General features: G+C 44.3%; 55 protein-coding genes and 1 riboswitch. Of the genes, 17 read left to right on the top strand and 38 right to left on the bottom strand.

Translation table 11 applies throughout. From position 1 onward, the window contains the following. Positions 1-525 precede the first annotated feature (525 nt). Complete coding sequence (locus tag AB6D07_RS14050; RefSeq protein ID WP_009848258.1) at positions 526-978, top strand: RNA-binding protein; 453 nt, start codon at positions 526-528, stop codon at positions 976-978. Here AB6D07_RS14050 and murI read toward each other — a convergent pair. The 3 genes from murI to AB6D07_RS14035 are packed head-to-tail and all read right to left on the bottom strand — an operon-like array spanning position 941 to position 4,282. Then, positions 941-1,747, bottom strand: coding sequence for a glutamate racemase (gene murI, locus AB6D07_RS14045; protein WP_029223017.1), 807 nt, complete (start codon positions 1,745-1,747; stop codon positions 941-943). The genes AB6D07_RS14050 and murI overlap by 38 nt on opposite strands. Positions 1,748-1,807: 60 nt before the next feature. Further along, complete coding sequence (locus tag AB6D07_RS14040) at positions 1,808-2,473, bottom strand: ATPase (protein WP_029223018.1); 666 nt, start codon at positions 2,471-2,473, stop codon at positions 1,808-1,810. Between the two features lie 48 nt (positions 2,474-2,521). Beyond that, entirely contained in the window at positions 2,522-4,282 is a 1,761-nt protein-coding gene (locus tag AB6D07_RS14035; RefSeq protein WP_009848255.1) for a TonB-dependent receptor domain-containing protein, read from the bottom strand. Between the two features lie 39 nt (positions 4,283-4,321). Continuing rightward, a riboswitch (cobalamin riboswitch) is annotated at positions 4,322-4,525 on the bottom strand. 154 nt (positions 4,526-4,679) lie between these two features. On the opposite strand from AB6D07_RS14035, the gene trmA reads away from it, so the two are divergent. Next, positions 4,680-5,789, top strand: a complete 1,110-nt coding sequence (trmA, locus tag AB6D07_RS14030) for a tRNA (uridine(54)-C5)-methyltransferase TrmA (protein ID WP_009848254.1) — start codon at positions 4,680-4,682, stop codon at positions 5,787-5,789. 80 nt (positions 5,790-5,869) lie between these two features. On the opposite strand, the gene AB6D07_RS14025 is transcribed toward trmA, so the two are convergent. Together AB6D07_RS14025 and fabR are read right to left on the bottom strand one after the other, a co-directional pair. Further along, on the bottom strand, positions 5,870-6,241 hold the full coding sequence (locus tag AB6D07_RS14025) for a YijD family membrane protein (RefSeq protein ID WP_012605017.1): 372 nt from the start codon (positions 6,239-6,241) through the stop codon (positions 5,870-5,872). Further along, positions 6,241-6,882 carry an HTH-type transcriptional repressor FabR gene (gene fabR / locus AB6D07_RS14020; RefSeq protein WP_010438693.1) on the bottom strand — a complete coding sequence of 214 codons (642 nt, stop codon included), beginning with the start codon at positions 6,880-6,882 and terminating at the stop codon, positions 6,241-6,243. Before fabR ends, AB6D07_RS14025 begins: the two co-directional genes overlap by 1 nt. Before the next feature lie 327 nt (positions 6,883-7,209). Here fabR and sthA point away from each other — a divergent pair, with 327 nt between their 5' ends. After that, the gene (gene sthA / locus AB6D07_RS14015) at positions 7,210-8,610 is read left to right on the top strand and encodes a Si-specific NAD(P)(+) transhydrogenase (RefSeq protein WP_017103565.1); all 1,401 of its coding nucleotides are present in this window, start codon (positions 7,210-7,212) and stop codon (positions 8,608-8,610) included. Positions 8,611-8,716: 106 nt separating this feature from the next. Here sthA and dinF read toward each other — a convergent pair whose 3' ends face one another. From dinF to AB6D07_RS13995, 4 genes are all read right to left on the bottom strand, one after another. Continuing rightward, complete coding sequence (dinF, locus tag AB6D07_RS14010; RefSeq protein ID WP_032500758.1) at positions 8,717-10,072, bottom strand: MATE family efflux transporter DinF; 1,356 nt, start codon at positions 10,070-10,072, stop codon at positions 8,717-8,719. 141 nt (positions 10,073-10,213) lie between these two features. After that, the gene (locus tag AB6D07_RS14005; protein WP_009848250.1) at positions 10,214-11,092 is read right to left on the bottom strand and encodes a class I SAM-dependent methyltransferase; all 879 of its coding nucleotides are present in this window, start codon (positions 11,090-11,092) and stop codon (positions 10,214-10,216) included. 97 nt (positions 11,093-11,189) lie between these two features. Beyond that, positions 11,190-11,810, bottom strand: a complete 621-nt coding sequence (lexA, locus tag AB6D07_RS14000) for a transcriptional repressor LexA (RefSeq protein WP_009848249.1) — start codon at positions 11,808-11,810, stop codon at positions 11,190-11,192. A 94-nt stretch (positions 11,811-11,904) separates the two neighbouring features. After that, on the bottom strand, positions 11,905-12,267 hold the full coding sequence (locus AB6D07_RS13995) for a diacylglycerol kinase (protein WP_029223019.1): 363 nt from the start codon (positions 12,265-12,267) through the stop codon (positions 11,905-11,907). Between the two features lie 219 nt (positions 12,268-12,486). Between AB6D07_RS13995 and plsB the strand changes: the two genes are divergently transcribed. Further along, positions 12,487-14,910, top strand: coding sequence for a glycerol-3-phosphate 1-O-acyltransferase PlsB (gene plsB / locus AB6D07_RS13990; protein ID WP_009848247.1), 2,424 nt, complete (start codon positions 12,487-12,489; stop codon positions 14,908-14,910). 104 nt (positions 14,911-15,014) lie between these two features. Here plsB and ubiA read toward each other — a convergent pair whose 3' ends face one another. Next, positions 15,015-15,869: a 4-hydroxybenzoate octaprenyltransferase gene (gene ubiA / locus AB6D07_RS13985; RefSeq protein ID WP_009848245.1), complete on the bottom strand. Its 855-nt coding sequence runs from the start codon at positions 15,867-15,869 to the stop codon at positions 15,015-15,017. Further along, entirely contained in the window at positions 15,870-16,412 is a 543-nt protein-coding gene (locus AB6D07_RS13980; RefSeq protein WP_162924288.1) for a chorismate lyase, read from the bottom strand. A 162-nt stretch (positions 16,413-16,574) separates the two neighbouring features. Between AB6D07_RS13980 and AB6D07_RS13975 the strand changes: the two genes are divergently transcribed. Then, positions 16,575-16,982, top strand: coding sequence for a flagellar basal body-associated protein FliL (locus AB6D07_RS13975; RefSeq protein WP_009848242.1), 408 nt, complete (start codon positions 16,575-16,577; stop codon positions 16,980-16,982). A gap of 87 nt (positions 16,983-17,069) precedes the next feature. Here the strand turns inward: AB6D07_RS13975 and glpG are convergent, their stop codons facing one another. From glpG to ftsY, 6 genes are all read right to left on the bottom strand, one after another. After that, positions 17,070-17,912 (bottom strand): rhomboid family intramembrane serine protease GlpG, encoded by an 843-nt coding sequence (gene glpG / locus AB6D07_RS13970; protein ID WP_017104246.1) that lies wholly within the window; start codon positions 17,910-17,912, stop codon positions 17,070-17,072. A gap of 55 nt (positions 17,913-17,967) precedes the next feature. Beyond that, a complete protein-coding gene (gene glpE, locus AB6D07_RS13965) occupies positions 17,968-18,288 on the bottom strand; it encodes a thiosulfate sulfurtransferase GlpE (protein WP_009848240.1) in 321 nt (106 codons plus the stop codon). A gap of 441 nt (positions 18,289-18,729) precedes the next feature. Next, entirely contained in the window at positions 18,730-19,587 is an 858-nt protein-coding gene (gene rpoH, locus AB6D07_RS13960; RefSeq protein WP_029223159.1) for an RNA polymerase sigma factor RpoH, read from the bottom strand. A 177-nt stretch (positions 19,588-19,764) separates the two neighbouring features. Continuing rightward, complete coding sequence (gene ftsX / locus AB6D07_RS13955) at positions 19,765-20,733, bottom strand: permease-like cell division protein FtsX (protein ID WP_029223158.1); 969 nt, start codon at positions 20,731-20,733, stop codon at positions 19,765-19,767. Continuing rightward, positions 20,720-21,397: a cell division ATP-binding protein FtsE gene (ftsE, locus tag AB6D07_RS13950; protein WP_009848236.1), complete on the bottom strand. Its 678-nt coding sequence runs from the start codon at positions 21,395-21,397 to the stop codon at positions 20,720-20,722. Before ftsE ends, ftsX begins: the two co-directional genes overlap by 14 nt. A 77-nt stretch (positions 21,398-21,474) precedes the next feature. Further along, the gene (gene ftsY, locus AB6D07_RS13945) at positions 21,475-22,743 is read right to left on the bottom strand and encodes a signal recognition particle-docking protein FtsY (protein WP_017104245.1); all 1,269 of its coding nucleotides are present in this window, start codon (positions 22,741-22,743) and stop codon (positions 21,475-21,477) included. A 230-nt stretch (positions 22,744-22,973) separates the two neighbouring features. On the opposite strand from ftsY, the gene rsmD reads away from it, so the two are divergent. Together rsmD and AB6D07_RS13935 are read left to right on the top strand one after the other, a co-directional pair. Continuing rightward, entirely contained in the window at positions 22,974-23,576 is a 603-nt protein-coding gene (gene rsmD, locus AB6D07_RS13940) for a 16S rRNA (guanine(966)-N(2))-methyltransferase RsmD (protein WP_017104244.1), read from the top strand. A gap of 10 nt (positions 23,577-23,586) precedes the next feature. Then, positions 23,587-23,853, top strand: a complete 267-nt coding sequence (locus tag AB6D07_RS13935; protein WP_009848233.1) for a DUF1145 domain-containing protein — start codon at positions 23,587-23,589, stop codon at positions 23,851-23,853. Positions 23,854-23,971: 118 nt separating this feature from the next. Here the strand turns inward: AB6D07_RS13935 and AB6D07_RS13930 are convergent, their stop codons facing one another. From AB6D07_RS13930 to AB6D07_RS13915, 4 genes are all read right to left on the bottom strand, one after another. Beyond that, positions 23,972-24,556 (bottom strand): YhgN family NAAT transporter, encoded by a 585-nt coding sequence (locus AB6D07_RS13930; protein ID WP_009848232.1) that lies wholly within the window; start codon positions 24,554-24,556, stop codon positions 23,972-23,974. A gap of 205 nt (positions 24,557-24,761) precedes the next feature. Continuing rightward, positions 24,762-24,998: a YecH family metal-binding protein gene (locus AB6D07_RS13925; protein WP_009848231.1), complete on the bottom strand. Its 237-nt coding sequence runs from the start codon at positions 24,996-24,998 to the stop codon at positions 24,762-24,764. Positions 24,999-25,088: 90 nt separating this feature from the next. Beyond that, positions 25,089-25,709 carry a lysoplasmalogenase gene (locus tag AB6D07_RS13920; RefSeq protein ID WP_029223157.1) on the bottom strand — a complete coding sequence of 207 codons (621 nt, stop codon included), beginning with the start codon at positions 25,707-25,709 and terminating at the stop codon, positions 25,089-25,091. 928 nt (positions 25,710-26,637) lie between these two features. Beyond that, positions 26,638-27,012 (bottom strand): hypothetical protein, encoded by a 375-nt coding sequence (locus tag AB6D07_RS13915; RefSeq protein WP_009848229.1) that lies wholly within the window; start codon positions 27,010-27,012, stop codon positions 26,638-26,640. 244 nt (positions 27,013-27,256) lie between these two features. Here AB6D07_RS13915 and AB6D07_RS13910 point away from each other — a divergent pair, with 244 nt between their 5' ends. Then, entirely contained in the window at positions 27,257-27,586 is a 330-nt protein-coding gene (locus tag AB6D07_RS13910) for a DUF2500 domain-containing protein (protein WP_009848228.1), read from the top strand. Between the two features lie 60 nt (positions 27,587-27,646). Here the strand turns inward: AB6D07_RS13910 and AB6D07_RS13905 are convergent, their stop codons facing one another. From AB6D07_RS13905 to rhtB, 7 genes are all read right to left on the bottom strand, one after another. Beyond that, positions 27,647-28,660: an acyltransferase gene (locus tag AB6D07_RS13905; RefSeq protein WP_017104242.1), complete on the bottom strand. Its 1,014-nt coding sequence runs from the start codon at positions 28,658-28,660 to the stop codon at positions 27,647-27,649. A 183-nt stretch (positions 28,661-28,843) separates the two neighbouring features. Further along, positions 28,844-30,064 carry an organoarsenical effux MFS transporter ArsJ gene (gene arsJ / locus AB6D07_RS13900; RefSeq protein WP_017104241.1) on the bottom strand — a complete coding sequence of 407 codons (1,221 nt, stop codon included), beginning with the start codon at positions 30,062-30,064 and terminating at the stop codon, positions 28,844-28,846. Positions 30,065-30,285: 221 nt separating this feature from the next. Continuing rightward, on the bottom strand, positions 30,286-30,795 hold the full coding sequence (locus tag AB6D07_RS13895; RefSeq protein ID WP_017103553.1) for a cyclin-dependent kinase inhibitor 3 family protein: 510 nt from the start codon (positions 30,793-30,795) through the stop codon (positions 30,286-30,288). Between the two features lie 158 nt (positions 30,796-30,953). Beyond that, on the bottom strand, positions 30,954-31,955 hold the full coding sequence (locus tag AB6D07_RS13890) for an ArsJ-associated glyceraldehyde-3-phosphate dehydrogenase (protein WP_017103554.1): 1,002 nt from the start codon (positions 31,953-31,955) through the stop codon (positions 30,954-30,956). A gap of 101 nt (positions 31,956-32,056) precedes the next feature. Beyond that, positions 32,057-32,398 (bottom strand): metalloregulator ArsR/SmtB family transcription factor, encoded by a 342-nt coding sequence (locus AB6D07_RS13885; protein WP_017103555.1) that lies wholly within the window; start codon positions 32,396-32,398, stop codon positions 32,057-32,059. A 98-nt stretch (positions 32,399-32,496) separates the two neighbouring features. Beyond that, positions 32,497-33,717 (bottom strand): EAL and HDOD domain-containing protein, encoded by a 1,221-nt coding sequence (locus tag AB6D07_RS13880; RefSeq protein WP_009848222.1) that lies wholly within the window; start codon positions 33,715-33,717, stop codon positions 32,497-32,499. Positions 33,718-33,762: 45 nt separating this feature from the next. Next, entirely contained in the window at positions 33,763-34,380 is a 618-nt protein-coding gene (gene rhtB, locus AB6D07_RS13875; protein ID WP_029223014.1) for a homoserine/homoserine lactone efflux protein, read from the bottom strand. 80 nt (positions 34,381-34,460) lie between these two features. On the opposite strand from rhtB, the gene AB6D07_RS13870 reads away from it, so the two are divergent. Then, the gene (locus tag AB6D07_RS13870) at positions 34,461-35,441 is read left to right on the top strand and encodes an alpha/beta fold hydrolase (RefSeq protein WP_017103557.1); all 981 of its coding nucleotides are present in this window, start codon (positions 34,461-34,463) and stop codon (positions 35,439-35,441) included. 190 nt (positions 35,442-35,631) lie between these two features. Next, a complete protein-coding gene (locus AB6D07_RS13865) occupies positions 35,632-36,459 on the top strand; it encodes a Cof-type HAD-IIB family hydrolase (protein WP_017103558.1) in 828 nt (275 codons plus the stop codon). 88 nt (positions 36,460-36,547) lie between these two features. Here AB6D07_RS13865 and AB6D07_RS13860 read toward each other — a convergent pair whose 3' ends face one another. Next, entirely contained in the window at positions 36,548-37,015 is a 468-nt protein-coding gene (locus tag AB6D07_RS13860) for an EVE domain-containing protein (RefSeq protein WP_017100566.1), read from the bottom strand. A 39-nt stretch (positions 37,016-37,054) separates the two neighbouring features. Between AB6D07_RS13860 and AB6D07_RS13855 the strand changes: the two genes are divergently transcribed. Together AB6D07_RS13855 and AB6D07_RS13850 are read left to right on the top strand one after the other, a co-directional pair. Further along, positions 37,055-38,599: a COG3650 family protein gene (locus AB6D07_RS13855; RefSeq protein ID WP_017100565.1), complete on the top strand. Its 1,545-nt coding sequence runs from the start codon at positions 37,055-37,057 to the stop codon at positions 38,597-38,599. Positions 38,600-38,601: 2 nt separating this feature from the next. Next, positions 38,602-39,198: a tRNA-uridine aminocarboxypropyltransferase gene (locus AB6D07_RS13850; RefSeq protein WP_017100564.1), complete on the top strand. Its 597-nt coding sequence runs from the start codon at positions 38,602-38,604 to the stop codon at positions 39,196-39,198. Positions 39,199-39,362: 164 nt separating this feature from the next. Here AB6D07_RS13850 and AB6D07_RS13845 read toward each other — a convergent pair whose 3' ends face one another. The 8 genes from AB6D07_RS13845 to lptM form a co-directional block, all read right to left on the bottom strand. Next, positions 39,363-41,843 (bottom strand): EAL domain-containing protein, encoded by a 2,481-nt coding sequence (locus AB6D07_RS13845; protein WP_029223015.1) that lies wholly within the window; start codon positions 41,841-41,843, stop codon positions 39,363-39,365. Between the two features lie 192 nt (positions 41,844-42,035). Continuing rightward, positions 42,036-44,534, bottom strand: coding sequence for an EAL domain-containing protein (locus AB6D07_RS13840; protein ID WP_029223016.1), 2,499 nt, complete (start codon positions 44,532-44,534; stop codon positions 42,036-42,038). Between the two features lie 165 nt (positions 44,535-44,699). Further along, positions 44,700-45,416, bottom strand: a complete 717-nt coding sequence (gene yigB / locus AB6D07_RS13835; protein WP_017103560.1) for a 5-amino-6-(5-phospho-D-ribitylamino)uracil phosphatase YigB — start codon at positions 45,414-45,416, stop codon at positions 44,700-44,702. 15 nt (positions 45,417-45,431) lie between these two features. Beyond that, positions 45,432-46,364 (bottom strand): tyrosine recombinase XerC, encoded by a 933-nt coding sequence (xerC, locus tag AB6D07_RS13830; protein WP_017102011.1) that lies wholly within the window; start codon positions 46,362-46,364, stop codon positions 45,432-45,434. Further along, positions 46,333-47,031 carry a DUF484 family protein gene (locus tag AB6D07_RS13825; protein WP_012605049.1) on the bottom strand — a complete coding sequence of 233 codons (699 nt, stop codon included), beginning with the start codon at positions 47,029-47,031 and terminating at the stop codon, positions 46,333-46,335. Before AB6D07_RS13825 ends, xerC begins: the two co-directional genes overlap by 32 nt. 43 nt (positions 47,032-47,074) lie before the next feature. After that, the gene (gene dapF, locus AB6D07_RS13820; protein WP_009848210.1) at positions 47,075-47,905 is read right to left on the bottom strand and encodes a diaminopimelate epimerase; all 831 of its coding nucleotides are present in this window, start codon (positions 47,903-47,905) and stop codon (positions 47,075-47,077) included. Between the two features lie 11 nt (positions 47,906-47,916). Further along, positions 47,917-49,170 carry a diaminopimelate decarboxylase gene (gene lysA / locus AB6D07_RS13815; RefSeq protein ID WP_017103561.1) on the bottom strand — a complete coding sequence of 418 codons (1,254 nt, stop codon included), beginning with the start codon at positions 49,168-49,170 and terminating at the stop codon, positions 47,917-47,919. 41 nt (positions 49,171-49,211) lie between these two features. Beyond that, entirely contained in the window at positions 49,212-49,328 is a 117-nt protein-coding gene (gene lptM, locus AB6D07_RS23020; RefSeq protein WP_407829960.1) for a lipoprotein, read from the bottom strand. A 75-nt stretch (positions 49,329-49,403) separates the two neighbouring features. On the opposite strand from lptM, the gene cyaY reads away from it, so the two are divergent. Continuing rightward, entirely contained in the window at positions 49,404-49,718 is a 315-nt protein-coding gene (gene cyaY, locus AB6D07_RS13805) for an iron donor protein CyaY (RefSeq protein ID WP_009848207.1), read from the top strand. 71 nt (positions 49,719-49,789) lie between these two features. Here the strand turns inward: cyaY and AB6D07_RS13800 are convergent, their stop codons facing one another. Next, the gene (locus AB6D07_RS13800) at positions 49,790-52,318 is read right to left on the bottom strand and encodes a class I adenylate cyclase (RefSeq protein WP_017102013.1); all 2,529 of its coding nucleotides are present in this window, start codon (positions 52,316-52,318) and stop codon (positions 49,790-49,792) included. A 344-nt stretch (positions 52,319-52,662) separates the two neighbouring features. Here AB6D07_RS13800 and hemC point away from each other — a divergent pair, with 344 nt between their 5' ends. From hemC to AB6D07_RS13780, 4 genes are read left to right on the top strand one after another with little or no spacing between them, the layout of a single operon-like run. Then, entirely contained in the window at positions 52,663-53,601 is a 939-nt protein-coding gene (hemC, locus tag AB6D07_RS13795; RefSeq protein WP_017102014.1) for a hydroxymethylbilane synthase, read from the top strand. A gap of 2 nt (positions 53,602-53,603) precedes the next feature. After that, on the top strand, positions 53,604-54,332 hold the full coding sequence (locus tag AB6D07_RS13790; RefSeq protein WP_017102015.1) for a uroporphyrinogen-III synthase: 729 nt from the start codon (positions 53,604-53,606) through the stop codon (positions 54,330-54,332). 18 nt (positions 54,333-54,350) lie between these two features. Beyond that, the gene (locus AB6D07_RS13785; protein ID WP_017103562.1) at positions 54,351-55,577 is read left to right on the top strand and encodes a uroporphyrinogen-III C-methyltransferase; all 1,227 of its coding nucleotides are present in this window, start codon (positions 54,351-54,353) and stop codon (positions 55,575-55,577) included. Further along, entirely contained in the window at positions 55,577-56,758 is a 1,182-nt protein-coding gene (locus AB6D07_RS13780; RefSeq protein WP_017103563.1) for a heme biosynthesis protein HemY, read from the top strand. Before AB6D07_RS13785 ends, AB6D07_RS13780 begins: the two co-directional genes overlap by 1 nt. The last annotated feature ends 913 nt before the right edge of the window (positions 56,759-57,671 follow it).

Here is a 57,671-nt window from a genome sequence, read left to right as displayed (position 1 = left end):
GAATAACTACAAGTAGTTAAACGTATTGGTCACTCAGTTCATTGAAATCAATTTGTTACCGAAGTAACTGCTATTACGCTCTTTCGAAAAAGAACCAATAACATTTTGATATTCATCAACGAGTGCCCACACAGATTGATAGATTTAAATTGTTAAAGAGCTCTAGCGTTTTGTGACTCACATCTCAGTCGCTAGGGGTGCGTACTATACCTGCACCACTTAGAGAGTCAAGGGTTATTTTAAAACTCTTATTCTCTACCGATTTCGCAGCGTGACTTTCGTCTCACTCCTTGTCGGTGAGGCGGCATTATAGAGAGTTCGATATAGAGCACAAGAGCTTTTTTAAATAAAAGTTTTGTTCGCCTAAAAAGCCACCACATCCGCATTTTTCGAATAAAAACTAAACATTTGAGACGTATCACAGCAATACATTGGCAAAATGGAAGCCATGAACGTAAGATTCATGTGTCTATTTTGTTAATGGTAGATGCGTATATTTCGTTTATTAATATGTAGTATTCCGATATGAACTCAAAAAAATCGATGTTGTTAATTGTCGCGCTAGCTGTATTGGGCGGCATTGTTTTCTCTCAGGTAGATATATCGCCTGCAATTACCTTTATCCTTGGTGTCTTGGCTTCCGCTTTTGTTGTTAATTTTTCAAGCACCAACTCAAAATCAGAGTCAGAACCTAAGGCTTCAACAAAAACACTTTATGTGGGTAACCTTCCATACAAAGCGAATGAATCACATGTACGTGAATTGTTCTCTGAATATGGTGAAGTATTTGCTGTACGTTTAATGAAAGACAAACGTACTGGTAAAAGAAGAGGTTTTGGATTTGTTGTTATGGCAAGTAATGATGTGAATCATGCTATTTCAGAACTTAACGATAAAGATTACATGCAACGTACTTTAAAAGTACGCGTTGCAAACGATCCTAAACATCCAGAAACGGACGAAGCTGAGCTGAGCTAAACCCTAACTGCTTCAGCATACTATTTAGTGCACTTTCTTTTTTAGGAAGTGCACTACAAAAAGCCTCACGCACTCCCCCTTCTTCAGTGCTGCTCTCTAAATCCAATAAATCTTGAACCCGCTTAGCAATAGCCTTACCTGAATCAATCAACATCACGTTTTTACCTAGCACTTGCTGAATCTCTGATTTGATCAGTGGAAAATGAGTGCACCCTAAAACAGCCACATCAATTGTGTTGATCATTGGTTGAAGGATTTGCCGTAGCTCTTCAAGGTTAATCGCCTCACCTCTTAGTTTATCTTCGGCCATATCCACCAGCTGAGTCGAACCTAAAAGCTCAACTCTTTTATTACTAGAGAAGTTTTTGATGAGCTCGTGTGTGTATTCACGAGTAATCGTTGCGGGTGTCGCAATAAGACCAACGGCTTTATTGGCAAGTAGGGATGCTGGTTTGATTGCCGGAACAACCCCGACAATAGGGATTGGGTTATTTGCCCTTAGTGTAGGCAACACAATTGTACTTGCTGTATTGCAGGCTATCACCACAATATCAATAGCGTGGCTAGCCACAAAACTGGCGACGATGCTTTGAACTCTGTGGATAAGGACTTGCTGGTCTAGCTCACCGTATGGGTAAGCCTCGTTATCGAATACATAAGTATAGTTATGATTCGGTAGTAACTGGCTTATCTCTTTATATACGGACAGGCCGCCAACTCCAGAATCAAAGATCAATATGTTTTTTTGTATGCTTTCCGACACAACCATTACCTGTAATAAGTTCCGTTGCAATGATACCCCTTCACTTAGTTTTCGCCAATCATCACTCTACATAATGCAGGCTCGGTAGCGTTGATGCACAAAGCGCTCACCCTGCTCTACATTTTCCAGCTCTATCTTAAGCTTTCCTTTAAAGCATGGCGCTGACGTGACTAAAGTATGAAACTCACCATCTTCGCCGCATGGGTCGACGTGACTCGGTAAACTGCCGATTAGCTCAAGCGTGTATTTTTTCCCGCAATAGCTCATGTCTAATACATCGGTATCGACCGTGACGAGAAAGGTTTCGATTCCTCTCTCTATTATTTCACTCGCAAGTGCCTGACTGCTCTCTCCCATTAAGGGAAACACACACTCCCAACCAGCTGGCTCTATATAACTTCTTCGGTAATCGGCAATGCCATTACAGAACATATCTCCAAACGCGACCGCATCGATTGATAAGCTAGAATCTTTAAGTGCCGAGACAATCGTACTTTGGTAAACCTCATTACTTGGGAAGACTTCCGGTAGCTCAATCATGATTAATGGTAAACCGACCAATCGAGCTTGCATTGCAACTACCTCAATAGGAGTTACCTGGAAAGGAACTTCATCTCCAACATACGTAGTATACAGAGCAACAACTTCATACTCGGTGCTTTCAAGTAGCCGCTCTAACGTTAACGTAGAGTCTTTACCTGACGACCAACTTATGACGACTTTCTTTTTCATTGATATATCCAATAAGAAAAAACCGCCCGAAGGCGGTTTAGTTGTTAATTAGAACTGGTAGTCAGCGTTTATAAAGAAACTTCTTTCTTGTGTTTCATACCCTTTGGCTAACGTGTAATCTTTATCAAAAAGGTTAGCAATACGCCCTCTCATTGTGAAATGATCCGTCACAAAGTAGCTCGCAGCTATATCTACTAGCGAGTACTCATCTAACTCAGCATTGCCGCTATCCATACGTTTACCTTGATATAAATAGCTCAAGTCCGCCTGCCAGTTGTCCGCAAAATACGTCACGTTCCACTTAGCATTTTGTTTCGCTCTACGTAAAAGTTGAGACCCATCGCTTTTATCTGTCGGGTCCATAAAGTCAAGGCTAACTTGGTGAGAAAAACTGCCTGTATCGAATTCTCCCGATAGCTCTAAGCCTTTAATTTCAGCGACACCAATGTTTTTTGAAGGCCATCCAACTATCATGTTTTTAATATCATTTTTGTAAGCCGACACTCTCCAATCAACCAATGATTGATGGGCTTCGAACGCGACTTCATAGTTTTTTGACTCTTCAGGTTTCAAGGTTGGAACACCTGAGCCCGGCCAATATAGTTGATTAAATGTCGGTGCTTTAAATGCCGTACCAGCATTAGCCGTCACGCGATAATTAGCTGCTAACCAATATCCTAAACCCGCTTGCCATGTAGTATTCTTGCCGTAGCGTTGGTTATCGTCACCGCGTAAAGCTAATTCAGCTTGTACGGCTTGGTTGTCATAAAAGCCACTAACATATAGCGAGTTATTCGTACGAGATTTCTCGGCATAGTCTTTTGAGGACTCTGATACGTCATCTTTAGACCAATCAAGACCCGCACCAATAGAAACTTCATTGTTCACAGTGAATAAATTTGTGAAAGCAACGGCCTGGTGGTCCGTTTGATAAGTACTTTTGTAGTAATAATCTTTACTAGAATCTTGAGCTTTACTTAAAGAAAAGTTGCTCGACAACGTTTCTCCAGTATAACTAAGACGGCCAATTGCACTGTAAAGTGTCTGATCTTTTGTAGCATTTTTCGGATCGTACTCTGTTTCACCATCCGAGTAAGTAGAATTAAACTTAAGCTTAAACTCGTCATTCAGCTTATGAGTTATCGCAAGTGCTAGCTCAGTCACTTCATGTCCATCTGCGTCTTGATCACCTGCTGAGTTTTGAACAGAAAACCCATCAGTCTCTGCTCGCTTTACAGCTACAGAACCACTTGTCGAGTCTGTAATATTACCAGACACTGCCACACTGCCTTTTTTGTATGAATCAGATCCAAACCCTACGCTAACTTTTGCTTCTGAACTTGATGTGTCTGTAATAATATTAATTACACCACCAATCGCATCGGCTCCATAAATTGCTGCTCGAGGACCACGCACAAACTCAATGCGCTGAACACCAACTAGTGGAATAGCAGCAAAATTTGCTCCTCCTGATGTTGCACTTGCTGTTTTTACGCCATCAATAAGTACTAAGATGTGGTCAGAGTTAGTACCTCTAACAAAAACACTCTGCTTTTGTCCGTAACCGCCGTTGCTCGCTACCTGAATACCAGGTAAACGACGTAGTACTTCGTAAATATCATTAGCTTGAATCGCTTCAATCTCTGCTCGAGTAACAACTACAACAGGTAACGTTGTACTTTGAGTGCTTTGCTCAAAACGGTTAGCCGTAACGACCATGGTTTCGTCAGCAGATGCTTCTTGTGCGTGTAAATTGGAGATAGGTGAAAGCAGCGATGCTACAGCAACCGCTAAAAGGGATTTGTTCATGTTGTGATCCTAAATCGCGTAAAGTCCTACCAAACCACATTGTATGGCTTAGCCGCTGGCAGGTATTCGGACTCAAGAGCACAACCTTATGGTTACCTAATATTCGACTTCCCACAAAACGCTATTTGCAGTGTCTATGAATACTCGTTCTCTTTTACCGCTGCGCGTCAGTTCTGGATTTTCACCAGATTCCCTCTTCAGCCATCTATACATCCACATGGCACCAGCTTGCCGGAAATAGTATTGACCTATGAATCATTTGTCTAGTCTAAGATAGTTATAAGCTATAGTTTTCGTCGTCTATTTAGACTGAATGGCTCTCAACACTGGACAAGCGCCTGTGATTGAATAAAATCTGCGCTCTTGATTTAAAAGCACGATAGCAAAAGGCATAACAATGGCGAATTTAGAAGTAAACCCGCAACGCTACCAAGAACAACTGGCAGAAAAGACTGAGCGTCTTACTGAAATGTTCTCAGAATATAATGTGCCTGAGCTGGAAGTGTATGAATCTCCAGAACAACACTACCGTATGCGTGCAGAGTTCCGCGTGTGGCATGAAGGTGACGATATGTATTACGTCATGTTCAATCAAGAAACTAAAGAAAAATACCGTGTCGACCAGTTCCCTGCGGCTAGCCGCCTGATTAACGACCTAATGCCTCTATTAACGGATGCAATGAAGGACAACCACTCTCTGCGCCACAAACTATTCCAAGTAGACTTCCTTTCGACTTTAAGCGGAGAGATTTTGGTGTCACTGCTTTACCACCGCCAATTAGGTGAGCAGTGGATTCAAGACGCTAAAGCGCTAAAACAACAATTGAACGATGAAGGTTTTAACCTAAATCTGATTGGCCGTGCGCGTAAAATGAAAATCGTACTGGATCGCGACTACGTCATTGAAAAGCTAGATGTGAATGGTGATAGCTACATCTACCAGCAAGTTGAGAACAGCTTTACTCAACCAAACGGCAAAGTAGCAGAGAAAATGTTGGAGTGGGCAGTCGACTGTACTCAAGACAGCAAAGGCGACTTACTTGAACTTTACTGTGGTAACGGTAACTTCTCACTAGCACTGGCACAGAACTTCGAACGTGTACTGGCAACAGAACTGGCGAAGCCGTCAGTAGAATCTGCGCAATACAACATCGCAGCCAACAAGATTGAAAATGTTCAGATCATCCGCATGTCTGCGGAAGATTTTACCGTAGCAATGGAAGGCAAGCGTGAATTCCGTCGTCTACAGCAAGCGAACATCGATCTTAAGAGCTACAACTGCAACACTATCTTTGTTGATCCACCGCGTTCAGGTATGGATGTTGATACTTGTAAGATGGTTCAAGGCTACGAGCGCATCATGTACATCTCTTGTAACCCTGAGACATTGAAAGAGAACCTAGACATTCTAAGCGAAACACACGACATCACTCGTTTTGCTCTATTTGACCAGTTCCCTTACACGCACCATATGGAAGCAGGTGTGTTCCTAGAGCGTAAAGCGTAAACCTCGCTCTCTAAGTCGAAGCTAAGCAGCAGATACAAAAAAACGAGCCAATTGGCTCGTTTTTTTATTTATAGATTGGTTTAAGCGGTTTTACCGATAAAGCCTAGCTTCTTACCTACCCAAGCGAGCAGTAGCATCGCGACGATAATCGCAAAGAAGTTTGAACCTGCATCAGGGTGTTGTGCTTTCACAAAAGCCGAGTGGCCAAATGCACCTACAAAGAAACAAGCTAAACCCACTAACGGAATATCTTCAGATACTGGATTTGTTAGGTATTCTTGGTATAGCGCTTGTACAGCCAACACTAAAGCAATCAGCGGGAAAATAGAGAAGCCCACTTCGCTCATTGTTACCCAAGATAACAGTGCATCACCACACACACCTGCTACAACAGCAAGTACGAGTGTCTTTCTTTCAGAACCATGGTTTACAGTATTATTTTCATTCGACATTATTCAATCCCGCCTTTTAATCGGTTACGTTCACGTTCTTTACGATACCAAAAAGCTCCTTTGGCCATCATTCGCAATTGCATGATCAAACGCTCAGCCAATTCATCTCGCTGACGTCGATCTAAATCTAATGCTTCTGCCCCTGAGTTAAAAACCAAGATGACGGAGGCTTCCGCTTGAGTAAAAGCTTCGTCTCTTGTCATTCCTGTTGTGATTAAATATTCGGTTAACTCAGCAGAGAAATGCTGTATCTCACGAGCTACCGCTGCACGAAACTCAAATGAAGTTCCTGAGCGCTCCCGCAATAACAGTCTGAATACGTTTGGGCTGCTTTCAATGAATTCCATAAAGGTTTCAACCGATGTGCGAATCACGCTGCCTTCTTTTACTATGCGTTGCCTAGCTTGACGCATCAACTGACGCAACAATAAGCCACCTTCATCGACCATGGTTAAGCCAAGCTCATCCATGTCTTTGAAATGGCGATAAAAGGAAGTCGGAGCTATTCCAGCCTCACGAGCGACTTCTCTCAAGCTTAGATTAGAAAAACTACGATCGGCACTGAGTTGGCTAAATGCCGCATCGATTAAGCTACGACGAGTTTTTTCTTTTTGCTGTGCGCGAATGCCCATTGGTTTCATACTTTATCAACATCTTCTTTTACAGCCTAAACAGGCATGTCTAATACTCTATTCAATATAACGCGAATCACTTACTTATATAAGGCACTCTGGTTATATAAGACACTAAACACACCTCTTTGTTCACGTATCGAAGTAAATACGTTCAAAGAAAACATTTCAATATCCGCACCGTCATTTGGAGACATACGACATACCAAATATTATTTTTTCAGTAGCATGACGTGATCTCACCGACTCTCTGATGCCCTTTTCATGTACCCAAGAACAGAATCAGTTAAAATCTCGCTAAAGCAATGTTAATCAAATATAACAAGGAAGATATCTATGTCGCACTCCAACCACTTTGATGTAATCGTAATTGGTAGTGGCCCCGGAGGAGAAGGGGCAGCGATGGGATTAACCAAAGCCGGGTTGAACGTTGCTATCATTGAAAAAGAGAGCAGCGTTGGGGGGGGTTGTACCCACTGGGGGACCATTCCTTCCAAAGCACTGCGTCATGCCGTAAGTCGTATTATTGAATTCAACAGTAACCCTCTGTTTTGTCAGAACAATAAAAGTATCCACTCAACATTTTCCAATATTCTGGGACATGCTAAATCGGTCATCGACAAACAGACTCGCTTGCGCCAAGGTTTCTACGATCGCAACCAATGCACGTTAGTCTTCGGTACTGCACGTTTTATCGATACCCACACGATCTCCGTAATGCAAAGCGACGGCACTGAGGAACACTACAGCGCAGACAAATTTGTGATCGCGACAGGTTCTCGTCCTTATCAGCCAGACAACGTCGACTTCATGCATGAACGTGTCTACGACAGTGATTCGATTCTTTCTCTGAAACACGACCCACAACACATCATCATCTATGGTGCTGGTGTTATCGGCTGTGAATATGCCTCTATATTTCGCGGTTTAGGCGTTAAAACCGATCTCATTAATACTCGCGATCGCCTGTTGTCCTTCTTAGATAACGAAACCTCAGATGCACTTTCTTACCACTTCTGGAACAGTGGTGTTGTTATTCGTAACGATGAGACCTTTGAGAAAATTGAAGGAACAGATGATGGTGTAATCATTCACCTAGAGTCAGGTAAAAAAATGCGTGCCGATTGCCTACTGTATGCCAATGGTCGAACGGGTAATACTGATAAACTGAACCTTGGTGCGGTTGGCTTAGAAGCGGACTCTCGTGGACAAGTATCAGTCAACAGCAACTACCAAACCAGTGTTGAACATGTTTACGCTGTCGGTGATGTGATTGGGTATCCTAGCCTAGCAAGTGCTGCTTATGACCAAGGTCGATTTGTGGCCCAAGCTGTGATGAAAGGTGAAGCAGAACGACACCTTATCGAAGACATCCCAACAGGTATCTACACCATTCCTGAGATCAGCTCTGTCGGTAAAACCGAGCAAGAGCTTACCGCAGCTAAAGTGCCGTATGAAGTGGGACGTTCTTCATTCAAGCACTTAGCTCGCGCTCAAATTGCAGGTAAAGATATTGGTAGCTTGAAGATACTTTTTCATCGTGAAACTAAAGAGATTTTAGGTATCCACGTGTTTGGTGAACGTGCCGCTGAAATCATTCACATTGGTCAGGCGATCATGGAACAAAAAGGCGAAGCCAACACCATCGAATACTTTGTGAATACCACCTTTAACTATCCGACGATGGCCGAGGCGTATCGCGTAGCAGCGCTTAACGGACTTAACCGTTTGTTCTAAACAAAGAACCAACAGGACTATTTGACCACCTGTAGGCCAAGTACATAAACAGCAAGCCAAGAGCTTGCTGTTTTTATTTTTCGTTCCCTGAACTAAGCTATGCAAGCTAAGCGAGAAACTCCCCCTTCTTCCACTGAGAAACAAACAACACTCCAAGACCGATGCCACGCATCGCCATAAAACTCAACATTGCTAGCCACAGCGCATGGTTTTCTAAACCTGAGGCCAAGTAGAAAATTACAAAGAAGCAGCAGGTCGCCACGAACATGCTATTGCGCATATCCTTGCCTTTGGTTGCCCCAACGAAAATACCATCCAATAAGAAGCACCACATCGAAACCAACGGCATTGCAATCAACCATGGCAGATACACCTCAGCCTGGCTCTTCACTGCTGGGATTGTGGTGATCATGTTAATCAAGCTAGACCCCGCAATCGCGAACACAATGGTGAGCACCAAGCAAATGTTGAAGCTCCAAAAAAAGGTGCCAATCAAAGACTGATTTAGCTCATCTTTATCTTTCGCGCCGATCGCTTTACCGACCATGGCTTCCATTGCGTAGGCAAAACCATCCATCCCATAAGAGATGATCATCAAGAAACTCATCAACACTGCATTGGCCGCAACAACATCATCGCCAAAGCTTGCACCTTGGAAGGTCATGAAAGTGAAAGTCGCTTGTAGGCATAGTGAACGAAGGAAGATATCGCGATTCAGTTTTACGAAACGACTCAAACCTTGGCTGGTTTTCTTAAGCAGCTCCCATGGCGATGGTAACTGCTTCTTCACCCAGATTCGGTAAACACAAATCAGGCCAAATGTTAAACCGGCATAATCAGCCATTACAGATGCCAATGCTGCGCCTTCCACTTGCCAGCCGAGGCCAATCACAAATACGATATCTAAAACGATGTTGGTGATATTAGTAATGATCACCATCCACATGGGTGCTTTGGCATTTTGGGTTCCGAGTAACCAACCTAACAGCACAAAGTTAGTCAACGCAGCAGGCGCACTCCATGCTCGGATAGAGAAATATTGCTGACCATAGTGTTTCACTTGGTCACTGGCACTACTCAGAGAGAAAACCGCATCCGCAACAAAGCTATGCAATAGCAAGAAGAAACCAGCAAACCCTAGTGCCATGGTCACGCCTTGCACAAAGACTAAACCAAGTTGCTTGCCATCGTTCGCCCCATAAGATTGCGCGGCCAGTCCCGTCGTCGACATTCGTAGGAAACCGAGCAACCAAAAGGTCACGCTGATCATAGTCCCACCCAAAGCGACACCACCTAAATACCAAGAATGCTCTAAGTGACCGATAACCGCAGCATCGACTAAGCCCAACAGTGGAACTGTAATATTAGAAAGAACCATCGGGATCGCGAGCAACTGCACTTTTTTGTGCATCGCCTGATTGGATAAAGTTTGAAAAATAGTTTGGGGATTAAATAACTTCACGATCACCTCTTAGATTAGAGGCGATAGTTTAACCTAGTGAGTGGGCTTTCACTATGTTGTGGGGATGTGCTTGCCTTTTATCGATAACGAATATCTCTAACGAGGCAAGCATTCAGATATCTGCCAACAGAACCGCTAGCACTACCACTTAACAAGCACTAACTGCGGCGTTAAACGCTTTTTGACCTGAGAGATTTTACAAAGAAGTCGCTGCCACAATTTCCAACGATTACACTGCTGGTCAAGTGGAGAAAACGCTTTTACCCACTGAGCCCATGGCAGCCAATTAAGGACGCTGTCTATCGGAGAAGATAAGCCATGTGCGTATTTTCCAGAACCGAGCTTTTGCCCCAGAGCACTAGAGCTTTTATCTCCAGCTAACACTAAACACGCATGTGCGTGGGTAAAATAACGGCTCAAAGACTGAATAAAGTTCGCCGTCTGTTGTTCATTGCAATCCAACAGAGCATGTTCACACACCACCATCACCGAAGCTTGTTCTGGAATATTAAGTTCATCCAACCAGGTCAGGTCATCCACCGAGCCACACTCTAGACGGTAGCGTTCATTCTTGTGGAACAGGCGTTGTCGCCAAACTAGATTCTCGGTTACATCTAGCTCAACCCAATGACAACGGCCGTTATCTAAACGGTAGAAGCGGGTATCAAGCCCTGCTCCCACGTTAATTATCCAAGCATCTGGGTTATGAGATAAAAACTGTTGAACTTGAGAGTCACAAAGTTGAGTCAGTGTCGCGTAAAGGAGTTGTTGCTGGTCGAGTTCACCGGTAAGGCATTCAGGTGCGAGTTGGCAACGCTTGCAGGCTTGTGCTGCAATAGGGTCATAAACAAGACCGTCATCGGCTAGGCTTTCGCGGCTGCGAAACCAAAGGTGTTGAACAAGATTCGTCGGTACTTGGAATTCTTGATGTGCTGACCCGAGATCAGAAGAAGCCTTTTGATCATAGGTGTGCGACTTACGAATAAGCGGCTTCATTTGAGGTTTGGTTGGGTTTGGCATCATCATCTTCCTTGTATCTCGACAAAGAAGATGATAATGAATATCAATTACAATAACAAGTTATTGAGAGTAAATATCAATAAGCTGTTTGCACTGACTACATCCAGTCCGTGTTACGAATAATACCAACCGCAAGTCCTTCAATAGACAAGTGTTGGGATTCTAAGTCCACGTGAATTGGAGAAAACTCTTCATTTTCAGCATGCAACAGAACGGTAGAACCTTTGCGCTCTAGGCGTTTTACCGTTACATCATCGTCGACACGAGCCACGACAACTTGTCCATCACGCACGTCTTGTGTTTTATGCACGGCCAGTAAATCGCCATCCATAATACCTATGTCTTTCATACTTTCGCCATTTACGCGAAGTAAGAAGTCAGCTTGTGGCTTAAACATACCTGGGTCAACTTGGTAATGCATTTCTACATGCTCTTGAGCCAAAATAGGCTCGCCAGCGGCAACCTGACCGATTAATGGTAAACCTTGCTCTTCGTTCGCTGCATCTTCAAGCAAAATACGAATACCGCGAGACGCACCCGGGATAATCTCAATCGCTTCTTTACGAGCAAGAGCTTTCAAATGTTCTTCTGCAGCATTTGCAGAGCGGAAGCCAAGTTCACGTGCGATTTCTGCACGAGTCGGTGGCATACCGCAATCTTCGATCTTACTTTTGATAAGGTCAAAAACTTGTTGCTGGCGGGGCGTTAACGGCTTCATGATTCACCTGTCTTTTTATACAGTTGACTGTGAGTATATCCAGTAACTGAACAAAAGCAAAGCAATTGGTTGTTTTTAGTTCATTTTTAGCGAATTACAAAAATAAGATCTCTAACCACACGTAACCAGCTAATACTAAACAGATAAAAACGGCAGCTGAGCCAACATCTTTCGCCATCCCAGAAAGCTCATGATGTTCGCTACCGATTCGGTCAACGACCGCTTCAATCGCGGTATTGATCAACTCGACAACCATCACCAACACGACGGCTGAAATCATCAAGATTCGCTCAACTTGGTTTACATCTAAGTAGAACGCCAACGGAATAAGCACTGCGGCCATGAAAACTTCTTGTCGAAATGCAGCCTCGTTTTTAAACGAGCTCGTGATACCTTGCCATGAAAAGCCCGCCGCTTTGACGATACGTTTGAATCCGGTGTTTGATTTTTTGGTCATTTTTAACCCTATACTCAATCAGTCGATGAATGATTTTCCACAAACTTAACGGCAATATGACTATTTCCATTAAAAGGTTAGACCAGTTTCTGGTATTCTTGCATCGATTAAATTTACGCCTAGGCTTATCCCTATTTCACTCATAGGATTTATCCTTTCATTATAGAAATAGAGATACGCTTGAGCACATTGAAATAACTATTGAGGCAGTGAACCTATATGTCTTCTGGACAATCTTTTTCACGTTCATTAATGAAGCTACCTTTATCCCTATTGGTAAAGAGCACATCAATCCCTTCAAACCCTGTAGAGGATTTGAACATTGATTTGAGCAAACCGATTGTATACGCCTTACCGTTTCGCTCAAGTGTAGACATTCTTACATTGCAAAAACATGCACTTGAACTAGGGTTGCCTGATCCGTTGAGCAAACTTGAAATCAATGGCAAATCACTGCAACGCTACGTTTTTATCTCTTCTCGCAAAACTCTACTGCAAGACGATGATTATGTACCAAGCTCATCAATTGAAGTCTTCTCCGAACTGCTTTCACTGCATGCAGAAGACTCCGAGCTCGACGTTCAAGTTATCCCTGCCACCGTATTGTGGGGTCGAAAGCCTGGTAAAGAGAATAACCAGAAGCCTTACCTACAAGCAATGAACGGCTTAGAGAAATCGAAAGCTGTATTGCTAGCAGGTCGTGACTGTCTGGTTCGCTTTAGCCCAGTGGTATCTCTACGATACATGGCTAACTCACACGGCACCGACAGCACCATCGCGCATAAACTGGCGCGCGTGGCACGCATTCACTTCTCTCGTCAAAAGCTTGCAGCATCGGGCCCAAACCTACCAAGCCGCCAAGCTCTGTTTGACCGCCTGCTAAAGTCAGAAGCAATCAAAAAGGCGATAGAAGATGAAGCTGAATCAAAAAATATTTCCATAGAGAAAGCGAGCAAAGAAGCTCAAGACATCATGGATGAGATCGCAGCTAACTTCTCTTACTCGCTGATTAAACGCGGTGAGAAGATTCTTGGTTGGTTGTGGAATAAGCTGTACCAAGGACTGCATATTAGCAACGCTTCAACGGTTCGTAAGCTAGCTCAAGACGGCCACGAGATTGTTTACGTGCCTTGTCACCGCAGCCACATGGATTACTTACTGCTTTCTTATGTGCTTTATCATGAAGGCATGGTTCCTCCGCACATCGCTGCGGGTATTAACCTGAACTTCTTCCCTGCCGGTCCTATTTTCCGTCACGGTGGTGCGTTCTTTATTCGTCGTAGCTTCAAAGGCAACAAGCTTTACTCAACGATTTTCCGTGAATACCTAGCCGAACTGTTCGCTAAAGGTTATTCGGTAGAGTACTTCAGTGAAGGTGGTCGCTCTCGTACGGGTCGTCTACTGCAAGCTAAAACCGGCATGCTAGCGATGACAATCCAAGCCATGCTGCGCGGCATGAACCGTCCGGTGACTTTGGTTCCTGTATACATCGGCTATGAGCACGTAATGGAAGTCGCGACCTACGCGAAAGAACTTCGTGGTAAGCGTAAAGAGAAAGAAAACGCGAGTCTAGTGATTCGTACAATTCGTAAGCTGCGTAACTTTGGTAAAGGCTACGTGAACTTCGGTGAACCAATTCAGCTTAACCAATATCTGAACGAACATGCTCCTGAGTGGACTAAAGATATCGACCCAATGGGAACCAGCAAACCACAATGGATGAACCCGGTGGTTAATGACTTGGCAACCAAAATGATGACGCACATTAACGATGCGGCAGCGACCAATGCCCTGACTCTTTGTGCAACGGCACTATTGGCTTCAAGACAGCGCGCATTGTCTCGTGACTCTTTGGTTTCTCAGATCAACTGCTACCTGTCTTTACTTAAGAATGTGCCTTATTCAGGTACATTCACAGTGCCTAAAGACAGCGCTGAAGACTTAGTAAAACACGCAGAGTCATTGAACAAGTTCTTAATTGAATCAGACACTATGGGCGACATCATTTCGCTTGATCGTCACCAATCGATTCTGATGACCTACTATCGTAATAACATCATTCACTTGTTTGCATTGCCATCATTGATCGCTCAGATGACCATTCGTCAGCACGGTTTATCAATCGACGCTATTCAAGAAAATGTTGCAGCTATCTACCCATTCTTAAAGAAAGAGTTATTTTTAAGCTACGACGAAGATCAGCTTGAAAGCGTGGTTGCGAACATCATTGATGAGCTAGTCGGTCAAGGCATGCTTGTTGTGTCGAACAACCAAGTAACGATCAACCAGTCAAACAGCCAAGCACTGATGCTACTAGGCCGTACGATTTCAGAAACGCTCCAGCGCTACTCAATTGCTCTGAACCTATTGGCAGAGAATCCTGATCTAGATAAGTCAGACCTTGAGCAGAAGAGCCAAGACATCGCACAGCGACTGGGTCGCCTACAAGGTATCAACGCACCGGAGTTCTTCGATAAAGGCGTGTTTGCGTCGATGTTCGCAACTCTGAAACAGCAGCAATATCTGGATAACGATGGTAACTGTGATTTAGAAAAGACTCAGCAATTCGCTAAACTTCTCTACTCAATGCTTTACCCTGAAGTACGTTTGACGATTCAAGAGAGTATCCACCAAGCAGAATAATCTCTTGGTTAGCATTCACTTTAATCACTAGACTGAACACGATCAAAAAAGGCACCCAATGGGTGCCTTTTTCTTTAGCGTTCGTTTACTTGTAAAGTTGATGCTTACCAGAAGGTAATGAACAAGCCTACAGTCACCGCCATTCCAACATAGTTATTGTTCAAGAAGGCTTGGAAGCAAAGGTCTCGATCGCGGTGACGCATCAGATGCTGTTGATACACGAACAAGCTTCCCGAAACTAACAGTGCCCAGTAGAAAGTATCACCGAGTTGGTAGTGCATGCCCAATGCAATCAACATCGCCAGTGTAACTAACTGCAGCGCGCCAACCATAAGCTTATCAAAACGACCAAACAGAATAGCCGTCGACTTGATGCCAATCTTCAAGTCATCATCTCGGTCAACCATCGCATATTGCGTGTCGTAGGCTATCGTCCACAACGCATTAATCACGAAGATAAACCACACAATGCTTGGCAGTTCATTGGTTTGCGCCGCCCAAGCCATTGGTATTGCCCAACTGAAAGCCAATCCGAGAAACAACTGTGGAAGGTGTGTAAAACGCTTCATGAAAGGATAAATGAACGCGAGACCAACCCCAATAAAAGAGAGCTTAATAGTCAGCGGGTTCATGGTGAGTACCAACAAAAAAGAAACCACAGCTAACACTAGAAAGAGCACAATGGCTTCCTTGCTGGAAACCAAACCTGAAGGTAATGGACGTTGCTTGGTGCGTTTGACATGACCATCAACTTTACGGTCAGCAAAATCATTAATCACACAGCCAGCCGATCGCATTAACACCACACCGAGTATGAAAACAACCAAGACATCAAAATCAGGCATGCCTTTCGCAGCAATAATCAGCGACCACAAGGTCGGCCAAAGGAGTAACAGAGTACCAATCGGGCGATTCATTCGCGTCAATTGCCAGTACGCCTTCGCTTTGGTGGCAAGCATTTACACACTCTCCTTAGAGTAAATGGGGGATGTTGGTAAAAAAAGTTCGGCCACAAGCATCGGTTTATGATTCATCCATAATCGAGAACGACGCGCGAGTAATCGCTCATCGCCAGCGATAACCCAACCGACTTGAAGCGCATCTCGCTCCACGTTCTCAGCACTGAAAACCGTTAACCCAAGCGGGACATCCCCTTGTTGAGAAAGGTCAGAGTGCTGATGATCTTCTAGGGTAATTCGAGGTATTAAGGTTCGACCTAACACCCACGGCTCATCATCACCCTTTAAAATCACTTTACGCAGTAAGCAATCATGTGATGATAAAAGGCGTTCTTCGTCCTGTTGCAGAATTGATCGTTCCACAACTTGATTATGAAGCAACTCAACAGACAGGTGCTTGCAGCACTTGCCCAACTTACGGGAAAGCGATCCTTGTTCCATAAGCCACTCTTTGGTGGTTTCATTAGGAAAATTAAATTTTTCTGTGCTTTGCCAATCTACATTCATTAATGAATTTAGATACAATGATATTGACTGATTCATACTAGTATTCAATAGGTGACTTTACACGTACAATAAAGCTTCAACTTTCGAATAAAATTAAAGCGTCCTTCGAATTGTAAACGTATTTAGATTTAGACCGCTCATTGTAACAAGACTAATGCGTTTCGAATATCGCGAATAAACTAAAGAAAAGTCTCAAATATGCACAAACGTTATGTAGCCCAACTATTTATTGCGATTAATCTACTGTTTTCAGCATCAAGTTTCGCTGAAGAAGAATCGACACCCAAACTAGCCTACTTCACGCTAGAGCCCGATCTCACCACCAATTTTTACACTAAAGGTAAAAAACTGGGCTATATTCAGGTCCGTCTCGACATAATGGTCGCAAATAGTAATGACTTAGAAGCCATTGAGCATCATCAGCCATTGATTCGTGATGCGGTGATTGAATTACTCGGCAAACAAAATGAAGAGACAATTAAGTCTCTATCCGGTCGTGAAGATTTGAGAAAGTCCTTAGTTGAGCACCTCAATAAGATTTTACTTCCAGAAACAGGTAAAACTCTCATTGCTGACTTATTGTTTACCAAATATCTTTATCAGTAATGATGTAAAAACGAATCCCAATAAAAAAGCGGCTCATCTGGCCGCTTTTTTGTCTCTATCGTTTGGCTACTCACTAGAAAAAATGAGTTAGCTTCTTGCCGAGCTCGGTGCTTTCATCGCATCGATAAAGCCAATAATGACACCAGCGGCTAGGCCAGCTAAATGCGCTGTATTGGCGATCGCCATAAATGGCTGCATGTACCCAAGCACTAACCACACCAACATAAAGCCGACAATCTGTCTTGGGATACCTAAACCAAGTTGTGGCGCCTTCGCACCGACAACCCATAAGTAACCAACCAAAGCATACACAACACCAGACAAACCACCGAAGTTCGCCCCTTCAACCCAATACTGACCAGCACCTGAAAGCGCAGAAGAGACAGCAAAGATCTGAAGTAGCTTGAGGCTGCCTAGTTTCTTCTCAATATCCCCACCTAGCTGCCACCACCACAAAATATTGAATGCGATGTGCATAACAGAGAAATGCAGAACAGCATGGCTCAACCAACGCCACAGCTGCCATTGCTGTCCATCAACCGCTGGGAAATGCAGGGCATTGAAAATAGCTTGGCCAAAACCAATCTGTTGCAGCGCAAAAATCACCACACACACCAACATTAGGCTCAGTGTCACAGGACCGGCTTTTGCTTTGATCATGCCCAAAAAGCTTGGTGTGTGGTAATGGAAATGACTCTTTCTAGACTCAGCCATATCCCAAGACGCCGCTTGATAGCGTTTATGATTGGGTTCAGCAAGAAAACGATTCAGCTCAGCTTCGGTTTCAACCTGAAATTGACCATCAAGAAGCCACAAAGCAAAACGCCCTTCTCCCTCTGGAGACATCTGAATAGGGATCTGACGAGAGGCCATATAATCAATAAATGCTTGAGCAAGACGTGGGTTGTCTAACACCATCAATCTAATCATTGTTACTTCCTATTCATACTATGGAGATGCTTGAAGCGTTTAAGTGATAAAGCTATTAACCCGCAATCACCGGAAGTTCAGCACGATGCCAAGCTTCGAAACCGCCATCAACACTATATACCTCTTCAAAGCCTTGGTTCACTAAATATTGTGCCGCGCCTTGGCTACTAATACCGTGGTAACACATCACTAAGATAGGCTGTTCGAACTCAACCTCATCCATAAACGACACCATTGTATCGTTAGTCAGGTGGTAGGCGGTTTCTGAATGGGCTACCGCAAAAGATTGCGGATCTCGTATATCGACAAGTCGGGCTTCACTTTGTTCAATAAGGGCTTGAGCGCCTTTAACGTCGATATGTTTAAACTGGTCCATGACTTTCTCTTTTTATACTGATTTACTTTGCTGCCATTGTAACCTATCCCAAGGCTAACAATCACACCCACTTAATAAGGTTATCCACCAGCGATCACTTTTACACCATTTGTGGATAAATCTGTGAATTGCGTGAATAAAGTGCCTTTTTAAAAATAGATCCACAACATGTAGTAATGATCCTGATCTAACTGTGGGTTAACTGAAACATATCCCCACTCAAAAAACCCTGTCAAAGCCTTACTACACCCTGCTTTTAGACAGCTGACGAATAAATTCCTCACAGAGTTATCCACAAAATCATTTTGCAAATTTCGATCGCAAAAGTTGAGAAATCGATCCAAAACAAAAAGGCCGAGATCTCTCGATCTCGGCCTTTTCAAAATTAAGCTATTTGCTTGCTACTATGAGAAACCAAATACTATTAAAAATTAAATGCTATTAGAAGTCGCCAACTGCTTGCTTCAATTTCTTCATCGCATTCTTTTCTAACTGGCGGACACGCTCTGCAGAAATGCTATAGGTATCCGCTAAGTCTTGCAGTGTTGCTTTGTTGTCGTCTAACCAACGTGAGCGAACAATGTGTTGACTACGCTCGTCTAAGCTCTTCAATGCGAGACCTAAGCGATTATTAGTATGAGATTCCCAGTTAGCTGCTTCAACCGTCTCAGCAACGTCTGACGCTTTATCTTCTAGGTAATAAACTGGAGCTGTGTAAGCAGAACCACCGTCGTCGTCGTCCATAGGCGCTTCAAACGTCGCGTCTTGTGCCGCTAAACGAGATTCCATTTCTCGAACTTCTGAAGGCTCAACACCCAGTTCACGCGCAACCGTCTCAACTTCACCGTTATTGAACCAACCTAAACGCTTTTTAGACTTACGAAGGTTAAAGAACAATTTACGCTGTGCTTTAGTCGTTGCGATCTTAACGATACGCCAGTTACGCAATACGTATTCATGAATCTCAGCTTTGATCCAATGAACAGCAAAAGAGACTAGACGGACACCAACTTCTGGATTAAAGCGCTTAACAGCCTTCATCAAGCCGATGTTACCTTCTTGGACAAGGTCAGCCATTGGCAGCCCGTAGCCAGAGTAGCCTCTTGCAACGTGCACCACGAATCGTAGGTGTGAAAGGATCAAGCCTTTCGCAGCGTCGATCTCACCTTTGTAATGTAATCGCTCTGCAAGTCCACGTTCCTCGTCAGGCGTCAGCATTGGGTAACTGTTCGCTGAGCGGATATAGCTATCTAAACTATCTTGTGTGACTAAAGCCATTTGATACGCTTGGTTTGCCATTCGGTTCCTCATCAATCTCTGATCTGGAGTAATACATCTATTAAAACCCGACAATCTTGAACCTAAAATGAACAGGTTTCAAGGAGGGGGAAGTAATTATGCATAATCAATTCGTCTATACAAGGCAAAAACTGGTTAAGAACTGCCTATTTTTCGTATAAATATGACTCTATTCACCTAAACTGGTTCAATTTCTTTTAGATGACGCTGTGCAGAAAGCTTCGCAGCTACACTACCAAGCAAGGTTCCGACGATCAAAAGCAATAAAGATTCATCCCAACTCAGGCCAATTAAGCGGAAGTGGCTATCGTACAGCTGAGCCAAGTCATCCACTGCACTGTTCAGTAATACGGTAATCAATGCCGTCATTACCCACGCGCTAATCGAACCTAAAACACCAAACCACATTCCAGCATACAAATATGGTCGAAGAATGTAGCTGTCGGTAGCACCAATCAGCTTCATGGTTTGAATCTCTTCTTTATGCGCCAACACATTAAATCGTAATGTGTTGCCGATAATCAGAAATACTGCGCCCAGCATCAACACAGTTAAGGTAATCACGATGACAGCCGCAAGTGCTTTGATAGCATCCAGTCGAGCTAACCAATCTTCATCTAAACGAACATCGGTGACTAACTCTTGCTTCTTAACCTTGCCTGCCAGTTCTTTAATTAACGTGTCGCTGTGTACGCTTGGCGTAATCACCAACACACCTGGCAATGAATAATCATCTAGGATAGTTAGGGCGTCCTCAAAACCAGAATACTGGCTAAGATCTTCAAGACCTTGCTGCGGAGAAATGTACTCAACCAGATCGACTTGGTCCCAACTTTCGATTTCATCCTTAAGCACCATGACTCTCGGCTCAGGGATACCATCCTCTACATAGGCACTAATTTGTGACGGGCTGGTGACATCTTGCGCCACTTCACCAACGTTCTTGCCCAGTAGGTATAAGCAAGCGGGCATAGCTAAAGCCATTGAAATCACCGCAAGCGTCAGCAAGTTACCCAACGGACGCTGCCACATTTGCGAGAACGATGACTTGGCTTGTTTCCAATGAACAACAAAGAAACCGTCGCTTGAAGCCCGGTTTGCTGCTCGATTGGATTGAGGTTTCTTAATGCGCTTATTCGCGGCCATAATCTTCAACCTCACTCAAAAAGCCTTGGTTTAATTCCAGATGACGATATTGAGGGCGAGTGTTCACTAACCCGATATCGTGCGTCGCTAGCATGATCGTGACACCCGCACGGTTGAACTCTTCAAACAAGCGTAATACACGACTCGATAGTTCAGGATCTAGGTTACCAGTTGGTTCATCCGCTAAAAGCAGAGTTGGACGGTTAACCACAGCGCGAGCAATACCGACCCGTTGTTGTTCACCTCCAGAGAGCTGGCTTGGCAAACAACGAGCTTTATCTAATAAACCGGTTTTGTCCAACGCGGCGCTGACTCGACGTTTAATTTCGTTTTCAGAAATAGATTCAATACGCATAGGCAGAGCGACGTTATCGAAGATCGAGCGATCCATAAGTAGGCGGTGATCTTGAAAGACAATCCCGATGTTACGGCGTAAAAAGGGAATGTCTTTGGCTGGGATACGAGTAATATCGTGATCGTTAAACCAAACACGTCCGTCAGTTGGACGCTCTATCGCGCAGATCAACTTCAGCAAGGTACTTTTACCAGCACCAGAGTGCCCGCCTAAAAATGCCATCTCTCCTCGTTTGAGATGAAAGTCCACTTTTTGGAGCGCTTGTCGTCCGCCTCGGTAGGCTTTGCTCACTTGCTGAAATTTGATCACCGAAAATTCCTCTTACGATCACTCATATCAAATTTAAAACGGTAGCAGGTTAAGGATAAACCACTTTGCTACACGCGTTACTCTTCGCGGCTAAATAGTGCTTCAATAAAGTCTTTCGACTCAAATGGACGCAGGTCGTCAATGCCTTCACCCACGCCAATGTAGCGGATTGGAATCTGGAACTGGTCAGCAATTGAGAAAATTACGCCACCTTTCGCTGTACCATCTAGCTTAGTTAGCGTAATACCCGTTACTGGTGCCACGTCACTAAACAACTTCGCTTGGCTAATCGCATTCTGACCGGTACCTGCATCTAGCGTTAACATGATTTCGTGCGGTGCAGAATCATCGATCTTCTTCATTACACGAACAATCTTGCGTAGCTCTTCCATCAAGTTGCTCTTGTTCTGCAAACGGCCTGCAGTATCTGCAATCACAACATCAACACCACGCGCTTTCGCCGCTTCAATCGCATCGTAGATAACAGACGCGCTATCGGCACCAGTGTGCTGAGCGATAACCGGAACATCATTACGCTGCCCCCAAACCTGAAGTTGTTCAACCGCTGCCGCACGGAAAGTATCACCCGCCGCCAGCATCACTTTCTTGCCTTCACTTTGGAATTGTTTCGCCAGCTTACCGATAGTGGTTGTTTTACCCACGCCATTCACACCCACCATTAAGATAACGTAAGGTGTTTTAGTGGTATCAACAACCAGTGGCTGTTCCACTTGGCTCAAGATTTCTGACATCTCTTCTTTAAGCAGACCATAAAGCGCTTCACCGTCTTTTAGGTCATTACGGGATGCTTTTTCTGTTAGGTTTTCAATGATCTTCACGGTGGTATTCATACCCACGTCGGCGATCAGAAGTTGCTCTTCTAATTCTTCAAACAGGTCTTCATCGATTTGCTTGCCTTTGAACAAACCAAAGAAGCCAGCACCAATGTTTGCTTTAGTACGGCTGAGGCTACGCTTAAGTCGTGCAAAGAAGCTTTCTGTCGGCTTCTCTTGAACTTCTTCAACCTTAGATTGAGGAGCAATCACTTCTTCCTGTTCTGCTTCTGCTTCTGCTTCTGCTTCTGCTTCTGCTGCGACAGGCTGCTGATCTTGTTGAGCCTCTTCAAGCGTTTGCTCTGACTCCGCAAGTTCAGATTCAACAGACTTAGGTTCCGTTGATTTAGCGTCTTCAACTTCAGGTGCGACCTGTTCAGCCTCAACTTGTGATTCAACTTCAGTTTGATCTTCAACGTTTTCTACGTTCGCTTCATTCTGAGTTTTTGGGCTTTGTTCTTCTTCACCAAAACCAAGCCACGATAATAATCCGCGCTTCTTTTTTTCCGTCATCAGAGGAGTTTCCTAGATCTACTAATTAGCTGTATTGACTTAATACACGTCGACTCTTTGCTATTGTTATACAATACAAGCTTGTACAAACGAATAGTAAAGAAAAATGACAAAGCAGTGATAAGTTTGCTTTTAGCTTGATACACTTTGTCATTGTAAATTTATTTAATACTCGAACCCACTTAAATTGGGCTCGGTATAGTATCACTTTATTAGCGGTCAAAAAATCTATGGTAAGACGTCGCCAGCAAAACACATCACAAAAAAAGCCATCCGGAGGCTTTGTTCGAATTATTAGTGGCTCATGGAGAGGTAGAAAACTGCCTGTTCATGATTTAGAAGGATTACGCCCAACCATTGACCGAGTCAAAGAAACACTCTTTAACTGGGTGGCACAAGATATCCCACATTCGACCTGCTTGGATGTATTCGCCGGTTCTGGTGGTCTAGGTTTTGAAGCCGCTTCTCGCCAAGCAAAAATGGTGACACTGCTCGAAATGAATCAAAAAGCGGCCAAACAGCTTTCTGATAACGCGAAAGAGCTCAAAGCAGACAACATCAATGTGGTCAACACTGATGCTATCTCTTTCCTTAAAAAATCAGGCACTCCTTACGATATGGTTTTCCTTGATCCACCATTTCGTAAAGGCTTACTCGCAGAAACAGTACAACTGCTTGAGAGCAACGGTTGGCTTGCCGACAACGCCATCATTTACGTCGAGACAGAAAAAGAGCTAAAACTCGAAGCTATGCCAGAAAACTGGGAATTACACCGCGATAAGACCACTGGCCAGTCGAGCTACCGACTGTTCAATCGAATCACTGAAGAATAGGAGTTATTGAATGAAGTTCTTGCTTCCACTAGCAAAAGCAGCCATCGCCTTTGTTTGGTTTATCTTGATCGCCAATATTTTCTACCCATTCCCGGGTAATGCTGCGATTGCGCTTTATATCATGACAGCATTCTTATTCTTCATGCACGGCCTGCAGATGCTGATTTTCATCGGTGCTTTTGGCGATAAGATCGAAATGTCACGTTGGGAGAAGTGGTCAATATTGATTTTCGGTGTCTTTGCCCTACTCGATATCCGACGCAAACACATGATGTAATAAAGCTTAAGCTTAGATATAAAACGCTTAGCGACAGAAAACATCATGACAGAAACAATTGATACAAAAGCGCCGCTCATTTGAGCGGCGTTTTTTTTATTCAGCGATGATACTGATGTTAGCCCATGTAGCCCTTTACGCCATCTAGGAACATTTGCGTCGACAGCATAACCAACAACAAGCCCATCAAGCGTTCGATGGCTTTAAGGCCTCTCTCACCCAACACTCGCAGGAAGAAGCCATTAAACATCAGAATAAAGAAGGTCGCACCCCAAGCCAGCATCACCGCGCCTGAAAGCTCTAACATATTGTCAGGGTGCTGGGTCGACAACAGAATCAATGCCGCAATCACTGAAGGGCCAGCAATCATAGGAATCGCCATCGGCACAATAAACGGTTCTTCACCCGCCGCGAGGCCAGTAATACTACCCGCACTTGGGAAAATCATCTTAATCGCGATGATAAAAAGAATAATACCGCCAGAGATACTCAAGGTTTCAGGCTGCACATGCAGGAAGTTCATGATGCTTTGACCAGCAAACAAGAACAGCAGCAGGATAATCAGCGCAAACATTAGTTCACGAACAAGAACAATACGGCGACGCTTCGGATCAATATGCTTAAGGATAGAAAGCACGATTGGTAAGTTGCCAAGCGGATCCATAATAAGAAACAGCATGGTCGCTGCAGATAAAATTTCCATAAGTTTGTCTCGAAAGCGTAAGTGCGCGGAGTATAGCAGCCTCAAGATTGATTTTCGAACGCAGTAACAAACTTAGGAATTTACGTTATTGGAAGGGTATTTATGAGAGCCAAACGAGGGAGAAATGGTCGGAGTGGAGCCAAGAATATCGCATCCACTCGCTAATCACAGTTCACTGGCGACAAGAACTGATGGTCATTCAAAATCAGTGATTACAAACACGTTCGCGATTAGTGCAAAGCTTGTCATCAATGATCACGACCTTTTCCATTTTCAGGAAAAATTTCAGCAATCCATCTAAATCCAGACCGTTCAGCTTACACGTATGAAAGCGAGCTTCAGCGCCATAGGTTTGAGCAAGCTCTTGCGTCAACTCTTCACGAGTCAGCGGCTTTTCACTCAGTAGATTTAAAACGTTGTGTGCATGAATTTCGGTAGTCATAACTCTATCTCATGTTTAATGAAGTAGACGTAGAGTACCTACTTTCATCTGAGCTGCCTTGATGTAGCTCAGAGTTAAGCTAGCTCTACCCTAAATGGTGAGGGAAGCAACGATGAGAGCGTGTGCAAGAAAGTAACTGCCCGTTACCCAAAAATAAGCGCCCTTAATTGGGCTGCGATAGAAATTTAGGGCGTACGCCAATGCGGAAAGCAGCAGCACGCAGCAACCAACAAAACCAACAGCATGTGATAGCTGAGGCTCAAGTAACCAGACTTCACCAGAGGCCCAAGCAAGCTGAATGAGCACAATACCCATGATAACCACTGGAAAAACGAGTTTGTCTAAGCGAGGGAGTAATAGGAAGAAAGCAACGATACATGCAGCTAACAGCAGCGCGAACAACCACCAGACCATTTCTCCTGATAGCTGTAACCAAAATGCTTTGCTGTAACAAAGTTGAGCCAACAGGAAACACACAAAATGCAGAAGACGTTTTTGAGTAACAGTATGAAGCACATCTGCGATCGCGGATATCGCTAACCCAGCGACTACCCAATAGGTAAAATCAACGACAACAGATTGAGTTAGAGCAATAGTCGCCAATAATACAAACGTAAAGACCTTATACAATAAAGCCTGACCGATATGCCCATGTTTCGTTCCTGTTATTGCTCCAATACCAGACAAGGAAACCGCCAACCAACTCCACATATCATTTGCCCTATTGCTTTTAATCGTCGCCAGTCTAGGCACACAGGTGTTGATGTAAAGCCTCAGCCCTTCAAAATTGGATCTTGATTACGCTTCCACTAAAAAGAGCATCTTTAGATTGAAGTCGTCACAATAGCTGCAGCGATAGTGATTATTCCTTTTAAAATAGACTCATTGTTCGGAAAACTCATATAAATTGACGCTAGAGAACCCAAACTTAAATTCCAATCACTTCTATCCTGCCAACGCCACAATATGTCGCTATATATTGCAAATACCACATAACTAAAAGTTCAAAATCAAATACACAAAAACATTAAAAACAAACACTTAAAATCAAAAAACAGACTTACATAGAACTTTCCAACACTATGCAAACCTAGACTTACAAAGTGCGTAAATTACCTTTATAAAAACCACTTTGTCAGGTTTCGCTAAGCTTCCTGTCAAAAAACCATCACAAAAATTAAACCTAAAACCTATAAAGTTTAATTAAACAAACCTAGACACCACCAAGCCCTATTAATACAGTTTAACAACCTTTAACAATATAAATTACACAAAATGACCATTACAAAACAACAACTTAAACCAAATGAGAACAAAAATAAATCACAACGAACAAAATAAGAGCTCCCCAAAAAACACAGTAAAACATAGCAAAAGTGATAGAAAACCCAATAGTTTTCTATCACTTTTAAAGGCTTCGAAAGTAATTCTTGATCTAAAGCCATAAGTAGTGCTATTCTTTAAAACATAGCGAGAGACAACCAAATTTAGGAGTAGTGTTATGATTTCATCTTCGCAAAGACAAGGACTTGTAATGATCGCGGTAGTTGTAGGTCTAATGACACTACCGATGATGTACTAAGCAAGTTACAGATAAAAAAAGGGACGCCATTAGCGTCCCTTTTTTTGTTCAATTTTTTCACTTCGAAAACAGATGCAGTGTTAACACATCCCAGTTCGCATAATAGAAACCAGCGGCAGCTAAAGTCATTGCCATCATCAGTAAGATTGCAACTCGCCAAATAAAACGACCACTACGTGGAGTCAACTCCTTCTCACAGTCGTTACACATCATGATGAACTTATGCTGGTCTTCCAACTTAGCCTCATGCTCATTGACTACCTTATTACGACACGTTGCGATATAACGCAGCTTACTCACCGTATCGTGCGGTAGCCTTTCTTCACAGCTTGACACAAGCTCATGCAATCCTTCGCCTTCGGCATGATATTGAAGCCTCAATAATTTCTCTATATTACGAGTTCTTGTCACCACTTTTTCAATATCGGTCATATTAGCCCTCCCACTCCACACTATAATTCTAGTCGAGCATTTCCCTATTCTTATACAAAATCACTGTTATTTACGAGAGAAAGAGACAATAAATAACAATGCTTTATCCCAAACTGGCCTCTAAATGTGATGTCTGCCGAAAAATAATCAGCTTGGCTTACAACAGTTCACGAATAACGGCTTGAAACACATATCCCTATTGCTTGAAAGATTAGAATAACCATCACGACTACATGGAGGTTACATGCCTAATTCACTCTTTTTTGCCATCTTTGCACTCGCCGGTCTAGCGGCTTGGGTATTTCTTGGTTTCTATCGAAAGCACTCACAAGGTGAAAATGCGCCAGAAAAGAAAGTGAACGTCACTGTGTTGGACAAACAATCCATCGACCTTCCTGATGCAGAACCAGGCCAAGAAGATCAAGAGTATTGGATTTACGTTCAACGTGGTGTGGTTGGTCCAAAACGAGAGTTCCAAGTCGGAATCCACTACTTCCATGCCCTGAACCCTGGCGACAAAGGTACCTTAACCTACCAAGGCGATAAGTTCTTACACTTTGCATTGAAGCGCTAAACATTAGGTACTTCAACTGTATCTTCTAAGCAATCCATCAGAAAGCCTTAGCACCCACCGCTAAGGCAATAACCAACGTGTTTTCTCTGACTTAGAGACCAACCAGCTCATCCATAACGCGCCAGCTCCGCTGATCACGATCCATAATGGAATAACCCAAGCAGGGTGTCCTTGGTACCAACCGAACTCTTTCATTGGCCATAAGAAAATCGGGTGCAGCAGATAAATACCTAAGCTGTGTTTACTGATAAAACCAACCACTTGATTGCTCTTCTCAGACAAGCCTTCACCATAGTAACGGCACACCATGAACACCATGCTCGCCGCTAATACGGTGTTCAACGTCTTGTAAGATAACCAACGCCCTACCGTGTATTCTTCTGCGACCAAACTTGCATCAACCACCATATAAACCGTGGTCAGTAACGCTAATCCACCAAGTAACACACTCACGCCGACAGTCATCTTGTTAAGTGGAACCATCTTATACAGCAGGTAACCCAACGGTAAGTACCCGGTGTACAACCACAACTCGTGACTCCAAGGGCCATCGATTTTCAATAAGAACAATAACGTTGTGAACAACCATACCGCCGTAAAGGCATAGACAGATCTATCACCGTACTTTCTGACCATGACCTGTAAAAAAGGAATCACAAAGTAGAGTGGGATGAAGTAATAGAAGAAACCAAGGTGATAGTACGTGTAGTGATGATAACTATTGAGCAAAACCTCCCAACTGACGTCCGCATCAAAACCCATTAGCGACCAACCTGATAGGTAGGTATAGAAAAGCGACCAAACAATGAATGGGATCAGTACCTTACCCAGACGGCGCTTGAGGTAGTATTTAGCATCAAACGGGCGCTGATCACTCAGCATCAATGCACCAGAAATCAAGATGAACACAGGCACTGCCCATCGGCTGAAACCATTCACCGTAATGGCAGTCAGCCACTCACCGAAAGGAATGGTGCTTAATTCATTACGATAAGGCGCCAAAACATGAATCGCGATAACAGCTATGGCCGCGACACATCGTGCTAAATCAAAAAAGAGAACTCGCTGCTTCATGTAAATGCCTGATTAATATTCAATCATTCTACTATAGCAATAAAAAAGCTGACCGGAATAAATACCAAGTCAGCTTAGTGTTAAAGAAGATACTTATCGCGAATTTAACTTATTCGACTCTAGGTTACCCGACCTAAGCAATGCGACTTTCACTCTTACAAATGAGGCTCATGCGGCTGAAGCTTATGCCGCTGAGATTTGCGGCACTTTAGGTAAACGCAGAGAGATCACCGTCGTTATCGCTAAGAATGCGAAGGATACCCACAGACACGCAGACAAACCGGCCATCTGGAATACCAAGCCCGACAATATCGTGCCAATCAAGCGACCCATCGCGTTTGCCATGTAGTAGAAACCAACATCAAGAGAAACCCCATCGCCTTTCGCGTAACTCACAATCAGGTATGAGTGAAGTGATGAGTTCACCGCAAAGATGGCACCAAATACCATCAATCCACCGATGATAACTAGCTCTGGTTGCCAGCCAATTTGCACCGCATAGGCAATACCGGCAGTCACAATAGCCAATGCACCCGCCCACAGTAGCGCTGCATATCCATCAGGCACCTTGCCTTGTGCTTTACCAGTAATCTTAGGTGCAATGCCCTGCACAAAACCGTATGCGATGGTCCAAGCCGCTAAGAAGCCACCCACCCATGAGTGGTCCCAACCAAACACACTGCCTAGATAAATCGGCAAAGCAATCACAAACCACACATCACGAGCACCAAACAGGAACATACGCGCAGCCGACAAGATATTGATGGATTCAGACTTAGAGAAAATTTGTTTAAACTTCGGTTTGGTTTTCGCTTTGCCCATGTCTGCTTCTAAGCTCACTAAACTGCCAATGAAGACCAAGGTCAGCACAGCAGCCATCGCGAGCACTGCGTATTGGAAACCAATCGTCGAAAGCAGTAAGCCACCGATAAAGAACCCGGCACCTTTCAGTGCATTCTTAGATCCGGTTAGAATCGCAATCCACTTATAAAGCGCACCTTGCTGCTCATCTGGGACTAAGGTTTTAATCGAGCTTTTAGCACTCATCTTATTGAGATCTTTAGCGATACCAGACAAGGCCTGCGCCGCCATTACCCAAGGAATGGTCAACATTGCGGTTGGCACCGCGAGCATGCCCAAAGCGACAACTTGCATCCCTAAGCCGATATTCATGGTCTTATTGAGGCCAAGACGCGCCCCTAACCAACCACCAATTAGGTTCGTCACCACACCAAAGAATTCATAAAAAAGGAACAGTGAGGCGATCTCTAACGAACTGTAGCCAAGGTCATAGAAATACAAGACCACCAGCATACGAAGTGCACCATCAGTAATGGTGAAGTTCCAGTAATTGAAGGTCACCAGCATGTATTGGCGAACGCTCTTACTTAGATTTGAAAACATAACGCTATCTCTGCAATCTAAACAAAAAGAGCTTTTAGATCATAGGTGTCCAAAAGCTCTAATTCTTACTTTCCACTTAACTTATACTCAAAATAATTGGAGTGGCAGCTAGGCAACAAGCAAGTTCAGCCCTATGAGCATAGGTGTTCTATGTGATTAGGGCGGCCGGCGATCCGGTGAACTTGCGCAGTTAACAACGCTGCTGGTTCAAGTATGAAGAGCTACGCAGAAGCTACGCCATTAATGTATTCAACCTGAATGGCTTTAGTGAATGCGCCCGGACGCAGTGCCTGCACCTCTTGAACAATCTTGTTCATGTCCCAACTCTTCTCTAACAGCAGGTGTGCAGCCAGCAAGCCAGTCCGGCCAGAGCCGCCCATGCAGTGCATTGCTACCTTGCCGCCGTTATCCACGACTTGGTGTAGCGCAGGGCTCGCCGCCTGCCATTTCGCAGCAAAATCGGCACCCGGTGCACAATCGTCTTCGATTTCGATTTGAAACCATTGCATGCCTAGTGCTTGCGCTTTCTCGCCTAACTTTGAAACGTTCTTGCTCGCCAGTTCTTCACTATCTAGCGCCGTCACAATCGCTTCCACGCCTTGCGCTTTAAGTTGCGCTAGAGATGCATCGAGGTCAGTGCCTTTAGTGCCTGGGCACGGAGTAAGCACTAACGCACCTGTTTTTAAATCTAGCTGCCATGTTGGGTGTGCTTGAGAATTCGTCATCGTCATTAATCTCTTAAAATTCTTTTGTATATAGACCGATACTCAAAATAATTGGAGTTGCAGCTAGGCAACCAGTAAGTTCAGCCCTATGAGCATAGGGGTTCTATGTGATTAGGGTGAACTTACGCAGTTAACAACGCTTGCAGCTTCAAGTATGAAGAGTATTAAGCTAGGCCAACGGTACGAACTAGCTCAGCAGTACGTGTTGCGTAGCCCATCTCGTTGTCGTACCAAGCGTAGATCTTAACCATGCGCTTACCAACTAGCATGGTTGATAGCGCATCTACGATAGTTGAGCGTTGGTCGCCTTTGTAATCGATAGAAACCAGGGGACGCTCTTCAAAGCCAAGAATGCCTTTCAGTTCATTCTCAGACGCTTCTTTCAGCATCGCGTTGACTTCTTCAGCTGTGGTGTCTTGCTTCACTTCGAAGATGATGTCGGTCAGAGAAGCGTTCGCTAGTGGTACACGAACCGCGTGGCCATTAATACGATTTTCAAGCTCCGGGAAAATCTCAACAATCGCTTTAGCGCTGCCTGTCGTTGTCGGGATAAGACTCATACCACATGCACGAGCACGACGTAGGTCTTTGTGCGGCGCATCTAATATAGTTTGTGTATTGGTGAGATCGTGAATAGTGGTGAAAGCTGCGTTTTCGATACCCAACTTCTCGTTAATCACCTTCACAACAGGCGCAAGACAGTTAGTCGTACAAGATGCCGCAGTCACAATCTTATGTACCGCTGGATCGAAGATATTGTCGTTCACACCAACTACGATGTTTGCAATGCCTTCTTCCTTTACTGGTGCCGATACCACAACACGCTTCACACCTTGCTCAAGGTATTTGTTTAGGAAAGATGTCTTACGGTGAACACCCGTCGCTTCAAGGACAACATCGCAACCAGACCAGTCGATTGCATCGATATCGCGCTCTTGCGTAGTTCTAATGCGTTGGCCGTTGATGATCATCTCATCGCCTTCAACCGTGACTTCGTGGTTCCAGCGACCTTGAACCGAATCGAACTCAAGAAGATGCGCCAGTGTTGCTGTATCGCCTGCTACATCGTTAATTTGAACAAACTCTAGCTCAGCCCAATCGAATGCTGCGCGAAGTGCTAAACGGCCGATACGGCCAAAACCATTAATACCTACTTTGACTGTCATACTCTTTTCTCTCAGTTAATTGCCTTCATGTTTGAAGCCGCAGTGTTGTTGACTATGCCTAACTGCAATCTCAACGATTTTGGCAATAAATTTAAATGTATTTAAACGCAACATTGAGGGCGTGAAGTCATGGCTTCTAGGCGCTCAATATCCTGTTGGTATTCAGTTTTCAAACAGTTCGATGCGATAAGGTCATAAATTAACTTTAGCATCCAACCCGGTAAATCTTGTGACAGACGGTAGAACACCCACTGCCCTTGGCGAACGTCAGTTAAAACTCCGTTTGAACGCAACTGCGCAAGATGGCGGGAAATCTTTGGCTGACTTTCTTGTAATGCCTGAGTCAACTCACCAACAGATAGGCACTCTTGGCGCACAATCAACATTAAGCAACGCACTCGCGTTTCATCAGACAGTAATTTAAAAAATTGGTGAGGAAGCATAACTACATACTCATATATGGATATGCATATATATTAGTTGTAAAAAAACGCACGTCAAGGCGTGCGTTTTCATTGTCATAAAAGTTTAACGAAGAATATCAGAGTTTGTTGGTAACAATATGACTCCAGCGTCGAGCTTCAGTGAGTTCTGTTTTCACTTGTTCCACGTTCAACCCTAGATCAGCACAGTGATCATCAATCTTTTGCCAATCAGCATGTTCGAAACTTTCTTCAAGCGCTAATAATGCGCCATATGGACCTTCTCTGCGCAGCAAGGCGACCTTAATACTTGTGCATAACGGTAATTGTTCAATTAAATTCTCTAACGACAGATCGAGCAATGCATCAAGTAATGAGAACAAGCCAATCATAAAGGCTTGTTCAGTATGCCCTTTAAATACTTGGTAACGAGACATCCGTTGGCAAAACTGCGCACGCTGCAAAGACAGTCCATACAGTTCTTTGGGCTTTTTATCAGAGACATAAGACGCTACTGCTAGCGAGACAAACATTTTCAGTTTCTCTTGCCCTAAATAAACCAAGGCCTGACGAAATGAAGAGATGGTGACCTCAAGGCGGGGTGACATAGTGTTCACAAAGCGCAGAAGCTTATAGGATAAGGCAATATCTTTCGCGACGATGCTTTCAACACGTTGGAAGTCGACATCCGGCTTACAGACCTCTTGGAATAGCTCCATCGCTATCACTTGCTCTGGGCTAATATACTTAGTCTTTATGATTTCGGGCTTACTAAAGAAATAGCCTTGGAAAAACTTAAACCCTGCTTCTTTCGCTTGTTGGAACTCTTGTTCCGTTTCAACCCGCTCAGCAAGAAAACTATACTTCTTCCCTTCGTGCTTTTTGACTAACTCACACGCCGCATCCAACCCCATCTGCATGATATCAAGCTTAACAATATGCGTATATTGAAGGAAACGTTCCCACTCAGGTGTCGAAGTAAAGTCATCTAGGGCAATCATATACCCTGCTTGATAAAGCTCTTTGATTACCTCTAATAGCTCATCGGTCGGTTGGCAGGTTTCAAGAATCTCAACTACGACCTTATCTTTCGGTAAGCTCATTGGAAGACGACGAATCAAGCTTTGATACGGAAAATTAATGAAGCAGCGTGAAGATGGGATCGAAGGGTTAAGCCCAACGGACAAGAAGTTTTCAACGATCAGGCGATACGTTGCTCGATTAGACTCAATATGCGCGGGGTAGGCATTCCTATCACCGTCACGAAACAGCAGCTCATAACCAAGCGTGTTCTTGTTACGGTTTAAGATAGGTTGTCGAGCAACGTACGTAGCGGTCATTTATTGATAACTCTAATTGATTTAACTATAACTCTGTTACTTTCATTAAGCTTTGGCAGCAGCCAGCAAAGCGCCGCAGCCCATGAACATACCACCAAATATTTTATTTATCTTACCCATTATGCGATCTGAGCGAATAAAACGTCCCATTTGTGAAGCTAATGAGGTGTAACCCAACATAACCACGCTATCAATAAATACAGTGGTCACTCCGAGCACCAACAACTGCGGTGCTTGCGGTTGTGTCGGATCGATAAATTGCGGAAACAGAGCAACTAAGAACACGATAGATTTTGGGTTAGTCAAATTGATAAGCACTGCATTTCTGAGCAGCTTGCCACTCGATAGCGTTGATTTTTCTTCTGAAGCTACCAAGCTAGAGTTATCACGCCACTTTTGAATGCCTAACCATAGAAGATAAACCACGCCCACCCATTTGATGATGGTAAATGCCAAGGCGGATTTTGCCACTAGTGCACCAATACCCGCTCCCACCAGCATAATATGAAATGCAAGACCGAGCTGTAAGCCTACGATCGACGCAAGTGACTTCTTGGTGCCATAGCTGAGCCCATTGCTGATTGAGTTAACGGTACCTGAGCCCGGTGCCAAACTAAACAAAATCGCCGTGACGACATAAGCAAGCCAAACATGAGTATCCATTTGCATTTCCTTACTAGTTCTTTAATCTAACAACATTAGTAGCGATGACGCTCTCACATGCATCAGTCAGGTAATTTCCCATGGAAAACCACAGTGCCACCCTGTTTTCATACACGCAAGAACCTGAGTTCGAGCAAGCGATTAAACACCCGATCTCCACCTTTTGGCAACAACGAAAGGATGGTTATATTACATCATCTGGTAAAAAAAGATTGTACTGGTGTAGCTTAACTTCTCCGACACACACCAAAGCTATTGTTATTTCAAATGGTCGCATCGAGTGCTGCTTAAAATACCAAGAGCTCTTTTATGATTTCTATCAGCAAGGTTATGACGTTTATTCATTTGACCACCAAGGTCAAGGTCAGTCGGAACGTATGGTAACAGACTCTGACATTGGTCACATTCACGAGTTTGATGATTACGTATCAGATATGTCTGACATTATTGCCAGTTTTGATCTTAGCAAGTATTCCAATCGCTACCTGCTCGCACATTCGATGGGCAGCACAATCGCCACTCGCTACTTGCAAACTCATCCCAACCACCCGTTTGACAAAGTCACTCTGTGCGCTCCGATGTTTGGGATCAATACTGAATGGTACTTCAAGCCTATCGCAATGCTTGTTGGACAAGCTCTCACCGCTTTTTATGCCAAGCCGACTTATGCCCCCGGGCAACAGGCATATTACTCTAAGCCCTTCGAAAATAACTTATTAAGCCACAGTAAGGTGCGCTATCAGTGGTTCCGTTGCTTATATGACGGTTCCCCTTCTTTGCAGGTTGGCGGACCAAGTACTCGCTGGGTATGGCAAGGGTTAATGGCAGCCAAGCAGGCAATACAACAAACTCGTCAAATCAAGATCCCACTGCTATTGATTCAGGCAGGGGAAGAGAAGATTGTGAGTAACGATGCTCAAGTGAAGTTCATCAATAAGCTGAAAAAAACCAACTCTGATTGCCAGTTTAAGGTGATTGAGGGTTCTAAGCATGAGGTGCTGTTTGAGCAAGATGAATACCGTAATCACACACTGGATGCTATCAATCAGTTTTTTGCCTAGATCGAATAAGCCAATAGGCTAAGTAACCGACCAAGAAGATAAGCGCTAAAGAGGAAGAGAAGTAAGTGAGCTTTGCCCTCTTTTCTTGCATGAAATTGGCATACAATTTCCACCTAGAGATATTGTGGTTAAAACGATGCTAGCGTTGGCTAGTATTGATATTTGCTAAGCATTTTGCAATGAGGGTTAAATGACTATTCCTGCACTTAAAGATTCCGTGAAAATTGTTGCTTCTGATTTAGATGGTACGCTTTTGGCTCCCAACCATCAGCTAAGCGACTTTACCAAACTAACGCTTAAGAAGTTACACGAGCAAGGTTACACCTTTATCTTCGCTACGGGTCGCCATCACGTCGACGTAGCAGGGATTCGTCAAATTGCAGGGATTCCGGCATACATGATCACGTCAAACGGTGCTCGCGTACACGACCAGAACGATCAACTGATGTATAGCCAGGACGTCCCTCAGAAATTAGTTCAACCGGTTATTGATATTGTTCGCCAAGATCCAAATATCTTTATTCATATGTACCAGAATGAAGATTGGCTACTCGACCGTGAAGACGAAATGCTCGCTAAGTTCCATAGTGAGTCTGGCTTTAGCTACAAGCGATTTGAAGCTGATAATGCCCCAAGCGACGGCATTGCTAAAGTCTTCTTCACACATCCAGAGCAAGACCACGAATATCTGGTCACGTTTGAGCAAAAGCTGAAAGATGCGTTTGGAGACAAACTGAACATCGCCTTCTCAACACCTTGGTGTTTAGAAGTGATGGCCGCTGAAGTATCTAAAGGCCACGCCTTAGACGCTGTTGCGAAATCATTGAACCTGACACTGGATAACTGTGTTGCCTTTGGTGATGGCATGAATGACGCAGAGATGCTGGCGATGGCGGGTAAAGGGCTAATCATGGGCACATCACATGAAAAAGTGATGAAAGCTCTACCAGACAATGAAGTGATTGGCAGCAACACAGACGACGCCGTTGCTCACTATCTAGAAAAGCACCTACTCTAATATCGTCTCGTCGAAGAGATCTGTATAAATAAAAAGGCAGCCAACTGGCTGCCTTTTTTGAACCTTACGTAAAAAGCTCTCTCTAACGCTATCGAGAACCCAGTATTTCTTTGCTTAATATTGCCTGCCACTCTTGTTCGGTAACCGGCATGATCGATAATCGGTTGCCCCGTTTAACCAGTGGCATTTCTGACAGTTCAGGCATGGCTTTAAGTGTTGCCAAAGGAATTAAGCGTTCAGTCACTCGCACAAACTCAACATCAACCATTATCCAGCGCGGATTGTCTGGCGAAGACTTAGGGTCGTAGTAATTACTCTCTGGGTCGAACTGAAAGTGGTCTGGGTAGGCTTCTCTGGTTACTTTCGCGATCCCCGCCACGCCAACTTTTTTACATGATGAATGGTATATCATCACCAAGTCTCCAAGCTTGACGTCATCACGCATCATGTTTCGAGCCTGATAGTTGCGTACACCCTCCCAACAAGAGGTTTTTTGTACTCTTAGAGTCTGAATAGAGAAGGTGTCGGGTTCTGTTTTAAATAACCAATATGCCATAATAAATCCAATTAACGGTTGCTCCGAGGAAGATATAACATGAAGGTAATGAAAAACCCAGTGACATGGCTAGTCGCATTCGCTTTGCAAGGCTGTGTAACGGCACCAGATACGCCGCAACAACCTGAATTGCCCCCAGCAACCTTGGATGAACCACTGAGCATTCAACCGCAAACCTTCATCATGCGTGGTCAAGTTGTGGTAGGTCATGAAAGCCGAACCTTCACCCCTTGCGGTAGCCAACAACAATACTGGTTAGATTTAACACCAGAACTCGCATTAGAAGCGCAAGGGCTCTCAACGAGACCTTACCAAGCCTTATACGGCGAGCTGATTGGTCATCTAACCGTACCGAGCCAAACAGGGTATAACGCAGATTTCACGGCACGTTTCGTGGTTGATCAAGTGAATATCCTAACCGCAGAAAACCCTAATCGTTGTGACCAACCACTGCGTTCAACACGAGTATTCGGTAATGAACCCTTCTGGTCAGCAACCTTCGATAAAGACCAGCTCAAATACACCAAGATGGGCGAACAACCACAGCTCCTCGATATTGAATCAAGCCGCACCACACCAAGCAGTCGTGATTATCAATTAGAGGGTAAAGCAGCGCAAGGCAAACTCAACCTTACAAAAGAGAGTTGCAGCGACGGCATGAGTGATTCTATCTATGGATGGCATGCCAAGCTTAACCTCAATGACAGTAACTATAATGGCTGTGCAACGGTCTCAAACCAAGATCCAACATTGGACTGGAGCGGACTCTACTTCGCTAGCTCAACGCAAAACTCAGGGTTCTCTATCAACCTTGAACTCAACAATGACCACAGTGCTATCACGACTTATTCATACAGCAATGGAGACCCTTCTATTGTTGAGCAGGGCTTCTGGCAGCAACTGAACCAAAATCAGGTACAAGTGGTTATGACTCGCCACCAGCAACAGTATTTGATCTCCGAGCGTATCTTCACACTCGATAATGGCAAGCTAATCGCTGAAAAAGAGAAAGTGGGCAACGTGGTCTATCCGATTGCCAATGGCGGTCTGGTGCTATTCGAAGCTAAGAGTGCGCAAGCGCAAGCAAACACCCCCGCTAACGTTGATCTAACCGCTAAGCAGGTCAACTCCAGTGATCAACTTGATCCAAAAGTCGACCAAGCGATCCGCGAGTATTTTAAGATCAACAATACCGATCCAGACAACACTCAGTACCGTTGGCTGACCTACGATCTGAACGGTGATGGTAAGGAAGAGTTGTTTGCTCAACTCGATTGGTGTGGTTCAGGTGGCTGTACGTTGCTTATCTTTGAAAACCACCAAGACAACTGGCGATTCAATAGCCGAGTGACACTGGTTAAGGGCGATATACGCTTAGGTAAATCGCAAAGTCATGGCTGGCAGGATCTGATCTTCAATGTCAGCGGCGGTGGAGCAACACCTGCGAAACACACACTGTCTTACACCGGTGTTAGCTACCCACTGAATCCAAGTGTTGCTCCAGTTGCAAATGATGCTGATATCAGTGATGTGGTTCTATTTGCTGATGGCGTATCACCCGCACAAAGCGGAGTTAAGCTATAACTATGAGTAATCAACAAGCTTGCGGTGGTTGTGGCTTCACTCATCAATGTATTTGTCATCGCATACCAAGTGTTGAAAGCCAAACTGATCTTGTACTGCTCACTCATGAGAATGAACTGTCGAGAGACACCAATACCGGAAAGTTACTTGAGCAATCTATTCAGCAATGTCAGTCCTTCGTATGGCAACGAAAAACACCACCAGAAGAGTTGATTGCCTTACTCGAAGACAAAACATTGCAGCCTTTTTTGCTGTTTCCAAGTGACAGCAGTATTGAGTGCCAGCAAGCCGTGTCATCTGTAGCTGGAGACCGTAAGCCGTTATTCATCATCTTGGATGGCACATGGCAGGAAGCGAAGAAAATGCTCAACAAGAGCGCGTGGTTAAACACCATTCCTCAAATCCATCTCGATATCACGACTGAATCGTCATACACCTTACGCCGCAATCAAGACAGCGGGCACCTGTGTACCTGTGAAGTTGGCGTTGAGTTGCTAAAAACGTTAGGTGAAATCGAACCAGCTAAGTTGATTAACGATTACTACCAACACTACCTAAAGGTGTTTCAAGCGGATAAATGTGGTCATTCACTCAAATAGAGGAAGCCACGTAGAGGCTTGCGGTAAGTAACGTAAAACTGAAACAAAAAGGGTGAGCCATAAGCTCACCCTTTTTACATCTAACGTTAATCTATTGAACCGATCGGTGTTTCACGTGAAACCGACACTCTGGCTGCTCTTTGAAAGAAATTTAACTCGTTCGATTAGAACAAACGCTGCGGTTGACCAAAGTAGTAACCCTGAAGGTAATCGACACCCATATCCTCTGCGATTCGACACACCGGTTCATTATGTACGAACTCCGCAACTGTTTTAGCGTTCAGTATCTGGCACAAACTCACCAGTTGCTGAGCGATCTTGCGCTGTTTCTTATCTTTATCAATATTCCGAATTAAACTGCCATCAAGCTTTATGACTTGTGGTTCTAACTTCAATATCTCATCAATGTTCGAATAGCCGGAACCAAAGTCATCAACAATAATATTCACACCAAGGTCGCGGAAGTGATTACACACCTCGATCAAGCGACCGTAATCCTGAATTTGTTCCGTTTCTAACACCTCTAAGCCAATACGCTGTGGGTGACTGATTTTCTTGATGGCTTGCTCAAGGTGAAGAATGGTTTTCTCATTGCTAAAATCTTGTGGCGCCAAGTTAATTGAGAACGAATCGGTTCGCTGACTCATAAAATCAAAGGTACGCGTTATCATCTGGCGACTCAAACGTGTATAGAGATGAGTTCCTTCTATGATTGGCAAGAACTTACCCGGCACAATCAGTTGTCCATCTTCTTCAATTCGAACCAAGCACTCGTAGCTTTCTACCTGATGGCTGTGCGCAGAGACAATAGGTTGGGAACACGCCACAATATTCTGATTAAGCACCGCGCGACTGACACACGACAGCCAGCCAAGCTGCTCTTGGCGATGCTTCTCTAATTGAATGAGCGTCTTGGCGCTCACTAGATGCTTGTTCTGACTCACAGCGCTGCGCCTAGCATCAATCGCCTTCAACAACAAATCATCAATCGAGGTCGTAGGAAAATCTCGACGGCTGGCTATACCCGCACAGATGGATACCGACAGGTAATCAATATCAGGCAACCCCGTTGGTTCAAAATTCACATGTTCCGTTTGGTCTGCAAATTCAGAAAAACGCTGATGAATATGTTCTTGCCCCACCCAGCTATCAAACACCACCGCCCACTCACCGATACCAATGCTATAGAGCTGACACCCCTCATCAAAGAACTGCCACAGCGCCTTTTGAAAATACTCGCTTAAATCATGCAGAAGCTTGTCACCGACTCGATAGCCATACTTCTCATTGATTTGGCCAAATGTCGTGACTTTCAAAGCCAACAAATGACTATCGGTACTCATTTTTGACAGCTTTTCACGCAATACGCTTCGGTTAGGTAAGCCTGTACGGCGATCAATTCGGTAGCTCGCGGTCAATGCGGTCGCTTGCTGTTGAATCTTACTCGCCATGCTGTTGTTCATGTCATCGACATCAAGCAGAGCATTTCGTATCAATGAAAACAGAGGGGAAATATTGGTCGCGGATTGTGTCTCTAATGGCAATACCGCCTTGCCTTCACCTTCCCTAAGCGCAAGATAAGTGAGGCTATGATGCAAAATTCGTTGCTGGCCATTATCTTGATAGAGCTCTCCCATGCAGTACACGCCATAGGTGTCCGCTAATGCTTGGAAAACCTCAACCTCTTGGTTGCCATCAATGAAATCAATGCGAGAGGTACAGTTGTAGATAAAAAACTGTTCTGGTTTATGGGAAGCAATCTGTTGAACGCCCAATCGGATTTGCTCTAGGGTCAATGAAGGATGGTCATAACAAAACCGCACCTCATCACCAACCTGAAACGACCCACTGAATTCTATCTCTCCGCCCTCTGTCACCTTGAGCGGTAAGTGAGTGTTCTGGTCTTTGGGTTCACCGACCATCAAGGGGAAGTTATACAGTTGCTCAAAAGGGATTTCGAGACCGTCAGCGAGGTAACGATTATAGACTTCTCGGACAGGTATACCGTCCAATTCAGCTAGCCGATTATCTTGAGCGCCAGTCACTCGGAAGGTACGACCAATGGGGTTCCATTCGCAGTAATACCCCTTAGTAATTGCGAGTTCAACACTGTGCAGTGCTAACATCACATAGGCATTTTCATAGCAAATACCATCGAGCATCACCCATCGTCCATGCTCTGTAATGGTCGATGCACCGCCACAAATAGGTAATGAATATATCGACTGCTCAAACGCTGAAAATAGATCTTGGTTATTTATCTGCAAGCGATCGGCGAAACAGATAATGCTTTGAGTATCAGCATTACATTCAAGCTGCTGCCACATCGCTTGGCTATCCCGTCGAGGCTGCTCGCTATATTCGACAACCCCACAAGTGTAAGACGTCGCCTCAAAGCGAGTAACAATAACATGGAGACCTTTATGCAGGATCACACCTTGGCTGATGTAGTGATTAGCGCTACAACCAATCAATTTGGCGTTGGGGAAAGTCGACTGAATTACTTGGCAGGCAGCCAACACCGAATCTTTCTCGAAAGAAGAAAACACCTGAATCAGTAGATTGTCATGTTGATGAAAATCTATCTTTTGCAATTCACGCTGGGTGCACTTAATGTCTTGTATCTGGAAAGAGGTCGATTGCATATTCACATTAATCGTTACGTTAATGATTTGTTATTGTGCTTATTATAGATAAAGCTTGCACGGAATACTTACAATCGTCTTATAAATAATGTGACGCTAGTTAGACATCATTCATTCCACTAAAGAGCCATCATCTGTGCCCGTGCAGTGCTTTAAAAGCAAGTCACATTAGGACGTTGAGGGCTTTAACAACTAAAACAGTCGCTTAGGCTCACCAAAGTAATAACCTTGCAGATAATCGACACCCATTTGCTCTGCAATTTCACAAACCTGTTGGTTATGGACAAATTCGGCAACTGTTTTGGCGTTAAACACCTGACACAAGCGTACTAATTGAGAGGCGATATTCCTTTGCTTTGGGTCTTTGTCGATATTGCGAATCAAGCTACCGTCGAGCTTAATGATCTGCGGCTCAAGTTTAATGATCTCATCAATATTGGAATAACCAGAACCAAAGTCATCAACAATGATTCTCGCCCCAAGAGCACGGAAGTGATCACACACTTCTATCATGCGGCCATAATCTTTGATCTGTTCAGACTCGAGAACCTCTAGACCAAGTCTAGTGGGGTCGTTCATACCACTAATCGCTGACTCGAGAACCTCAAGCGTCTTATCGCTCAGTAAGTCTTGTGGGGATAGGTTGATTGAAAAAGAACTCTGCTTATTTGCCATGTAGCCAATGGTGTTTCGAATCATGTGCCGGCTAAGGCGAGTATAGAGATGCGTGTCAGCAATAATGGGTAAGAACTTACCAGGGAGTACAATGGTACCATCCGACTCCATGATTCTGACCAAGCACTCTTGGCCAATCATTTCGTGAGTACCAGACGCTACAATCGGCTGTGAGTAGGTGATAATGTTCTGATCTAAGATTGCGCGGCTTACACAGCTCAGCCAGCCTAGTTGTTCTTTACGATCTTCCTCACTCACCTGAATGTTTTTGGCATTAGTGATGTGAGTATTGTTCCGCACCCCGTAGCGTCGAGCTTCAATCGCTTTCAACAAGATCTCATCACCGCTATCAGCTAAGAAATCACAGCGACTAGCGAAACCACCACACAGAGAAACCGAAAGGTAGTCTATGTCGGTTAATCCATATGGCTCAAAATTAATATGCTCAATACCATCAGCAAACTCGACGAAACGTTGCTCTATCTTCACGCTATCGACACTCGCGTTAAAGATAATTGCCCACTCACCGACACCAATACTGAACAGTTCAACCTTTACCTTGGATTCCTTAGCCACACTAAGGTGCAATCGGTCGACAAAATGATTCGACAGATCAAGCAGTAATTGGTCACCCACTTGATAACCGTATTTTTCGTTAACTTGATGAAAATTAGTCAGCTTCAGCGTCAACAGATGTTCATTGAATAAAATCGTATTGAGGCGTTCTTTTAATACAATACGGTTGGGTAGCCCAGTGCGAGAGTCAATACGGTAGCTTTCAGTTAAGCGACGTGCCTGTTGATGGAGTTTGTTCTCCATCTGAGTGTTCATACTGTCGAGGTCTGCGACCGCATTTCTGACTAAGTTGAGTAGTGGCGATACCGTTGAGTCTCGCTTGAAATCTTCGCAACGAAATTCATTAATCTCGTCCGACTCTCTCATCGCAATATAGGTAAGGCTGTGATGCAGTATCTCTTGGCGATCGTCGTTGCGATATAGTTCGCCCATGCAGTATGCACCACACGCGTTTACTATCCCTTCAAATGGTTTGAGCTCAAGTTTACTGTCGATAAATTCTAGTCGAGATACACAGTTATAGATGATCACCGATTCAGGCTGATACACGGCAAGCATCTCAGCGCCGTGACGCACTTTTTCTGCGGTCAAAGAAGGATGGTTATAACAAAACTGGGCCTCTTCGCCGACATGCCAAGGGCTATCAAACTCAATACTACCATCATCATTAATACGTAGAGGCGTCGAGATGCACTTCTTTCTGCCGAGCTCTCGATACAGGGGGAAGCTCATCAACTGACTAAAAGGGAGATCTTTACCATCAGCAAGGTAATGTTTGAACACCTCGATAGCCGGCTTGTCATTCAACGCATATAAACGATTTCCAACTGCGTGTGTCACTCGCAATTTCATCCCAATAGGATTCCACTCAGAATACGCGTCCGACCAAATCTTTAAGCTAGGGTTAGTCAATGCAACCGCAACACAAGCATGTTGGTAGGTTTGCTCATTATGCATAACCCAACGGCCATATTCATTCTCGTGGCACAGCCCACCAGCAACTGGTAGTGCGTAAGGTAAACTCTCAAAGGCGCTATAAATAGGATAGTCACGCCCTTCAACCTGATCGCACAAGCTGATAACCGTTTTGGTTTCTTCTGTAAGGTTTAATTGAGAAGCGAGATCTTGGCTGTCTTGATTTGGGTTTCCGGTAAACGTCTGAACTGTAGACGTTAAATGGGTATCGTTAAATTCACTGACGACGACTAAGGTACATTCATGCTTCAGGCTGTTATCACAGATAACATAACGGGCGCTCTGACCGATTAACGTCGCATGCCCTATACGATTGAGGGCTGCATTGGCAATTCGACGAGCGATATCAGAGGACTGAGCAGAGAAAATTTGAATAAGGTACTGTTTGCTGTCACACCACTCTCGCTGATCAAATTGAGACTTAAATAACTCCTCAGTATTTGCGAGAAATGTAAATGTTTGCATGCCAACCCTTGTTCGAAATCGAGTGAAATGAGAACCCGCACTACTATGAATCAAAAATTTCGATCAAAAGTAGTCGCCAATTATCCTAGCCTAAACAGGCATTTAATTGTGACTAATGTAACAATTCAATATCATAAATGCGACACATTAAGCTTACTACGGCCATTAAGTTAATCGCATAAGATCACTAAGTTGCTCTATTTCAACATCAGGCAGCACTGTTGCCTTCGGGGAATCATATAAATTGGAACCAGTATCATTAAACCAGCATGCTTGGAAACCATTTGTCTTAGCTCCATAGACATCGGTTCTAAGATGGTCACCAACATGGAGAATATTCTCAGCGTCACAATTTAGGTATTGCTGAGCTTTATCAAACATATCAGGGTAGGGTTTTGCTCTGCCGTCAGGACCGGCTTTAAGGATTAATTGGAAGTACTGCCCCAAGCCAATTTTATGTGGGTCGACATTGCCATTAGTAATCGCAACTAAAGGAATACGTTGGCTCAGCTCAGCCATCACTCGATGCGTTTCTTGTGGCACATCCACCTGATTACGCAGCCACAAGGCGTGTTCTATGCCTTCACGAGCCGCTTGTTCTGCTTGCTGCTGAGAATACCCCAGTTGTAACAAACCACGCTTAATCTGTGTTTCTCGCCACACGGTGACATCATGCTTTAACGCTGGGTTTTCAGAGGCGACTTGCTGTTTGATACCTTGCCACTCTTCTAACGAAAGAGAAGCAGACACAGGATGCTTTTGATAAAGCCACTGCGCCATCTCTTTCTCAACTTTCATGATCACAGGCCAGTTGTCGTACAAGGTATCATCCAAATCAAAGGTCATGGCTTTGATGGGCTTTAACCCTCGATAAATTCGCATAGTTAAACCTTTAATCTAATCTTTATTCTTCTTACGCGCTCTTGGATGAGCTTGGTCATAAGCTTGTGCTAAATGTTGGAAATCTAAGTGAGTGTACACTTGGGTTGTCGAGATGTTTTCATGCCCGAGCAACTCTTGAACCGCACGAAGGTTTTGGCTTGATTCAAGCACATGCGTTGCAAACGAGTGACGCAGTTTATGCGGGCTGATGTGACTCGCGACAGATTGCTTCTTGCCCCACTCTTCCATGCGCTTTTGCACGCTGCGATGAGAGATACGAGTCCCTAACTTCGAGACAAACAGTGCAGGCTCACCCGGCGAAGCGAGTTCACCACGAACTTTGAGCCATTTATCAACCCACTCTTTCGCTAAACCAGAAAAAGGCGCTTTGCGTTCTTTGTCGCCTTTACCAATCACTCGGATTTCGCCTTGTCGACCCAATACATCTTTAAGATTGATACCGACCAGCTCAGCCAAACGTAATCCAGCACCATACATCACTTCCATCATCGCTCGGTCGCGAATTGACAGTGGGTCGTCCTCATTCACATCAAGCAGCTGCCCGACTTCATCAACATCGAGGTTTTTAGGCAAAGGACGCTGTTTGCGAGGTGCTGAAACCCCTTTGGCTGGATTGGCGGTCATTTCGCCACGCAAGACAAGGAAATCAAAGAAGCTGCGCAGTGACGATAAGCGAGTCGCAATACTGCTCGCTTTCATTCCTTCGCGCATGCCTTTACTTGCAAGTTGTCTTACCCACGCCGCATCAACTTGCCCCCAGTCCGTTAGTCCCAGAGTGACTAAATAAGCGGCCATGGTTTCAAGTTGTTGTTTGTAGTTACGTTGGGTGTGTAAGCTGAGTCCCTTCTCACTTCTAAGATATTCATAGAAGCGAGAAAGAGGCTTTTGAAGGCTGTTAGGAAGAGGTATTTTGGGCTCTAGGCTCATTATTTATCTGCCAAGGTAAGGTGTCCGCCAAATGAGCGACAACAAGTGCTAAATGGCGTAAAAAGAGCGTGTCCATATGAGGCTGGAAGTGGCCGCCATCTTCACTAGAAAAAGCGAGTACACCCAGCGGAGATCGCTTAGCAAGGGGTAGCACTACATAAGAGCCTAGCTCTGGAACTGGATAATCACCAAACAAATCGTGTCTGTCTGCCTTTCTCAATCGCCCTAGATAAGCATCTTTGCCATTGAAATGGTTAAGTGAAAATTTCGAGTAACGCTCTTCATTCAGCTGATAAAAACCTAATTGTGAGAGAACTCGTACATGAGCCTTAAGCCCTAGTTCCAACGCTTTTTGTTCAACAGCCTTGATAACCTGAATGAAGTCACTGCATTTCAACACTTGAGTTTGCAGATCCATGAATTCATAGAAAGTTTTATCGTTATTCGCCGCTAGTGACATCAGGCCAGTGATCTCTTCTTCCAGCTCTTCGATTCTATGACGCTGACGTTTAAGCTGAATCTCAACCAGAGAAACAGCGCCCTGCTCAACATTATTAATAGCAAGGCGATCAACCAAATCTTTCCTGTTTTGAAAGAAATCTGGGTTATCACGTAAATATTCCGCAACCACCTCTGCAGTCAGAGTGTCGCCTTCAACGTAAGACAAAACCTATCCTTTATTTTTTATAAATCTATTTGTTATATCGTTATTAGCAAGAAAGTTGACCATCAAACACATGCGTTGCTGGGCCAGTCATCAACAGAGGTTTCCCAGGGCCTTGCCAGCTAATGTGTAAGTCACCACCAGGTAGACGAACCTTCACATTCTCAGCCAGTAAGCCTTGTGTTATACCAACAGCAACTGCACCACATGCGCCACTGCCACATGCCTGAGTTTCACCCGCACCACGTTCGTAGACACGCAAGCGAACCTCTTCACGGTTAACCACTTGCATAAAGCCAGCATTAACACGCTCAGGAAAACGTTCGTGAGATTCAAGCAGCGGACCTAAGGTATCCACATCAGCAGTATCGACGTCATCAACTACGGTAACCACATGTGGGTTACCCATGCTAACAGCACCACAGAACAAGGTGTGTACATCCGTTCTTAGGATATACGTCTTTTCTGGCTGCTTCGCCTTAAATGGAATCTTGCCCGGTTCGAACTCAGGAATACCCATGTTGACAGTGATTAAATCATTGTCTTCAATCTTAAGAACCATTTTCCCTTTCTTGGTGCTCACGTTGATGCTGTACTTATTCGTTAAGCCTTTCATGCGAACGAATCGAGCAAAACAACGCGCACCATTGCCACACTGCTCCACTTCACTGCCATCTGCATTAAATATGCGGTAATGGAAGTCAGTTTCAGGATCATAGGGAGCTTCAACTACAAGTAGCTGGTCGAAACCCACACCAGTGTGACGATCCGCCAAACGACGGATCAAATCTGGAGAAAAGAAAATATTTTGAGTAATGCAGTCCACGACCATGAAATCATTGCCCAAACCATGCATTTTAGAAAAGTGGAAGTGCATAACGCTTAAAATTACTCCGGAAGAATGTTTTCAAGTTCCCACAGACTCGTAAGCTCTTCACGCTGACGAACCAAATGAGTTTTATCGCCATCAACCATCACTTCTGCCGCACGCGAACGAGTGTTGTAGTTGGATGACATTACGAAGCCATAAGCACCTGCTGAACGAACAGCCAATAAGTCGCCCTCTTCAAGAACAAGGTCACGATCTTTACCTAGGAAGTCACCCGTTTCACATATAGGGCCAACTAAATCGTAAGTCACAGCTTCACCCTGACGCGGGCTAACTGGAACAATATCTTGCCAAGCTTGGTAAAGTGCAGGGCGCATCAGGTCGTTCATTGCCGCATCGATAATGGCAAAGTTCTTATGCTCTGTTGGCTTAAGGAACTCGACTTTTGTTAATAATACACCAGCGTTAGCCGCAATCGCTCTTCCTGGCTCGAAAATCAGCTCTAGATCAGAATGATTGTCTAGGCGAGCCAACAAGGCTTTCGCGTAGTCAGAGGGCTGTGGTGGTAATTCATCACGATAAACCACCCCCAAACCACCGCCAACATCAAGATGCTTGATGTTGATATCGTTAGCTCGTAGTTGATCGATCAACGCAAGCAAGCGATCAGTGGCATCGATGAAAGGTTCGATATCCGTTAACTGAGAGCCGATATGGCAATCAATACCATGGATAGACAAGTTATCGAGTGTTTTAGCAAACGCATAAACAGCAGGAGCACGATCGAAGGCGATACCAAACTTGTTATCACGCAGACCCGTAGAGATATAAGGGTGAGTATTGGCATCAACATCAGGGTTGATTCTCAGTGAAATCGGCGCTTTAACTCCAAGTTCACCGGCTACTTTATTCAGTCGCTCCAGTTCTGGCTCAGACTCTACGTTGAAACATTTAATGTTCAACTCAAGCGCTCGCTTCATTTCTGCGGCTGTTTTGCCGACACCAGAGAAAACAACTTTCGCCGGATCGCCACCTGCAGCAACCACACGCTCTAGCTCACCACCAGAAACGATGTCAAAACCAGAACCCAAACGAGCTAAGGTATTCAACACGCCTAGATTCGAGTTAGCTTTAACGGCGTAACACACCAAATGCGGGTGCTCACCTACCGATGAGTCAAATGCGTTCCAGTGACGTTCTAATGTGGCACGAGAATATACATACAGCGGTGTACCATATTGATCTGCTAGTTGTGAAAGTGCGACGTCCTCAGCCCAAAGCTGGCCATCTTCCTGATAGTTGAAGTAATCCAAAGTTCTTATCCCTTATAAATAACGATTTCTGCGTGTTTCACTTATTGTGATTGTTCAGTCTGTTGAACTTCATCAGGATCATACAAAGGACCCGTTTGACCACAACCAGAAAGTCCAATAACGGACACCATAAACAAAGCGGTAATTAGTTTTTTCATTTTGCACATCGTGATTATTAACTCAATGCCCCCTATAATCGCACCACACTCAGGAAAAGCAATAGGATAGAAAGGATGAACGAGACTGAATTTCATAAGCTGGTCGATATACAGATGCAAAACATCGAAGAAGCGATCGATGAATCAGAGGCAGATATTGATTATGAAGTGACTGGTAACGTAATGACGTTGGAGTTTGAAAACCGCAGCCAAATTATCATCAATCGCCAAGAACCAATGCGTGAGATCTGGTTAGCGTCTAAATCTGGCGGCTTTCACTTCAAGCTAGTTGACGACAAGTGGACATGTTCAAAGACGGGCATGGCGTTGTTTGAGATGGTCAAAGAAGAGTGCGAAAAGCACGCAGATGAAGAGATTAATTGGGTCTAATCATTTGTAAGCAAAACTAAAAAGGAGTGAATCAATCACTCCTTTTTTAATATCAATCAGTCTTGGTAAGACTAGATATTGACTATCTTTGAGCTCCGAGAAGCTAAAGTCGCATCGTTACGATATGGCACCACATAAGAGTTACCTTCTTCAGGGTGAACAATTTGGTAGTACTGAGGTAGGTTAAAGTTAATCAACTTAGACGACACCTTCGACTCATCTTTTACTGAAGTGTAGAAAGAATTCACGCTTGCGATCATCTCATCTTTTTCACCGCTGTACTGGTGATACGCCTCAACCTGATTCGACTCGTCCAATACATAAATATTGAAACCTTTGTCGGTATCCTCAAAGAAAAATTGAATTAAACCTTCACTCGCAAAACCATCAACCACTTCTGGTAGCTGATACTCTTGCTCTTTATCGAGCATCAGTAAAGGTGAGCCCTTCAGCTTATTCGTCGAGATACTACGATAGAAATCGACCGAGTTTTCCAGCATCTGCACCGAAACGCCACGACGTTCAAAGAACAGACCAAACATTTTGTTTGCCAGGCGAATAGCCTTAAATCGGCGGCGTTTCTCTGGCTCAATTGGTTTTAATCGCAAATCGATACACTCGGCAAGCAGTTGATACACCATATTACGCATCACACCGCGTAGGTTTTTGCTGTAACAGAACACATCAACCGACTCTGGCGGCAACGCATCCTGGTGCATTTTACCCAGTACTGTCTTCAAAGCGTCCAACATCGCGGTTTCGCCTTGGAAATGAAGTGTACGAACTTCATGCCAAGAGTTCCGATAAACCAGATCGACACTACCGACTAAGCTCTTACCTTCTTCACCAAAACTGAAAATATCGGCATTCTTAAGATCCACTTTTAATGCGCGACCACTTAATTCAGACGTCGGGTCATTTTCAAAGTTGATGAACATCGCCAGTTGGCTTATCTCACACGGGCTCGCCAGTGCCTGCATACTCGGTCGACGCTTACGCAAAGAGAAGGTATTACGTAGATCGCTCACCATTTGATAAAATTTATCGATATCAATATGAGCATCTCGAACCACAGAGTGCAAACGCGTCGACTCTGTAATTAGGCCATTAAAGAACGACCAAGCAACCAACTTACTCAAGTACTCATGGTGCTCAAGTGAAGGCTGACCGAGAATGCGATGTGCAATCAAAGGCTGTTTGTACAAGTACCAACCCGCTTTATTTGACTGACCCTGACGAACTTCGATAAAGCTCAAATCAGGCTCATGGAGATCCGGGGATATTTGTGGATTCAGTAGCGTCACTTTGCCAGGCAAGACCTCAAACGCAGCGTAAAGTTTACGTGCCAAGATACTGATATCTTGCGGGCTGATAGCTGAAGTGATGTCGTTACGACGTGCAAATTGAATCAGATTACGATAGCTCAGCATCAAGGCATCAAGCAGCGCATGGTGTACCACTTTAACCTGCTCAACCTTCCAGTTACGGCGGTTGTCGAGCTCAGCAATGGTTTCATGTCCCCAGTTCCAAGATTTAGTCATCTCGGTTAAGGCTTCACGACGCCATGCGACAGAACCAATACCCGCATCTCGTGACAACTTCTCGTGGGTCTTAAGATAGAAGCAGCGTCTCACCAAATCCAATCGAGTATGGTCGTTGATACGTTCTAGGTAGCGAGTTACCTTCTCAAGCATCAGATAGTAGCTATCCATGCCATACAGATCAGGTTCATCTGCGAAGAAACGACGCTTGGTATCAATACTAAGAAGCTGGGTGTTTGGGTATTCCCATGAATAAGCTTCTAACAGGATCGCCTTCAACACCGATTTATACGGTGAGTCGATACTCTTATAGAGCTGCCATAGGTTTGAACCAAAGTACTCTTCAGCAGGAATACTGTTCAGCTTGCCGAAATCGATCCACTGCGAGCAATCAAGATAACCATCATTACATAAACCTTGGACATACTCGTCGTAGCACTCCTCCATTTCTGGCGGGATGATTTGCCACAACAAACGCTGGCCAGCCAAACGAACGGCTGAGCGGTAGAACTCATCAAGCAGTAGTAAGTGCTGTGAAGAACCACAGTTATCACCGGTCATCTCTTCAGAATGATTCGAGCGGAAACGCTCTTCATCCATCAAAAAGAAGTTCGCTTCAACCCCTAAGGTTTCAGCCCAATCAGTAATAAGCAGGCATTTATTGGTCAGGCTATCGCGAGATGCGCCATCCATATCTGGAGATACACACACCCAGATATCAAGATCACTTGAGGTACTTTGACCAATAGACGAAGTACTACCCATGGTGTACAAACCCAAGATTGCTGGTTCAGCGGCCTCGGTAAGTTTTCCGCCCAGAGTTAATTCAGTATCAGAGACAAATTGCTTTTGGAATTCATTGAGCGTGAAGCTACGAATTCCAAAAGGAACTTGTTGGTCATAATAACCAGGCATCATCGGGTGATTGAAGTGAAGCAGCGCGGGGATAAGGTTAAAAACTCGCTGGCCCTGCACATTCATCAACGCCAACGCACGATCAATGCGCTGCTGATTTAGATTGTCTAATCGTTGAATCAAAGTTTGAGTGTAAGCCTGCAAGGTAAGTCCTTGGTTTGAGATTAAGTGTACTTCTGTTTAGTTACTGAACGAAAGCAGCAACAAAACGTGATCAATTTAACACTTTTACCCTTATCGGTAAAGCAAAGGACGCCGTCATACTTACGAACCCCTTGATGACTGAAAGTAAAACTCGCGGCGCCGTAGTGTCCTCTTTATTGACTATTTCTAATAATAGCCCATGTTTCAAATGAGATACCAATCACACTATTTTGGTGAACTCATGAAATTCCCTCTGCTATCAAAGTATCGAATGATCAAACAGTAAGAATTTTCGCCTCACAATGGTAGGATTAGCCTATTACAGAACCTATATCGGAAACACCATGACAAATTCAGCACCAATCCGTATCGCGACCAGAAAAAGCCCTCTTGCCCTTTGGCAGGCATACTTTGTAAGGGATGCACTGCAAGCTGCTCACCCTGGTTTAGAGGTTGAGTTGGTAACTATGGTGACCAAAGGTGACATCATCCTAGACACGCCACTTGCTAAGGTAGGCGGTAAAGGGCTATTCGTTAAAGAACTTGAAGTAGCAATGCTAGAAGGTCGTGCTGACCTAGCGGTTCACTCAATGAAAGACGTACCGGTCGACTTCCCTGAAGGTCTAGGTCTAGTAACTATTTGTGAGCGCGAAGATCCTCGTGATGCTTTCGTATCAAATGCTTACAACAACATCGATGAGTTACCACAAGGTGCTGTCGTAGGTACCTGCAGCCTGCGTCGTCAATGTCAGTTGCTAGAATACCGCCCAGATCTCATCATCAAAGAACTGCGTGGCAATGTGGGGACTCGTCTAGGTAAACTCGATGATGGTCAATACGATGCTATCGTGCTGGCGGCAGCTGGCCTTAAGCGATTAGAGCTAGAAGAGCGTATCCGTAGCTTTATCGAACCTGAACAGTCTCTACCTGCTGTAGGGCAAGGCGCTGTTGGTATTGAGTGTCGTCTAGATGATGAACGTCTAATCAAGCTTCTTGAGCCACTGAACCACAAAGACACAGCCGATCGTGTGCTATGCGAACGTGCAATGAACCTAACTCTAGAAGGTGGTTGTCAGGTTCCTATCGGTAGCTACTCATTATTAGATGGCGATAATATCTGGTTACGTGCATTAGTAGGCGAACCAGATGGTTCTAAAATGGTTCGTGGTGAGATCTCTGGCCTTCGCAAAGATGCAGAAGCACTTGGCGTTACTCTGGCAAATCAATTGCTGGATGATGGCGCGAGAGAAATCTTAACCAAGCTATACGCAGACCAAGAATAACTATGACAGTGTTGGTGACTCGTCCCGGTTCAGAGGGACAATCGCTTTGCCAACAACTAGCGGATGAAGGGATTCAAGCAATCCATCATCCGCTTATTCGTATCGTTGATAATCCACACTCATCGGATTTAAGCACCCAGCTTAATAACAGCAATATCATTATTGCAGTCAGTCACCACGCCGTGACCGCTGCCCAAAACATCCTTTCGAAAACTTCATCTATTTGGCCAACTTCGCCGCTTTATCTTGGTGTTGGTCAAAAAACTGCGCACGTTTTAAGCAAAGTTAGTAAACAAAAAGTAAACTATCCCAAAGTGAGTGATAGTGAACATCTTCTCAAACTTACTGAACTTAATGGCGTAGATAATAAATCCATTTTGATACTGCGTGGAAATGGTGGGCGTGAGCTCATTAGAGATTCTCTACTCAATCGAGGTGCAAAAGTCTCTTATTGTGAGACCTACCGTAGAGAATATATTCCTATTAGCGACCACAATACCTATCAAACATGGATAAACAAAAAAACGTCCAAAGTTGTCATCACTAGTCAGGAACAATTGGAGTATCTCTGCTCAATTACCCCTGATGAGTATTTGGCTTGGCTTTCAACAAGACATCTATTTGTCCCAAGCCAGCGCATAGTAGAACGAGCACAACAACTCGGCTTCTCGAACGTGACCAATACTCACAGTGCTACGAACCAAATATTACTGGCTGCTCTCCGGCCCTAGCTAGAACAGGAAATAAGCATGACAAGCAAAAAAAATAATGAGCATATTGAACCTGAAAAGAAACAAGACACTCAGCCAGTAGTTGTTGAAAACGAAAAAGCTGACTCTACAGAGACAAAACAACCTGAACAAAAACTTGATGCCTCTGCGTCAAATACCGCTAAAAATGATCAGCCTAAAACTGAGCATAAAGAGCAAATAGAGAAAGCAGAAAAGCAAGGTAAGCGCGGTGTCACACTAGGCGCTATTGCGATCGCTTTTTCTATTATTTTCAGTAGTGGCATTGCCTTTCAAATGCAGCAAAAGAGCGCTGAGTACTCGGCTCAAATCGCTGCTCTTCAAGCACAACTGCAAAATACTCAATCTGCAGTAAATAAAGACCTACAAACCATCAAGCAAGAGACCATCCAAGAAGCATCACATGCGGTGGAGAAAACTCAAGTCGTGCAATCTCAGCAACAGAAGAGCATTCAAAGCCTACAGCTAGCGGTTGCTGATGTTAAAGGTCGCCGTCCAAATGACTGGTTGCTTGCTGAAGCTGATTACCTTGTGAAACTTGCTGGTCGTAAACTGTTCCTAGAACATGATGCCGTTAGTGCCACCAAACTAATGGAAAGCGCAGATCAACGTATCGCCGCACTGAATGACCCAAGCTTGGTCTCTCTTCGTCAATCAATGACCAATGACATTACTAAGCTTCGCACTATCCCTCTAATCGACCGTGATGGCTTAGTTCTTCGTATCACAAGCCTACAACAACAAGTCGATACTCTACCGCTTGCTAATGCGATTCTTCCAGAAGCTGCGGTTGTTGAGAAAAAAGCCGTATCGCAAGATATCAATGATTGGCAGAACAACCTGATAACGTCGATGAAAGATTTTTCAGAAAACTTCATCACATTCCGCAGTCGTGATGGTGAAGTTATTCCTCTACTCTCTCCTGAACAACACTTTTACCTGCGTGAGAATATCAAGGGCAAACTAGAGACCGCAATTCGCGCAGTCTACAAAGAGCAAGGCGAAGTCTATAGCGCAGCTCTTAAGACAGCTAACGAGTGGTCGAAGTCGTACCTAAACCAAGATAACAACTCAGTAATCGAGTTTGAAAAGGCGATTAAGCAGCTGAGCGAGCAGAATTTTTCTGTGAAATACCCTGTGAAACTTGAGTCTCAAAATGAGTTATCAGACGTGATACGTGAGCGCCTACGTCGTGAAGTCACCGTTATGACCACGGAGGAAAAATAATGATTCGTTGGATTTTTCTTTTTCTCGTTCTAGGTGCTGGGTTAATTGTTGGTACTCAGTTCTCTGGTCAACAAGGCTACGTTCTGATCTCAATTGCGAATAAGACCATTGAGATGAGCGTGACAACACTGGTTATCTTTGTCATTGCTCTTCTAGCTGCTCTATTCGGCTTAGAGTACCTATTTAAAAAGCTTATGTACGCAAGCTCGACAACTTGGAACTGGTTCAGTGTTCGTAAACTAAAGCGCTCTCGTCGTTATACCAATGAAGGCATCATCAAGCTTCTTGAAGGTGACTGGAAAGGCGCAGAGAAGAAGGTAACTCGTTGGGCTAACCACCACGACATGCCGCTACTTTGTTATTTAGTCGCTTCTCAAGCTGCTCACGAACAAGGCAATACAAGTGAGCGTGATAAGTACATCGAGCTTGCTAGCCAACAAGAGGCCTCTCTATTGGCCGTTGAGCTAACGAAAGCAAAACAACAGATCAGTGAGTCAAACTACGAAGCCGCATTCGATACACTTTCAACATTGAAAGGTTCGTACCCGAATAACACCGCCGTACTTGGCCTGCTAAAAGCCACTTACATGCAACTTAAGCTGTGGCAGCCACTGTTAGAGCTAACGCCTAAGCTGGCTAAGAACAAGCTTCTTACAGCTGAAGAGCAAGTTGAGTTGGAACAGAAAACACAATGTGGTTTGCTTCATGATGTGGCACAGCAGCAAGGTAGCGAAGGTTTAATCAGTCATTGGAATAAGCTTTCAAGAAAGCAAAAACAAAGCTCTCACCTTGTTTCCTGTTTTGTGAAGCAACTGATCGCTCGTAAAGCTGATTCAGAAGCCTTCACAGTGATTAAAGAAAACATTGCGAAGAGTGGTTCAAATGAGCTCTATATGTTGCTTCCAGAGCTTAATCTTGCCGATCACCACCCAGTAGTAGTGATGCTAGAGCGCGCCATCAGTAAAGACAATGGTAATGCAGAAGCATACAGCGCGTTGGCTCAGTTCTATCTAAGAGAGCAGAAGTGGGCAGAAGCGCAAAGTCACTTTGAAAAAGCCCTGGCACTTCGCTCTAATGTTTCAGATTACGGATACCTATCTGACGCCCTAGAGAAGCAAAACTTAACGAAAGCAGCTCACGAGGTTTCTCGTAAAGCGCTCGCTCTCGTTCAACCAGCGTAATTCAAAACGACTCAAACTAAGCCGATGTCTAGCATCGGCTTTTTTGTATCTGTTATTTACCCCTAGATAACTTCTACAATAGCTATAAACCAAGCTCATCAAACTCTTACCCGCCCAATACCAACTAACCATGAAATTGCTCAACTGAGCTTCTCAAACACACGAAGAACGACTTTAATTGTGTCTGTACGTAGTTTTACCATTCTTATAAACAACCCCAGAGAAGAGACTCAGGAAGATCCATAGAGAAAAGTGACACCTTTAAGCCCAAGATTAAATGAGTCTCACCTTGAAAGAAGGCGTTTAAAGATATTTACCCGCAGACAAATACCCACTTTAAATCACGCTGAATTAACAATTAAATAGGCATCAATGTTCCAACTATAAACCGTTATAACCGGGGAGTTCACGTAACTGTCTGTAGATTCATCTATTAAGTAAAAGGGATATAGCAAGAGTTACCGACCAACAAAACCTTGTTATTAGAAAGGCATCTTTATCAGTCAGTTCAAATTAGTAGAAAATAGAGCGCTCGAGACGCTCTGGAAAAGTTAATCATCGAATCAATAGCCACAAGTATAAACTTACGTAATCAAGCGCTGTTAGAGAGAGCAGTGCTTGATAATAAGTGTCGGAATATCAGAGCTCGTGAACAACGTAAAGCACCTCTACAAACTCAGAGACGAATAATAAGACTCAGATGCCGGAAACGACGAAAGCCTAGTCGTCAGACTAGGCTTTCTAATGGAATAGTGTGAAATACATTAGCTCAGTGTCTTTACAGCACTCATTCAATCTAAAAGCAAAACACTTTTCTTCAAGTGTAAAAAAGCCCTGCTTCTCTAGCAGGGCTTTTCTAATAAGTGGCGGAGTGGACGGGACTCGAACCCGCGACCCCCGGCGTGACAGGCCG

The organism is Vibrio sp. 10N.239.312.C11 (assembly GCF_041466065.1).
In the GTDB taxonomy this organism is placed as follows: Bacteria; Pseudomonadota; Gammaproteobacteria; order Enterobacterales; family Vibrionaceae; genus Vibrio; species Vibrio tasmaniensis_A.
This window is presented reverse-complemented; position numbering and strand designations above follow the sequence as displayed.

Coding starts and splice junctions, on each gene's coding strand:
- AB6D07_RS13975 (WP_009848242.1), top strand. CDS start 16,575: ATGCACAAACGTTATGTAGCCCAACTATTTATTGCGATTAATCTACTG.
- sthA (WP_017103565.1), top strand. CDS start 7,210: ATGTCGCACTCCAACCACTTTGATGTAATCGTAATTGGTAGTGGCCCC.
- AB6D07_RS13860 (WP_017100566.1), bottom strand. CDS start 37,015: ATGGCATATTGGTTATTTAAAACAGAACCCGACACCTTCTCTATTCAG.
- AB6D07_RS13790 (WP_017102015.1), top strand. CDS start 53,604: ATGACAGTGTTGGTGACTCGTCCCGGTTCAGAGGGACAATCGCTTTGC.
- AB6D07_RS14040 (WP_029223018.1), bottom strand. CDS start 2,473: ATGAAAAAGAAAGTCGTCATAAGTTGGTCGTCAGGTAAAGACTCTACG.
- AB6D07_RS13845 (WP_029223015.1), bottom strand. CDS start 41,843: ATGCAATCGACCTCTTTCCAGATACAAGACATTAAGTGCACCCAGCGT.
- AB6D07_RS13925 (WP_009848231.1), bottom strand. CDS start 24,998: ATGACTACCGAAATTCATGCACACAACGTTTTAAATCTACTGAGTGAA.
- AB6D07_RS13865 (WP_017103558.1), top strand. CDS start 35,632: ATGACTATTCCTGCACTTAAAGATTCCGTGAAAATTGTTGCTTCTGAT.
- glpG (WP_017104246.1), bottom strand. CDS start 17,912: ATGATTAGATTGATGGTGTTAGACAACCCACGTCTTGCTCAAGCATTT.
- hemC (WP_017102014.1), top strand. CDS start 52,663: ATGACAAATTCAGCACCAATCCGTATCGCGACCAGAAAAAGCCCTCTT.
- AB6D07_RS13885 (WP_017103555.1), bottom strand. CDS start 32,398: ATGCTTCCTCACCAATTTTTTAAATTACTGTCTGATGAAACGCGAGTG.
- AB6D07_RS13840 (WP_029223016.1), bottom strand. CDS start 44,534: ATGCAAACATTTACATTTCTCGCAAATACTGAGGAGTTATTTAAGTCT.
- AB6D07_RS13870 (WP_017103557.1), top strand. CDS start 34,461: ATGGAAAACCACAGTGCCACCCTGTTTTCATACACGCAAGAACCTGAG.
- fabR (WP_010438693.1), bottom strand. CDS start 6,882: ATGAAACCAATGGGCATTCGCGCACAGCAAAAAGAAAAAACTCGTCGT.
- yigB (WP_017103560.1), bottom strand. CDS start 45,416: ATGCGAATTTATCGAGGGTTAAAGCCCATCAAAGCCATGACCTTTGAT.
- AB6D07_RS13895 (WP_017103553.1), bottom strand. CDS start 30,795: ATGACGATGACGAATTCTCAAGCACACCCAACATGGCAGCTAGATTTA.
- cyaY (WP_009848207.1), top strand. CDS start 49,404: ATGAACGAGACTGAATTTCATAAGCTGGTCGATATACAGATGCAAAAC.
- glpE (WP_009848240.1), bottom strand. CDS start 18,288: ATGGACCAGTTTAAACATATCGACGTTAAAGGCGCTCAAGCCCTTATT.
- AB6D07_RS13905 (WP_017104242.1), bottom strand. CDS start 28,660: ATGAAGCAGCGAGTTCTCTTTTTTGATTTAGCACGATGTGTCGCGGCC.
- dapF (WP_009848210.1), bottom strand. CDS start 47,905: ATGCACTTCCACTTTTCTAAAATGCATGGTTTGGGCAATGATTTCATG.
- AB6D07_RS13935 (WP_009848233.1), top strand. CDS start 23,587: ATGAAGTTCTTGCTTCCACTAGCAAAAGCAGCCATCGCCTTTGTTTGG.
- rhtB (WP_029223014.1), bottom strand. CDS start 34,380: ATGGATACTCATGTTTGGCTTGCTTATGTCGTCACGGCGATTTTGTTT.
- plsB (WP_009848247.1), top strand. CDS start 12,487: ATGTCTTCTGGACAATCTTTTTCACGTTCATTAATGAAGCTACCTTTA.
- AB6D07_RS13930 (WP_009848232.1), bottom strand. CDS start 24,556: ATGGAAATTTTATCTGCAGCGACCATGCTGTTTCTTATTATGGATCCG.
- rsmD (WP_017104244.1), top strand. CDS start 22,974: ATGGTAAGACGTCGCCAGCAAAACACATCACAAAAAAAGCCATCCGGA.
- xerC (WP_017102011.1), bottom strand. CDS start 46,364: ATGAGCCTAGAGCCCAAAATACCTCTTCCTAACAGCCTTCAAAAGCCT.
- AB6D07_RS13980 (WP_162924288.1), bottom strand. CDS start 16,412: ATGAATCAGTCAATATCATTGTATCTAAATTCATTAATGAATGTAGAT.
- arsJ (WP_017104241.1), bottom strand. CDS start 30,064: ATGTTTTCAAATCTAAGTAAGAGCGTTCGCCAATACATGCTGGTGACC.
- AB6D07_RS14050 (WP_009848258.1), top strand. CDS start 526: ATGAACTCAAAAAAATCGATGTTGTTAATTGTCGCGCTAGCTGTATTG.
- AB6D07_RS14035 (WP_009848255.1), bottom strand. CDS start 4,282: ATGAACAAATCCCTTTTAGCGGTTGCTGTAGCATCGCTGCTTTCACCT.
- AB6D07_RS13780 (WP_017103563.1), top strand. CDS start 55,577: ATGATTCGTTGGATTTTTCTTTTTCTCGTTCTAGGTGCTGGGTTAATT.
- AB6D07_RS13850 (WP_017100564.1), top strand. CDS start 38,602: ATGAGTAATCAACAAGCTTGCGGTGGTTGTGGCTTCACTCATCAATGT.
- lptM (WP_407829960.1), bottom strand. CDS start 49,328: ATGAAAAAACTAATTACCGCTTTGTTTATGGTGTCCGTTATTGGACTT.
- AB6D07_RS13920 (WP_029223157.1), bottom strand. CDS start 25,709: ATGTGGAGTTGGTTGGCGGTTTCCTTGTCTGGTATTGGAGCAATAACA.
- ubiA (WP_009848245.1), bottom strand. CDS start 15,869: ATGCTTGCCACCAAAGCGAAGGCGTACTGGCAATTGACGCGAATGAAT.
- murI (WP_029223017.1), bottom strand. CDS start 1,747: ATGGTTGTGTCGGAAAGCATACAAAAAAACATATTGATCTTTGATTCT.
- AB6D07_RS13785 (WP_017103562.1), top strand. CDS start 54,351: ATGACAAGCAAAAAAAATAATGAGCATATTGAACCTGAAAAGAAACAA.
- AB6D07_RS13910 (WP_009848228.1), top strand. CDS start 27,257: ATGCCTAATTCACTCTTTTTTGCCATCTTTGCACTCGCCGGTCTAGCG.
- trmA (WP_009848254.1), top strand. CDS start 4,680: ATGGCGAATTTAGAAGTAAACCCGCAACGCTACCAAGAACAACTGGCA.
- ftsY (WP_017104245.1), bottom strand. CDS start 22,743: ATGACGGAAAAAAAGAAGCGCGGATTATTATCGTGGCTTGGTTTTGGT.
- AB6D07_RS14005 (WP_009848250.1), bottom strand. CDS start 11,092: ATGCCAAACCCAACCAAACCTCAAATGAAGCCGCTTATTCGTAAGTCG.
- AB6D07_RS13915 (WP_009848229.1), bottom strand. CDS start 27,012: ATGACCGATATTGAAAAAGTGGTGACAAGAACTCGTAATATAGAGAAA.
- AB6D07_RS13855 (WP_017100565.1), top strand. CDS start 37,055: ATGAAGGTAATGAAAAACCCAGTGACATGGCTAGTCGCATTCGCTTTG.
- AB6D07_RS13890 (WP_017103554.1), bottom strand. CDS start 31,955: ATGACAGTCAAAGTAGGTATTAATGGTTTTGGCCGTATCGGCCGTTTA.
- ftsX (WP_029223158.1), bottom strand. CDS start 20,733: ATGGCCGCGAATAAGCGCATTAAGAAACCTCAATCCAATCGAGCAGCA.
- AB6D07_RS13880 (WP_009848222.1), bottom strand. CDS start 33,717: ATGACCGCTACGTACGTTGCTCGACAACCTATCTTAAACCGTAACAAG.
- rpoH (WP_029223159.1), bottom strand. CDS start 19,587: ATGGCAAACCAAGCGTATCAAATGGCTTTAGTCACACAAGATAGTTTA.
- AB6D07_RS14025 (WP_012605017.1), bottom strand. CDS start 6,241: ATGTCGAATGAAAATAATACTGTAAACCATGGTTCTGAAAGAAAGACA.
- lexA (WP_009848249.1), bottom strand. CDS start 11,810: ATGAAGCCGTTAACGCCCCGCCAGCAACAAGTTTTTGACCTTATCAAA.
- AB6D07_RS13995 (WP_029223019.1), bottom strand. CDS start 12,267: ATGACCAAAAAATCAAACACCGGATTCAAACGTATCGTCAAAGCGGCG.